The organism is Shewanella sp. 10N.286.52.C2 (genome assembly GCF_002874545.1).
Lineage (GTDB): Bacteria > Pseudomonadota > Gammaproteobacteria > Enterobacterales > Shewanellaceae > Shewanella.
Map to the genome: position 1 here is coordinate 1 of NZ_MCTV01000004.1, position 57,671 is coordinate 57,671.

At 40.8% G+C, this 57,671-nt stretch carries 53 protein-coding genes, 1 pseudogene and 1 riboswitch (1 of these 55 running past the window's edge); of the genes and pseudogenes, 31 read left to right on the top strand and 23 right to left on the bottom strand.

The features are described from left to right. Positions 1-163: 163 nt before the first annotated feature. From BCU94_RS02140 to BCU94_RS02175, 8 genes are all read left to right on the top strand, one after another. Entirely contained in the window at positions 164-682 is a 519-nt protein-coding gene (locus tag BCU94_RS02140; protein WP_102437122.1) for a GNAT family N-acetyltransferase, read from the top strand. A 120-nt stretch (positions 683-802) separates the two neighbouring features. Then, positions 803-1,831 carry a glycosaminoglycan attachment site gene (locus BCU94_RS02145; RefSeq protein WP_102437124.1) on the top strand — a complete coding sequence of 343 codons (1,029 nt, stop codon included), beginning with the start codon at positions 803-805 and terminating at the stop codon, positions 1,829-1,831. 80 nt (positions 1,832-1,911) lie between these two features. Then, positions 1,912-2,754: a hypothetical protein gene (locus BCU94_RS02150; protein ID WP_102437126.1), complete on the top strand. Its 843-nt coding sequence runs from the start codon at positions 1,912-1,914 to the stop codon at positions 2,752-2,754. Positions 2,755-2,838: 84 nt separating this feature from the next. Further along, on the top strand, positions 2,839-3,366 hold the full coding sequence (locus BCU94_RS02155; RefSeq protein ID WP_102437128.1) for a hypothetical protein: 528 nt from the start codon (positions 2,839-2,841) through the stop codon (positions 3,364-3,366). Between the two features lie 118 nt (positions 3,367-3,484). Then, positions 3,485-4,150 carry a hypothetical protein gene (locus tag BCU94_RS02160; protein ID WP_102437130.1) on the top strand — a complete coding sequence of 222 codons (666 nt, stop codon included), beginning with the start codon at positions 3,485-3,487 and terminating at the stop codon, positions 4,148-4,150. A gap of 107 nt (positions 4,151-4,257) precedes the next feature. Then, positions 4,258-4,731: a hypothetical protein gene (locus tag BCU94_RS02165; protein ID WP_102437132.1), complete on the top strand. Its 474-nt coding sequence runs from the start codon at positions 4,258-4,260 to the stop codon at positions 4,729-4,731. A 521-nt stretch (positions 4,732-5,252) separates the two neighbouring features. Continuing rightward, on the top strand, positions 5,253-5,459 hold the full coding sequence (locus BCU94_RS02170; RefSeq protein ID WP_102437136.1) for a carbon storage regulator: 207 nt from the start codon (positions 5,253-5,255) through the stop codon (positions 5,457-5,459). A 45-nt stretch (positions 5,460-5,504) separates the two neighbouring features. After that, the gene (locus BCU94_RS02175) at positions 5,505-5,903 is read left to right on the top strand and encodes a S24 family peptidase (protein ID WP_102437138.1); all 399 of its coding nucleotides are present in this window, start codon (positions 5,505-5,507) and stop codon (positions 5,901-5,903) included. A gap of 195 nt (positions 5,904-6,098) precedes the next feature. Here BCU94_RS02175 and BCU94_RS02180 read toward each other — a convergent pair whose 3' ends face one another. After that, positions 6,099-6,335 carry a helix-turn-helix transcriptional regulator gene (locus BCU94_RS02180; protein ID WP_102437140.1) on the bottom strand — a complete coding sequence of 79 codons (237 nt, stop codon included), beginning with the start codon at positions 6,333-6,335 and terminating at the stop codon, positions 6,099-6,101. 102 nt (positions 6,336-6,437) lie between these two features. On the opposite strand from BCU94_RS02180, the gene BCU94_RS02185 reads away from it, so the two are divergent. Both BCU94_RS02185 and BCU94_RS02190 read left to right on the top strand, forming a co-directional pair. Beyond that, positions 6,438-6,962 carry a hypothetical protein gene (locus BCU94_RS02185; RefSeq protein WP_102437142.1) on the top strand — a complete coding sequence of 175 codons (525 nt, stop codon included), beginning with the start codon at positions 6,438-6,440 and terminating at the stop codon, positions 6,960-6,962. After that, positions 6,959-8,392 carry a DEAD/DEAH box helicase family protein gene (locus BCU94_RS02190; protein WP_102437144.1) on the top strand — a complete coding sequence of 478 codons (1,434 nt, stop codon included), beginning with the start codon at positions 6,959-6,961 and terminating at the stop codon, positions 8,390-8,392. Before BCU94_RS02185 ends, BCU94_RS02190 begins: the two co-directional genes overlap by 4 nt. A 355-nt stretch (positions 8,393-8,747) precedes the next feature. Here BCU94_RS02190 and BCU94_RS02195 read toward each other — a convergent pair whose 3' ends face one another. Beyond that, complete coding sequence (locus BCU94_RS02195; RefSeq protein ID WP_102366903.1) at positions 8,748-9,305, bottom strand: carboxymuconolactone decarboxylase family protein; 558 nt, start codon at positions 9,303-9,305, stop codon at positions 8,748-8,750. An 18-nt stretch (positions 9,306-9,323) separates the two neighbouring features. Beyond that, on the bottom strand, positions 9,324-10,142 hold the full coding sequence (locus BCU94_RS02200) for a peroxiredoxin family protein (RefSeq protein ID WP_102319797.1): 819 nt from the start codon (positions 10,140-10,142) through the stop codon (positions 9,324-9,326). Positions 10,143-10,251: 109 nt separating this feature from the next. Here BCU94_RS02200 and BCU94_RS02205 point away from each other — a divergent pair, with 109 nt between their 5' ends. From BCU94_RS02205 to BCU94_RS02230, 6 genes are all read left to right on the top strand, one after another. Further along, entirely contained in the window at positions 10,252-10,845 is a 594-nt protein-coding gene (locus tag BCU94_RS02205; RefSeq protein ID WP_102366904.1) for a TetR/AcrR family transcriptional regulator, read from the top strand. Positions 10,846-11,010: 165 nt separating this feature from the next. Further along, on the top strand, positions 11,011-11,832 hold the full coding sequence (locus BCU94_RS02210) for an AraC family transcriptional regulator (RefSeq protein ID WP_198590846.1): 822 nt from the start codon (positions 11,011-11,013) through the stop codon (positions 11,830-11,832). 141 nt (positions 11,833-11,973) lie between these two features. Next, positions 11,974-12,774, top strand: coding sequence for an SDR family NAD(P)-dependent oxidoreductase (locus BCU94_RS02215; RefSeq protein ID WP_055024799.1), 801 nt, complete (start codon positions 11,974-11,976; stop codon positions 12,772-12,774). Between the two features lie 45 nt (positions 12,775-12,819). Further along, positions 12,820-13,131, top strand: a complete 312-nt coding sequence (locus BCU94_RS02220; RefSeq protein WP_055024798.1) for an EthD family reductase — start codon at positions 12,820-12,822, stop codon at positions 13,129-13,131. 120 nt (positions 13,132-13,251) lie between these two features. Then, positions 13,252-13,896 (top strand): DsbA family oxidoreductase, encoded by a 645-nt coding sequence (locus tag BCU94_RS02225; RefSeq protein WP_055024797.1) that lies wholly within the window; start codon positions 13,252-13,254, stop codon positions 13,894-13,896. A 65-nt stretch (positions 13,897-13,961) separates the two neighbouring features. Continuing rightward, on the top strand, positions 13,962-14,405 hold the full coding sequence (locus BCU94_RS02230) for a YiiD C-terminal domain-containing protein (protein WP_082419996.1): 444 nt from the start codon (positions 13,962-13,964) through the stop codon (positions 14,403-14,405). Positions 14,406-14,714: 309 nt separating this feature from the next. Here BCU94_RS02230 and BCU94_RS02235 read toward each other — a convergent pair whose 3' ends face one another. From BCU94_RS02235 to BCU94_RS02270, 8 genes and pseudogenes are all read right to left on the bottom strand, one after another. Then, positions 14,715-15,371: a recombinase family protein gene (locus BCU94_RS02235; protein WP_102437146.1), complete on the bottom strand. Its 657-nt coding sequence runs from the start codon at positions 15,369-15,371 to the stop codon at positions 14,715-14,717. A 39-nt stretch (positions 15,372-15,410) separates the two neighbouring features. Next, positions 15,411-15,875, bottom strand: coding sequence for a thioredoxin-dependent thiol peroxidase (bcp, locus tag BCU94_RS02240; RefSeq protein WP_102437148.1), 465 nt, complete (start codon positions 15,873-15,875; stop codon positions 15,411-15,413). Positions 15,876-16,021: 146 nt separating this feature from the next. Beyond that, positions 16,022-16,507, bottom strand: a complete 486-nt coding sequence (locus tag BCU94_RS02245; RefSeq protein ID WP_102437150.1) for a bacterioferritin comigratory protein — start codon at positions 16,505-16,507, stop codon at positions 16,022-16,024. Next, complete coding sequence (locus tag BCU94_RS02250) at positions 16,507-18,708, bottom strand: tyrosine-type recombinase/integrase (RefSeq protein ID WP_102437152.1); 2,202 nt, start codon at positions 18,706-18,708, stop codon at positions 16,507-16,509. Before BCU94_RS02250 ends, BCU94_RS02245 begins: the two co-directional genes overlap by 1 nt. Positions 18,709-18,721: 13 nt before the next feature. After that, a complete protein-coding gene (locus BCU94_RS02255) occupies positions 18,722-21,079 on the bottom strand; it encodes a hypothetical protein (RefSeq protein ID WP_102437154.1) in 2,358 nt (785 codons plus the stop codon). Between the two features lies 1 nt (position 21,080). After that, a complete protein-coding gene (locus BCU94_RS02260; protein ID WP_102437156.1) occupies positions 21,081-22,475 on the bottom strand; it encodes a site-specific integrase in 1,395 nt (464 codons plus the stop codon). 90 nt (positions 22,476-22,565) lie between these two features. Continuing rightward, a pseudogene (bcp, locus tag BCU94_RS02265) lies at positions 22,566-22,901 on the bottom strand (thioredoxin-dependent thiol peroxidase); the annotation flags it as partial. A gap of 21 nt (positions 22,902-22,922) precedes the next feature. Next, the gene (locus BCU94_RS02270; protein WP_102437160.1) at positions 22,923-23,450 is read right to left on the bottom strand and encodes an ACT domain-containing protein; all 528 of its coding nucleotides are present in this window, start codon (positions 23,448-23,450) and stop codon (positions 22,923-22,925) included. Between the two features lie 353 nt (positions 23,451-23,803). Between BCU94_RS02270 and dapA the strand changes: the two genes are divergently transcribed. The 5 genes from dapA to BCU94_RS02295 all read left to right on the top strand — a co-directional run bounded on the left by dapA (position 23,804) and on the right by BCU94_RS02295 (position 30,766). Next, positions 23,804-24,691: a 4-hydroxy-tetrahydrodipicolinate synthase gene (gene dapA / locus BCU94_RS02275; RefSeq protein ID WP_102475506.1), complete on the top strand. Its 888-nt coding sequence runs from the start codon at positions 23,804-23,806 to the stop codon at positions 24,689-24,691. Beyond that, on the top strand, positions 24,692-25,792 hold the full coding sequence (gene bamC, locus BCU94_RS02280) for an outer membrane protein assembly factor BamC (RefSeq protein WP_102437164.1): 1,101 nt from the start codon (positions 24,692-24,694) through the stop codon (positions 25,790-25,792). A 311-nt stretch (positions 25,793-26,103) separates the two neighbouring features. Next, the gene (locus BCU94_RS02285; protein ID WP_102475507.1) at positions 26,104-27,186 is read left to right on the top strand and encodes an efflux RND transporter periplasmic adaptor subunit; all 1,083 of its coding nucleotides are present in this window, start codon (positions 26,104-26,106) and stop codon (positions 27,184-27,186) included. Then, entirely contained in the window at positions 27,183-30,275 is a 3,093-nt protein-coding gene (locus BCU94_RS02290; protein WP_102475508.1) for an efflux RND transporter permease subunit, read from the top strand. The genes BCU94_RS02285 and BCU94_RS02290 overlap by 4 nt, the downstream gene beginning before the upstream one ends. 155 nt (positions 30,276-30,430) lie before the next feature. Further along, the gene (locus BCU94_RS02295) at positions 30,431-30,766 is read left to right on the top strand and encodes a Fis family transcriptional regulator (protein WP_102475509.1); all 336 of its coding nucleotides are present in this window, start codon (positions 30,431-30,433) and stop codon (positions 30,764-30,766) included. Positions 30,767-30,888: 122 nt separating this feature from the next. Here BCU94_RS02295 and fadE read toward each other — a convergent pair whose 3' ends face one another. Next, a complete protein-coding gene (gene fadE, locus BCU94_RS02300) occupies positions 30,889-33,336 on the bottom strand; it encodes an acyl-CoA dehydrogenase FadE (RefSeq protein WP_102437172.1) in 2,448 nt (815 codons plus the stop codon). A 240-nt stretch (positions 33,337-33,576) separates the two neighbouring features. Here fadE and BCU94_RS02305 point away from each other — a divergent pair, with 240 nt between their 5' ends. Beyond that, the gene (locus BCU94_RS02305; RefSeq protein ID WP_102437174.1) at positions 33,577-34,356 is read left to right on the top strand and encodes a class II glutamine amidotransferase; all 780 of its coding nucleotides are present in this window, start codon (positions 33,577-33,579) and stop codon (positions 34,354-34,356) included. On the opposite strand, the gene BCU94_RS02310 is transcribed toward BCU94_RS02305, so the two are convergent. The 3 genes from BCU94_RS02310 to BCU94_RS02320 form a co-directional block, all read right to left on the bottom strand. Next, positions 34,339-35,142: a DUF3108 domain-containing protein gene (locus tag BCU94_RS02310; RefSeq protein ID WP_241901099.1), complete on the bottom strand. Its 804-nt coding sequence runs from the start codon at positions 35,140-35,142 to the stop codon at positions 34,339-34,341. The genes BCU94_RS02305 and BCU94_RS02310 overlap by 18 nt on opposite strands. Positions 35,143-35,165: 23 nt before the next feature. Further along, on the bottom strand, positions 35,166-35,510 hold the full coding sequence (locus tag BCU94_RS02315; protein WP_102437176.1) for an MGMT family protein: 345 nt from the start codon (positions 35,508-35,510) through the stop codon (positions 35,166-35,168). A 202-nt stretch (positions 35,511-35,712) separates the two neighbouring features. After that, on the bottom strand, positions 35,713-36,393 hold the full coding sequence (locus BCU94_RS02320; protein ID WP_102475510.1) for a hemolysin III family protein: 681 nt from the start codon (positions 36,391-36,393) through the stop codon (positions 35,713-35,715). A gap of 260 nt (positions 36,394-36,653) precedes the next feature. Here BCU94_RS02320 and BCU94_RS02325 point away from each other — a divergent pair, with 260 nt between their 5' ends. From BCU94_RS02325 to BCU94_RS02360, 8 genes are all read left to right on the top strand, one after another. Then, on the top strand, positions 36,654-37,994 hold the full coding sequence (locus tag BCU94_RS02325; RefSeq protein WP_102475511.1) for a hypothetical protein: 1,341 nt from the start codon (positions 36,654-36,656) through the stop codon (positions 37,992-37,994). Between the two features lie 225 nt (positions 37,995-38,219). Further along, positions 38,220-38,319: riboswitch (TPP riboswitch) on the top strand. 255 nt (positions 38,320-38,574) lie between these two features. Continuing rightward, complete coding sequence (gene thiC, locus BCU94_RS02330; RefSeq protein ID WP_102475512.1) at positions 38,575-40,641, top strand: phosphomethylpyrimidine synthase ThiC; 2,067 nt, start codon at positions 38,575-38,577, stop codon at positions 40,639-40,641. A gap of 2 nt (positions 40,642-40,643) precedes the next feature. After that, positions 40,644-42,449, top strand: coding sequence for a thiamine phosphate synthase (gene thiE / locus BCU94_RS02335; RefSeq protein WP_102475513.1), 1,806 nt, complete (start codon positions 40,644-40,646; stop codon positions 42,447-42,449). Continuing rightward, complete coding sequence (locus BCU94_RS02340) at positions 42,446-43,279, top strand: HesA/MoeB/ThiF family protein (protein WP_102475514.1); 834 nt, start codon at positions 42,446-42,448, stop codon at positions 43,277-43,279. Before thiE ends, BCU94_RS02340 begins: the two co-directional genes overlap by 4 nt. A gap of 22 nt (positions 43,280-43,301) precedes the next feature. Beyond that, a complete protein-coding gene (thiS, locus tag BCU94_RS02345; RefSeq protein ID WP_102437188.1) occupies positions 43,302-43,505 on the top strand; it encodes a sulfur carrier protein ThiS in 204 nt (67 codons plus the stop codon). A gap of 2 nt (positions 43,506-43,507) precedes the next feature. Beyond that, a complete protein-coding gene (locus tag BCU94_RS02350; protein ID WP_102437190.1) occupies positions 43,508-44,272 on the top strand; it encodes a thiazole synthase in 765 nt (254 codons plus the stop codon). 95 nt (positions 44,273-44,367) lie between these two features. Continuing rightward, entirely contained in the window at positions 44,368-45,477 is a 1,110-nt protein-coding gene (gene thiH, locus BCU94_RS02355; protein WP_102475530.1) for a 2-iminoacetate synthase ThiH, read from the top strand. 81 nt (positions 45,478-45,558) lie between these two features. After that, complete coding sequence (locus BCU94_RS02360) at positions 45,559-45,822, top strand: chemotaxis protein (RefSeq protein ID WP_102437192.1); 264 nt, start codon at positions 45,559-45,561, stop codon at positions 45,820-45,822. Positions 45,823-45,891: 69 nt separating this feature from the next. Here BCU94_RS02360 and BCU94_RS02365 read toward each other — a convergent pair whose 3' ends face one another. From BCU94_RS02365 to cmoA, 8 genes are all read right to left on the bottom strand, one after another. Next, on the bottom strand, positions 45,892-46,794 hold the full coding sequence (locus BCU94_RS02365; protein WP_102437194.1) for a LysR family transcriptional regulator: 903 nt from the start codon (positions 46,792-46,794) through the stop codon (positions 45,892-45,894). Positions 46,795-46,880: 86 nt separating this feature from the next. After that, positions 46,881-48,026, bottom strand: coding sequence for a DUF3541 domain-containing protein (locus BCU94_RS02370; RefSeq protein WP_102437196.1), 1,146 nt, complete (start codon positions 48,024-48,026; stop codon positions 46,881-46,883). Further along, entirely contained in the window at positions 48,004-49,809 is a 1,806-nt protein-coding gene (locus BCU94_RS02375) for a hypothetical protein (RefSeq protein ID WP_102475515.1), read from the bottom strand. Before BCU94_RS02375 ends, BCU94_RS02370 begins: the two co-directional genes overlap by 23 nt. Next, positions 49,772-50,728 (bottom strand): alpha-L-glutamate ligase-like protein, encoded by a 957-nt coding sequence (locus BCU94_RS02380; RefSeq protein WP_076536381.1) that lies wholly within the window; start codon positions 50,726-50,728, stop codon positions 49,772-49,774. The genes BCU94_RS02375 and BCU94_RS02380 overlap by 38 nt, the downstream gene beginning before the upstream one ends. Continuing rightward, the gene (locus tag BCU94_RS02385; protein ID WP_102475516.1) at positions 50,728-52,233 is read right to left on the bottom strand and encodes an inactive transglutaminase family protein; all 1,506 of its coding nucleotides are present in this window, start codon (positions 52,231-52,233) and stop codon (positions 50,728-50,730) included. The genes BCU94_RS02380 and BCU94_RS02385 overlap by 1 nt, the downstream gene beginning before the upstream one ends. An 8-nt stretch (positions 52,234-52,241) precedes the next feature. Continuing rightward, positions 52,242-53,006, bottom strand: coding sequence for an ATP-dependent zinc protease (locus BCU94_RS02390; RefSeq protein WP_102437202.1), 765 nt, complete (start codon positions 53,004-53,006; stop codon positions 52,242-52,244). 29 nt (positions 53,007-53,035) lie between these two features. Beyond that, positions 53,036-54,028 (bottom strand): tRNA 5-methoxyuridine(34)/uridine 5-oxyacetic acid(34) synthase CmoB, encoded by a 993-nt coding sequence (gene cmoB / locus BCU94_RS02395; protein WP_102437204.1) that lies wholly within the window; start codon positions 54,026-54,028, stop codon positions 53,036-53,038. Then, entirely contained in the window at positions 54,025-54,756 is a 732-nt protein-coding gene (gene cmoA, locus BCU94_RS02400) for a carboxy-S-adenosyl-L-methionine synthase CmoA (protein WP_102437206.1), read from the bottom strand. The genes cmoB and cmoA overlap by 4 nt, the downstream gene beginning before the upstream one ends. 236 nt (positions 54,757-54,992) lie before the next feature. On the opposite strand from cmoA, the gene BCU94_RS02405 reads away from it, so the two are divergent. After that, positions 54,993-57,671 carry the 5' portion of a transporter substrate-binding domain-containing protein gene (locus tag BCU94_RS02405; RefSeq protein ID WP_102475517.1) on the top strand. 153 nt of this gene lie beyond the right edge of the window, so the window shows 2,679 of its 2,832 coding nt (coding positions 1-2,679); it begins with the start codon at positions 54,993-54,995; the stop codon falls past the right edge of the window.

The following is a 57,671-nucleotide window of genomic DNA, read 5'->3' on the forward strand; positions in this document are numbered from 1 at the left end:
TCACCTTAAGCATACCGCTGTTGCGGCTTGCTAGGGAGGGGGCTCAATGAGTATCAAGTCATTCCAAAGGACAAAAAACAGTTGGTTTTTGCTCCTGCGTCGCTTATTTTAACCAACTATTTTTTGCCTCTGAATGAGGCGTTAGGCAGCAAAGGAAAGCTAGGTGAGTAGTTTCAACATTAGAGCCTTAAATAAAGATGATTGGTCAACATACAGAGAGCTTCGTCTTCTTTCTCTTCAGGACTCTCCGAACTCTTTTGGTAGTAGTTATGAAAAAGAGTTTTCATTTTCACGTGAGGAATGGGTTTCTCGTCTTGACCTAGATAATATGGTTAAATTTGCTCTACCACTTGTTGCAGAGCTTAATGGGCTTGCAGTTGGTCTAGCTTGGGGATTACTTCATAATCCTCAAGATAAAACCGCTCATATTTATCAAATGTGGGTTTCTCCTAATGTTCGTGGTCAAGGTGTAGGTGGTTTATTGCTTAAAAACATCATAGCGTGGTCAAATGAACTTAATTTAGATTATGTTTCATTAGCGGTAACAACCATTAATAAAAATGCAGTAAAGTTATATGAAGCCTATGGCTTTGAGCCTTACGGTGCATTAGAAGCTCTTCGTGAAGGTTCAGCATTATCTGTTCAGCCCATGAAATTGAAACTGTGTGCAATAGCTGCCTAACAAGAAATTAAACAAGTACAAAAAACAGTTGGTTTTTGCTCCTTCGTCGCTTATTTTAACCAACTATTTTTTGCCTGTTAATTGGGCCGTTAAGCAGCGCATCAACATCGTGGGGTTATGATGGATTTATTTACACCTATAGCAGAGGATGAAAAGTTACATCCAATATTTAAAATGATGCTTCAGAAACAATACGGACCTGAACGAGAAGTTTTAAACTCATGGGCTAAAGGTTTTGAAGATAGAGATGGAAAGTTTGTGTATGAACTTCAGACTACTTTCGAATCGTCTATGTGGGAGTTATATCTTAATGCATTTTTAAATGAACTTGGCGCTAATACGGACTTTTCTCAGTATGCTCCAGATTTTGTAACTGAATTAGACAGGCCTATTGTACTAGAAGCAACAATTGCAGCACCACCCCAAGGCGGAGAAGCACCTGCAGGTCATTCTCAAAAATTTGCGCCAACGGATTTTGCTACTTTCAATCAACAATCAGCAATTCGAATATCTAATAGCCTTTCGTCCAAAATAAAAAAATATCGAACTAGTTACTCCAAACTAGAACATGTAAAAGATAAACCCTATGTTATTGGTTTGGCATCTTTTGATCGTCCTTATTCACACTATGCTGTAAATAGAGCAATTGTCGCAGTCTTATATGGACTATATGTTGATGAGGAAACAACGATTGCAACTGGTGCTAATGAATTAATTAAATATCCAGTTGATGCTGTGATAAAAAATGAAAATGCCACAATACCATTAGGTCTTTTCACCACGGATGAATTCAAAGATGTTAGCGCTGTAATTTATAGTTCTTTAGCTACTTGGGGTAAAATTCGTGCTTTGGCAGATAATCCAAGTGCTCAAACCGTCTATCATACTAGTCATTTACCTGTTGATGACAGTATCTTCCCAGAGATGCGTAATTCTATGAAAGCCGATTATGCAGAAGATATTGCAGATGGATTACATATCTTACACAACCCATTTGCAGAGCACCCTTTGGATGTAAGTACTTTCAATCATGAACGAGTAGCTCAATACTTTGTGGATCCTGAAACAGGAATGATGGATGTTATTGCACCGGACGATTTTCTTTTATTGAGACAATTAATGAGTGCAGTCGTACGTAGCGATGCTTAACAAGAGCAAGCAGACAGACAAATTATTCGCTTAGGCTCTTAATTTGCTGCTGTTGCAAGCGTTATGTTTAAAGGAGAGTTATGAGTTTACAGATGGATATCTCGTTTGCGTGCGAATGTGGTGAGCATGTAGAAGATATAGTCTATGTACAAGACCCTGACTTTTCCGCCGAAAAGAATAAGGATAGCCAAACCGACTCTTGGCAGGAGGTGCTTTGCCCTTCTTGCGATAAAGAATATACGGTTCAAGTTACTAACACTTTTTATAGTGCGATGGCATCAATTGATTATGGGCATGTGGATGTAAATTACGGGATGCCGTATTACCCAGAAGATGAAGCTGATGAGCTTTACTGGTATATCGATAGTAAAACTCATCTTGAAATTCTGCAAAACCATTTGAAGAGTGTCAGAACATTACTAGAAGTAGAAGTTCCTCCTGACACCCTGTTTAGCCTATGGGTCATGCTACATGGTCACGTTGTATCAGCAATTGAAGGTTATTTGGCAGGAACATTTATTCATAAAGTTACAAATTCTGAAGAGTTGATACGAAAACTCGTTGAAACAGACCCCGAATTCTCAAAACGGACATTTACTCTTAAAGAGATTTTTGAAAAGCAATCAAGTTTAAAGGTCACGGTGGCTACTTATCTCAAAGATCTAATATTTCATGATCTAAAGAAAGTAAAGCCTATGTTTAAGGATGTTCTTGGTCATGATTTTGGTGATATATCGTGGTTATTCAAAGATGTCATGAAGCGTCATGATTGTGTTCATCGAGCAGGATACAACAAGGACGGGGAAGCAATTGAGGTTTCAATAGAGTCCGTATTGGAACTCTTGGGAAAAGTTGAAGCTCTCGCTGCCTCTGTTGAGGCAACGGTAAGCAAGCTAGATGAACCAGATGACCTGCCATTTTAAACATAACAAACAGCTGCAGCGGAACAATTTCCGCTGCGCTCCAATTGCCCGCTGAGCTGGGCGTTAGATTACAAGGAGAGTGATATGACTGAACAGAGTCGGGTTAAAAAATATATAGATAATATTCTAATTGGCATAATTTCAGGTGTTTTGACAGGAGTTGCAGTTTTCTTTATAACAGATTTTTTTGCAGAAAAGCGAGGAATTGAGATTGGAATCGAAACCGCGAATAGGGTTTATGTAAAGAAAACGGAATCCGCACCGTCACTTTATACTGAACGATTAGGTGAAATGATATATAACGCAACCCCTGGGAAATCAGATGATTTGTTGGTGGATGCGAGAGCGATTGTGAGCACAAGGGACGATTATCGAGGTAGCTTAATCGCTATATCGAAGCTACTAAACTCTGAAATAGATAGATTAAAAGAAGAGATTGAAAAACAAGAGCAATCAATTAAAAGTGGTAATGCATATGATGGTGAGGAGATTAAACGCACTTTAGCTGTTCTCCAAAAAAAGTGGCCATCTAAAAAAGACCAAATAATTATTGAAATTAGAAAACTATTAACAGAATTAGGACTTGAACCGAAAGATCTAGTGGTAAAGTAACCTAGCAAGGCATTTTAACTGAACTAAAACAGGGGGTTACGTTCCGCTTCGCTTCACAGTATAACCCACAATTTTAGTCCGCTTAATGCGGCGTTATGTTGCAAAGGAGTCTCCAGCATTGGATGCTATATCAACTAAAAATTTAAACTCAATGCCAGAAGTGTTGGAGTTAAAAAAGCTACTCCAATCACTCGCAATGCTAGATGCAATTATGTCTCCTGAATGGGATGAACGTTTTTATTCCTTCAACTCAAATTGGGACGTTAATGAACAAATGGGTTCGATGAGAAATGGTTGTGGTGATGACTTCTCTGTACTTTTCAATCAAAATGGCTGCTTTGTTAAAGGTTTTGACCATGAATCAGCAATGTCATCTTGGAGTACTGATGGGCAAGTTCCATGGCCAGATTTATTAAAAGGATTACCTTCTGAATTCATCGCTGCTTCTAAAGAACCCGCTTTCTCTATGGATAATATTTCATTCTGTATTTGGAAACTTCACTCGGCAAACTTTTGGGGTAAAGGTGACTTTGAATTTGCAGATGACGAAGATCCTGATGGCTCAGAGTATCTTTTAGAAATCTTTGACTGTAACCCTGAAACATATAGGGTGTTTGCTCAAGAGTACTATGAAGTAGATCTGGATGTTGCAACTATTGCAAAGATTTATAACCATTTACCTTTAACCGATGAATTGGTTAAAGAAGTAAACTCTGAAGTATCATTAAAACAGCTAGAAAAGGACATTTCAGAAATTGGTTACCCTTGTGGCATTGCAACATAACAAGCTAATAAATAAGGACAAAAAACAGTTGGCTGTTTTCGTTCCTCAACATTTTAGCCAACAATTTTTGCCCATTATTAGGGCGTTATATTTTTTTGGAGAGTTCAATGTCCGATAAGTACACAATATCATTGCCTGTATTTGATACTTGTTTAAGTGCTTGTGGGTTACGTAAAGTAACTGATGCAAGTGAGATTTCGCAAAAGCAAGCTCTTGAACAGTTTGCAACTTATTTTAAAAAAGAGATGCACTACGATTATGTTCAATACGATGCTAATAACCACAGCAGTGATACGGTAGGCTTTTTATTTACTGAAAGCGCAATGGATATTTGCACAGAAGAGCACTCTGAAATGCCCACACGTTGTATTGGTGGAGCTGCATTTCAAAATGTAAGTGGTACATGGGTATTATGCTGGGTTTGGTTTCATCCATTTTTCAGAGGTAAAGGTTTATTATCACGCCAATGGAAACAGTTTTGCTCAGAGTTTGGAGAGTTTGCTGTTGATACGCCAGTATCGCCTTCTATGAAAGGCGTTTTGGGTAAACAGTCAACTACGCATAAACAAGTAAAAATATAGCAAGGCCGTTAAACAAAGGACACTGTAGTGGCCAATTGAAATTGGCCACAGGTTTAGAGCTTATCCATACTTTGGGTAATCTGAAATGCCATGATTACCCAAAGTCCTAACACGAAAATGTCCAGAAACATGTCAGAGGTCTAAATTATTTATGTCCATAAATGGGCTAGGGGCGTAACATATTTATACCTCACAAATCAATTTAGCACTTAAAAAGTAAGTAGGCCTAATAAAGCTTTGGCTTTAGAAACGTTAATGTGAAAGGGCCTCGTTCAACTTAGAAGTTATGCCTGTCTTATCTTTTTTGAAACAAAACGCATATCGTTTGGGCAGAAATTCAGAGATTGAATAGTAATTAATAACAGAACTTCATGGATGTAGGATTCAATATTTGTATTTTTACTATCACTTTGACCCATTAAACATCCTTATTATTTATAGCGTTAGGCTTTATCTATTCTATTCGCAATTCATAAAAATGGTCTACACTTTATCGACATATTAAAAACAAGGAATGTTTTATGTTGTATTTAACCCGCCTGAAAGATGAATCAGTTGTGCTCTCTGGGGTGCATGATGCCCATGGCAATCTATTAGATGATATTGAAATCGTGATATTGCCTAATGATAAAGTGGGCATTAGTGCTGATAAAAAAATTACCATTCTGCGAAAAGAGCTAGTGCAGCGATACTTCCAAGATGGAACTCAGAAAGTCTTGCAAAAATAATAGAATTAACTACCATAACTGTATATAAGTACAGTGGTGTTGGTTATGAAGATTATTCCTATATACGCAAGTGCTGGTATTACAGGCTTTGAAAGCCCGGCCGCAGAATATAAGCAATCACCCTTATGCCTTGATGATTTACTAATAGAGCACCCAAGCGCTACGTTTATAGGTCAAGCTAAGGGCGACTCGATGCATGGAGTCGGCATCTTTGATGGCGATATTCTTGTGGTTGATAGGCAGTTAACCGTTAAAAATAACGATGTGATCGTCGGGTGTTATAACGGTGAATTTGTTTGCAAAATTATTGATACTCATAATCAACTGCTGCTGTCAGCTAATACTGATTATGATCCTGCCCTAATAACGAGCAGTGAAATGTTTACGCTAGAAGGGGTGGTATCACGTTCAATAAGATGCCACCGACCCGCTAAGCTCCTATAAAATCCTTGTCGTGTAACTGTAGTGGTTTAGCAAAACTTGATATGCCTGTACTGCCTGTACTGCCTGTACTGCCTGTACTGCCTGTTGCTACGCGCTCTTTACGCGTGTGGGTTTCTTTTGCGTAGGCCACAATTGACAAGAGGTCGTATACGTCGCGGTTAAAGAATCACGAATGTGATACTAGAATGTTTTAGACTAATCTAAATTAATTTTATACTTTATTCTTGGCGGCATGATCTCTTCAAATTCGCAATTTAACGCATTAGCCAATTTGTACAAGGTTTCTAATTTTATATTAACTAAGCCTCGCTCCATCTTGCCGTAATTGCCTCTTTCAATACCTACAAAGGCGGCAAAACCTTCTTGAGAATAACCTGCGTCTTTGCGCTTTAGGCGCAACATATCACCAAACTGTTTAACTAAATCACTCACCCTAGTTTTCCCTTAGGTAAAATGATTAGATTTTCATGTTGAGCGCTAAAGCACCACGCCCTATAATACCCATTATTATATTTAATTGAATCAGGATTTACTTTGAAACTGGACCCTATTGTTGCTCAAATTATTCTGGTGAAAAACTTTGACAACTTCACCACCAATGATGTCCGTTCAGCCTATTTCGCATTGAAAGGAGATATCTCTTTAGACCCTTCGATTGTTCGAAGAAAAATATATGCCGAACTTTTAAAGCTGGTGAAAAAAGGCTGGCTTAAAAAAATAATACCGAAACAAAAAGGGTTAACTCGTTTTAAAAAGACAGTTGGTTTTGACGTTGAAGCAATAGCCTTAAAAGTTAAGTCTGAATCAATAAAATCACTTAAGAAGCCTGATGGTAAGCAAGAGCAATTACTTAGCAAGTTGAATCACTATAAAGCTGAATTGTTATTGAATTTAGGAGAGTCAGAAGCATACAAGGAGCTTTATTCAGAATGCCCTGAATTAGTTGATGAAATACAACCGCAATACAACATAGCCAGAGACAATAACACTAAAATCCTAGGGAAAATTAGAGCCATTGAAGGCCTACTTAAGCAATTAAAACCATTAGAGAAAATATGAAATTAAGACAATGGCAAATGAGTTGTATCAATAAAGCATTAAAGCAATACTTGAATGGCAACTGCCACTTTTTAGCCCTAGCAACACCTGGCGCAGGTAAAACCTTGATGGCATCTGAATTAGCCGACCAATTATTGAAAAACGACCTGATTGATTTAGTCATTTGTTTTTCACCTTCCTCCATCGTATCTCAAGACTTCAGTCAAAGTTTACAATTGAGAATTAATGAACGATTTGATGGTTTGTTGGGTGCTAAAGGGCAATCTATGACATACCAAAACTTACAGCATCTCGATGCAAAATTTTGGGCGCTATTTTCTCGATATCGAGTATTTGCAATCTTTGATGAGATCCACCACTGCGCAGGATCAAATATTGAGAATGCAAATGCATGGGGAGAACAAATAATATTAAACATCAAAGGTAGAGCTAAATACACACTAGCACTAACAGGAACCCCTTGGCGCTCAGACGCTGCTCCTATCGTTCTTTCTAACTATATACACCCAAGCTATAAAATTTCATGTGACTACGTTTATGGGCTTGCTGAGGCTATTCAGGATGGTGTTTGCCGAATTCCGCAGATAATAGCTGTGGATAATAATAACATTTCAGTTATTGATGACGATGAAACTAAAACCTTTACGAGCTTTAAGTCTTTACTGTCTGAGTCAATCATTTCGTATCAGGAAGTTATTGAAAACGAAAAGGTCATTAAGTACATCGTATCTTCAGCACAAAAAAAACTAACATCAATAAGAGCGAAAAACTCCGATGCAGCAGGATTAATCGTCGCTTCATCCATTGAGCATGCAAAACAGATTTCAAGATTAATGAAAGGCTATTTTAACATAGATGCCGTTGTTGTTACGTACAAAGAAAATGATCCTAGTAATATTATTCAACAATTTAGACATGCAAAAACTAAATGGATTATTTCGGTAGGCATGATTAGTGAAGGAACTAATATCCCTCGATTACAGGTTTGCTGCCACCTAACAAATATCAAAACAGAAATGCATTATAGACAAATTTTAGGTCGAATACTTAGAATGACAAGTTCCCCGAATCAAGAGGCTATTATGTATATGCCTGCTGAACCAAAGCTGTTGGAATATGCTTATAGAGTTAAGCAAGATGTACCTATTGAAGCTGATGTCGTTCAGTTTGAAAAGATGAAAGATTGTGATGAAAAAGATGCTAATAATGAAGCTTCTTCAGAGGTAACATTTGCTAAGGAAAGCAAGGCTAGCCCTTCATTAGAACTCAAATTCTGTGAGAATGATAAATTCATTGATCATTCAACCTTTAACGGAAAGAGTGAAACCGTTGAAGAACATTTTTTAACAAGCTCGTATGACAAAACCGTTAATATTTTAGGGCGATTTCGGCAAGAAGCTATAGCTTTGGGGCTAAGTGAATTGCGGTGATTATACGGACGGTCTAGAAACTTAAGAATCGGATTGTAGTGGCTTAGTGAATTTGGCCACTAACATTTAGTTGAACACACTCTTGATATAGAAAAATTATTTGTAAGTTTTTAGTATTACTTACATTCCTAACATTGGAAATGTCCAGAAGTGGGTTAGGGGCTTAACGCGTTTATGCCCCATAACAAGCTAGAGCAGGAATGAGGCTATATTAAAGGTTCGTAATTTGACTTACTTTTCTTTATGCCTAGAGTTCTGACTATGTGGCCAAATTTACTAATCCACAACACATATACTTATGAAAATACACGGCCATTAAAAGAGAGTATCAGTAGATACTCTCTTCAGATTGATCTTACCTCTCTGAAGGGTGAGTCCAGTCAAAAGCCTTTAATGGGCCATCAACTGGTGTATGAGATAATGCATTGGTGAAATTTGAAATAAGTTTGCAAGCTAGGCCTGTCAACACTTCAAGCGCATGCCGCTCTGTGTATCCTACCGTTAGAAAGTTCTGCAACTTTTCATCACCTATATGACCACGATTATCTAGTAGCTCTTTAGTAAAGACATGCAACGCTTGTAGTTTGACATCAGGTAACTCATTTCCTTCCCGTAGTGCTTCAATAATGCTTTCTGGCATATTAGCTGATTTCATGATCCACGTATGACCAGGAACGCAATAGTGACAGTTGTTTTCAAAGTTTGATGTCATCAGAACCACTTGAGCTTCGAGTGGACTGAATAGTGTACTTTGCGTGAATAACTCATAAGTCTTCAAATAAGCTTGATAAGTTGCAGGAGCATCTGCTAGCACTTTATGTAAATTTGGAATTAAACCAAGTGATTTTTTAGATTGCTCCATCATTTGCTTTGATGCTTCTGGTGCTGTTTCAATATTGTGGTAGTTAAACATAATAATTCTCTCGGTTTATTATTTATTAATGGTGAAAACGTTGCGTAAGGCTTGAGTTAATCGTTCTTCGCTTGCTCTTAGTCGATAGTCTTCAGATTGATCTATCCATTGGATGACACCATGTTCATCAATTAAGATCGATGTTGGGATAGACATTGATTTGTATTCAAATGAAGTAGGAAATGGCAGCCCTAATACTGTTTTTGTTTTAGACGAGTCAGCCCCTAAAGCCTTGTGGTGTTCAACGCCGTATTGTTTAACTACTTTGAGTTCTGGGTCTGACAAAAGAAGAAGATCTAAACTATCTCGTTCGATGTGCATTTTTGCTTGTTCTGCCGTATCTCCCGACAACGCAACGACCTTAACTCCATATCGATCCAGAGTCGGTTTCATATCGTTAAACATTTTTAATTCAGCACTACAGTATGGACACCAAGCACCTCGGTAAAACTTAAGTAGAACACGTTGATTTTTTAGGTCATCAGTCGAATAAATCTCGTTGTCATATGTGGTTGATTCGAATTGTGGGAACTTATCTCCAATTGCAACCTCAATATCACCTAGAGGAGTATCTTTTTGACTGAATACCCAAATGAATTTACCACCAAGAAATATGGAAAAGCTGGACATTAAGACAACGAAAACAAAGCTCCAATGCATATTTATAATCCCACTGATAATTGCACCTAGCCCCAAAAGGACACCTGCGGCAAGTGCTAGCATAAGGATGATAGGATTTTTGGGCGGCTTGTTCTTTTTTACTTTTAGAAAGTAATGCAAACTTCCAATCACCGTTGTGGAAAATCCAAGTAGTGATAGTGCTATAGCTGAATACATCGTTTGTTCCTCATTGTTTTGCTTAATTGTACTAGTTAGTACATTTGCAATTAATGTACTAACTAGTACAATAGGTGTCAATAAGAATTTTATGTAGTTGTATAGATAAATGGCAAAGAAAAGACAGTTTGACGAGATAGAAGTGCTTGGAGTTATGGCCAAATATTTTTGGCAGCATGGTTATGCGTCGACTAAGGTGGATCAATTATCGACCGTTACAGGATTAACGAAAACCAGTATTTACAACGCGTTTGGCAACAAAGAAACCGTGTTTAAATGTATAGTAGATTTCTATGTTGAGCATCACATGTCTGTGGTACTCAAGAAACTCGACTCAAATAAATCAATATCAGAGAATCTTCAATATTTATTTGATAGTGAGTTCTTAAATCCAGAGAATGATCTACTCACTTACGGCTGCTTAATTACAAACAGTATTGTTGAATTAAAATCAAACGAACCAGCCCTCTATGAGTATGTTATTAAGAAGTTTGAACAAGGTCGTATTGCAACACTGGCATTTTTTACTCAATATGAGAAAACAGAACGACTTATTGATGGTATAGATGCAGAGCATTTGACCGACTATTTCCTTACGTTTCGTCAAGGACTAAAAGTTCAATCAAGAGGGCAAAGACCACATGAATCTCTCGCTCGATCTATACATGCATTCATGCTTGTATTGAGTACATTTGAAAAATAGATTATGCGTAGACTATTCTCGAGCTTTAGCTTTGTTGTCGAGTTTTAGATGTCTAATGATTATGAGTGCAGCACCGTAGCAACACGATTCTAGTTGAGCCAATTAGTTAATCGAGCAGGTAGACTGCTTTATCCTTATCGCAATACTATTGAATGGTGCCTTTAAATGAAAACAATAAAATATAATGGACGTATTGTTTTTCAAAAACAAGATATACCCAGTTTCAAACGTATGCCGCGCGTATTTGTAGACAGTGAAGCGTGTTTTGCGTTTGTCACAAATGGCGATTTTAACGTCAGGGAACAGACAGAATCTGCTTCATTGAACAAAAACTGCGGAATACTGGCAAAATGCACCAACTACTTTTATGAAAACACTAGCTATCATAATGATGAAGGTGCAGGTGAAGCGATTGGTATCCTTCTCTATCCTGAAATATTTCAGTCACTGTTTAACTTTGATATTAGCCAGTCAAAAAACAGGGTCGATTATAATATTTTGCAGGTTGAAGTGGACAAATTGCTAGAGCACTATCGTGATAGCATCAGTATATTGCTGGATTCTCCAGAGTTGGCGGATGATTTGCTTATCGAGAGCAAACTACGTGAATTTGTCATTCTTATGGCGAAAAGAACCAGCGCACCTTCTGAACTCGATTTTCTTGCTTCTATGTTTAAACCTAACTTTGCCAAATTTGAAGATATTATCCAAAGTAATCTGTATGCGGATCTGAGTGTGGATGAGTTGGCAGCATTGTGTCATATGAGTGTTTCTACTTTTAAACGTAAGTTTAAAGAGGTGTATTCAGAACCCCCAATAAAATACATTACCAAATTAAAAATCAACAAAGCTAAAGTGTTACTGAAAGATAATAGCTTACGTATCTCCGACATCGTTTTTGAAACAGGTTTCGAGTCGATTTCCACGTTTAACCGTGCCTTTAAAGGACAAACAGGTCTATCCCCTTCTCAATTTCGTTTAACCTGACACCAACGCATTTTAACCTTTCCATTCAGGTTGGCTCGTTTGAACTAATGTGAGCAATTTTTGAACTTTTATGGAGAGCCCTGTACCTCCAAATTCCATATAGTTACCCCATCAACTAAACACAGAGAAAGGTAACGAATTATGGGTATCAGCTTTAAAGAAAAATATGGTGATTGGGCACTTATCACAGGGGCAACATCAGGCATTGGCGCAGAAATGGCAAGCCAGATTGCGGCAAAAGGATTGAACGTTGTTTTGGTCGCTCGTCGAGAAAAAGAGCTTGAAGAGCAAGCTACGTTGCTTACGGAACGCTACGGAATTAAAGCAATGACAGTTTCTGCTGACTTAAGTACGTCAGAAGGCGTCGAAAAAGTTAAGCAAATTGACAAAAGTATTGGGCTACTTGTACTAGCCGCTGGTATTGAAGTTAATGGTTCGTTTGCTAAATCATCTCTAGAGCAAGAGTTGAAGATGATACAGCTTAACGTTACCTCTGTATTGCAACTGACTCACCACTTTACACCAGCGATGATCGAAAGAAAAAGAGGCGGTATTTTAATGGTATCAAGTCTTTCTGGTCATATGGTTTCCCCATATTTTTCAAATTATGCAGGTACCAAAGCCTATGTTCTTCAGCTAGGTGCATCTCTTCATGGCGAACTTAAACCCAAAGGTATTGATGTAACGGTTCTTTCTCCTGGGTTAACAACTACACCGATGACTGCTGATAATGGTGTTGACTGGTCAAAACTACCTATGGTTGCAAAAGATCCTGCGGAAGTAGCAGAAATAGCTATCAATGGTTTGGGTAGAAAAGCAGTTGTGGTTCCAGGTAAACGTAATCGAATGACCGCTATTCTTTCTGGGATCATCTCCCACCAAAAGCAGGCAATAATGGGTGAATCAATGATTGGAAAAGCAATGCCCAAGAACAAAATGTAACCCCCAACAGTTTAAAACTTTAGTGAAAGAAAAAGGGAAAAAGCAATGATTAAAGTATACGTAATATACCCAAATAACGATGATGTGATTTTTGATTTTGATTACTACTGCAACAAACATGTTCCTATGATAGGAGAGCTTCTGGGAGACGCACTAAAAGGGGCGACAGTAGATGCAGGGCTAACAAGTGTTGTTCCTGGTGAAGCAGCGGCATATGTGGCGATTAGTACAATTTCATTTGAATCTATAGAGTCATTTCAAACGGCATTTGGCCCAAATGCAGAGAAGATAAAAGCTGATGTACCGAACTTCACTAATACCGTTCCAACAATTCAGCTTTGTGAGCAAAAAATATAGAACCGCAACTCTCTACGGTGAAAATGAGCAGGATACCGAATAATAAACAATTTGGATTCAGCTTAGTGTTATTTAATGAAATAAAATTGAAGCTAAACGCTTGATAAAAAAGAGTTAAATATGAATAAGAAAATCAAATTGGATATAGTGTCAGATGTGATTTGTCCTTGGTGTATTATCGGTTATAAGCGTTTAAATACCGCGATAAAAGAGCTTGGGATAGAAGATCGCATTGAGATTGAGTGGCAACCTTTTCAGTTAAATCCAGATATGCCGCTTGAAGGTGAAGACCTACGTGCCCACCTTAAAAGGAAGTACGGTACTACATTAGAAGATAGCATTCGTTTCAGAAAAGAGATGACAGAGCTTGGAGAAGACGTTGGGTTTAAATTCGACTACTTTGACGGGCTAAAAGCTGTAAATACCCTTGATGCTCATATTCTTCTGGAGCATGCAAAAAGTGTAGGCAAGCAAACCGAGCTTAAAAACCGGTTATTTGCTTCGTTTTATAGCGAGCAAAAAGATATATCCAGCAAGAGTACCCTCGAGCAAGAGTTGCAAAGTCTTGGTATTAATGTTGACGAAGCAATGCAATGCCTAGATGACGATAATATGCGAAGTCATGTCCAGTCGCTGGAACAGAAATGGAAACAAGCGGGTATATCAGGTGTTCCAACAGTTGTATTCAATCGCGAGAGCGCTATTTCTGGAGCCCAATCAGTGGATACGTATAAGCAAGTATTAACTGAATTAGCTAAAATGTAATTCCTGCATCCCTCTAAAACGGACTTTTGCAATATTTTGGCGGTCTAAAAAAGGCAACGGTCTATATGAAACATAGAGAGCTTGAAGTCTACCTTCATCATCATATACCAGTATCAAAGTCTCTCGGTATCGGTGTGAATACTTGTAGCAGCAAAAATATCGAGATTACTGCACCATTGAGAATGAATACAAACCACATGAATACGGTGTTTGGCGGCAGCTTGTCTGTTGTTGGTATTTTGGCAGGTTGGTCTTTAGTTTATGCCCAGCTGGAGGGTAAAAAACATCAAATTGTTATTCAAAAAAATAGCATTCGATACTTGAAACCCGCCAGCAAAGATGTAACAGCAGTATGTAAATATGACAACCTTACGGCGTGGTCTCGGTTTCATCGTGCGTTTCAACGCAAGGGAAAAGGTCGTGTTCAAATAGCCTGCAATCTATTTTGTGCGGATGAGTTGGTTGCTACTTTTGAGGGAGTATACGTCGTTTTTAATAAAGAGTTATAAGGTCAAAATGCAATGAAGGCTACAAAGTACTTGAATAAATTGAGCTTAGACATGGTTGACTTGGTTTGTTATCAAAAAGAAGTATAAGATAAAAAACTTAGCACAAGGTAAAGCTTCGTGATCTTGCCCTGTACTCTTCGGCTACCGTTCACCGCTCGTTTTGTAGATAAAGAGGGTGAAACTAATTATAGATCTTTGATAATTTCGGATACTTTTTCTAATCAATATTAGTCGACGTAGACAGAGTACTCTAAATGATTTCTGTCCAAAAACGAGTTAGTGATTAGCGGGGCTTGAAGTTAGTTAGCTTTATGTTTGGAACATATCGGTCTGGAATTCAGCCTTCTTATTATGAAGTCCACGGTCTTCTAACCAAGAATAAAATCTACTTCTAGTAATCGAAACACCGCGTTCGTTTAGTTTTCTTAGGATTTCAGCTTTGGAGGCCTTGGTGTCGAGGAGGTTCAATATAAACGCCGTATGCTCATCAAGCCTGGACTTAACCTTCTGTCCCTTCTGACGACCAGATGATAGCCCTTTGGCCTTTCGTTTAGCGTGACCTGCTTTGGCTCGTTCAGATCGTTTCTGAGCCTCTACAGCGCTGGCAAAAGACTGCCCAATAACTGTAAAAATGATTTCAGCATTATCAACGTTCTCAGAGTTAATTATGATGTCGTTGTATGCTAAATGCAGCTCACCGTATGAGGCTATCTGGCCGATAGCGCCGACCAACTCCATAACCTTGTGGCGACCCAGCCGAGTGATATCCGATACAATGATGCTTTGTTGAGAGGTAATGAGGGAAGATAACTTCCGCTCACTAAGTTCAGTCTTGGTGGCAGACACATGTTCTTCTATCCAATCCGATATTTGTATGCCACGTTTAGCGGCATACGCCTTGATAGCTTCTCTTTGTGATTCGCCATCGGCTCTTTGTGGATCTGATATTCGAATGTAGCCAATCATGCCTGCCCCCAAGTTGAAGAGTTAATTGCTCATGGACGGTTATTTGCTGTTTAGGTAGTTCAATACAACTTCATGGTGGTCTTTGGTTTTGAACTTGTTAAACACATGCTCAAGGTTACCAAACTCATCAATCAGAAAGCTTGTTCTTACAACGCCCATGTTTTCACGGCCCATGAACTTTTTGAGTTGCCAGACACCGTACTTCTCACACACTTCGTGCTCTTCATCGGCTAGCAGAGTGAAGTTCAGCTCTTGCTTGTTGATAAAGTTCGTCAGTTTTTTCGGGGTGTCGGGGCTTAGACCTAACACAACAACGTTGTGAGCATCTAACTCAGCTTTAGTGTCACGCAACCCTTGAGCCTGAACTGTGCAGCCTGGTGTTGAAGCTCGTGGGTAGAAGTAGAGCAGGACCTTCTTTCCTTGAAGCTCAGATAGCTTCACTGGGTTATTGTCTTGGTCATTTAAAGTAAAATCTGGTGCTGTTTGTCCGGCTTCGATTGCCATTGGTTTTGTCCTTACTTTCTCAATTAATGGTATGTGGCGTAGCTTTGTTCGCTATGTCCTATTTAGTGCATTTATATTACGTTAGAGTATACATTTTTAACGTTAATTCAGTGTCCTGTCTAGTGATTACACTAAACAGGATACTTTTATCTAAAATCGCCTTTGATAAGGTTGTCTGGCCTTGCTTTGATGACCTTATCCATTGCCTTCTCTCGCTCACTTTCATGCAACATCTCCATGAGTTCCTTAACCATTTTTATGTGGCTTGCTGCTTGTTTGGCTAGTGCTTGTTCATGGCTTCTAGCGATGTCGAGGTACTCCTTTTTTTTCTTATTAGCTTGAGTCTTGTCGAGCTTTAGCTGTTTCACTTCCGCCTGTAAAACATCAATAGGTGACTGGCTTGAATCATCTTGTGCTACACGAAATTCCAGTGACTTATTCTCCACCATATCCTTAACATCTTTGTGCCTGCGCAATGCCCCAACAGAAAGTCCAGCTTCTTTCTCGACGGTACTATTGTTGATTTTTAGCTTACCTTCTCGGGCTTTCTTCTTTAGCTCTCGGTTTTCAGGCTTACCCTCTAACAGTCGCTCTAGGGCATTTATGAGCTTATTCTTGGTTGTTTGTGTCATTACGCAGTCACTCCGCAGGGTATCAGCATGTCTTGAACTTCTTGTGGTATTACAACGGGTTCATAGCTGATATCTAAGTCTTTCATAATGCGTTCAGCCGCCGTGATTTTGACATACACTTCTGACGCTGTTTGAGGCGTTAATTCATCATGCTCAATGTCCCATAGCATATGAATTTCGGCTTCCTTGCGCTTAGCTTCGGCAAACACGGCATCGACAATATAGTCGTTCTTACAGTCTACACATTCTAATAGGTTGACTTGTGTACGTAGGCTACAACCTGTTGAAGTGCAGTAAACGCCAGGGGCGACAGCGTGGATGTGGCGCTTTTGATCTCGGATTTGATTTTTCCAATAGTTGAGCGAGAGCATGTCGTTATCGACCTTATCTTTAAAAAGGTTACGCTCAGCCTTGATAATGTTTTTGGCAAACTCTTTGCCCTTGCCGCCAGCGACACGCTCTTTGTTTGCTAGCTTCTTGTAGATGTTGAGGTACACCTGCGCTTTTTGATCAATCCTTTCTTCATCAATGGCGTGAGCCAAGCTTTGTTTTTGCTTTCTGATTTTTTGGAACTTACTGGCATTCTTAGCGTAATGGCGTGTCATCGCCATCGATACATGGCTGAACTGCTGCTTGAGTTGGGGGAACGCACAAAGCTCGAAGCCGATAAGATAGTAGGCAAACGAGCGACGCAGCTGATGTCCTGAGAAGTTATAGTCATCCCCCACATTAAACGAAAGGTTAGGGTCGGAAATCTTCAAATCGATGACATCGTCATTGGTTAGCGCTAGCTTCTTTCCTAGTGCGCCTTCAAACCACTTCTTTGTATGTCTAGTAAGGTTATCTTTGTTGGTAGCACCGCAGCCCTCTTTTGTCTTGTGGAAAAATGCTTGGCTATCGGGGTGACGCTGTCTAAGTGGCGAATGAAGCGCTTGCAGGATCTCGTAAGCCTTTTTGCCGACCTCTGTGGTGACAAACTCATCCTGCTTTGACTGAGAGCCTTTGGCGGTTTTTGAGAGGTCTGCATGAATAACGTAAATGGTTTGCCCTGATATGGTTTCTGTTGTGCACCCATTTGCGGTATGTAGGTGAAAGGTTTCATCAGCGCGCATACCTGTGCGGGACATTAATGCCCAGAGGCAGCCACCATTGAGTTGTTTAAATAATGATTGCGCCTCTCTAAGTCCGGTTATCTTCCTGTTGCCAATCGTCAATGTTCGCTCAGGGTGGAATTTGTCGACGTATTCATAATGGAGTGCAGGCTTGTGTTTGTTGAGTAGTTCAAGGGTTGATTCTTGTGTTGGGTTATTGAGCGCGAGAAAAGCCGATTGAAAGGCTATATTCTTTTCCTTAGAACCTTTATTTGCTGAAGAAAAATACCACCGAAGCCCGTCATTTTTTAACTGTGCCTCATCGCTAACAAGGTATTTAGCATACCCTTGGTAGGTTTTGTCATTGTAGTCAGCTATGTAATTAGATAGTTTGCTCAGCTCGTCACGAATGGGGTATAGCTCGTTCACTAATGCTTCTGATTGTTGAAGTCCCAAATAGTACAGCCGCTGCGGGATAACCGTGTACTGCACTGGCTCGTTAATGGTTAAACCAAAATCCGAGGCAGATAACGCTTTGGTCAGGTTAACCTTGAACGGTAGTCGTGTTGCCTCTATGAACAGTTTCTTGAGTGCTACATAAGTATGTTCTCGTTCGAAGTCCAAAACGGTAACATCACCTAATACCCAAGCCTCTAACAGCTCAAAACTTAATAACTCAAAGCTATTGTGGCCTTTATTCAGTAGGGCGGTGGCGACTTTCTTTAACCCAGTGATAGTTTGCGCAATGCTCATAAATGAATAATCTTTGGGCGAGAGCCACATCATACTCAATGCCAGTGCCTTCAATTGGTTTGTTAGGTTACGTTCCATCACCTTTCCGTTTAGAAAGAAATCTAGAGTATCCTTTTTGGTGGCATAAGGCTCAAAGAACGATTGGAGTTGACGCCAAGCATTGTTATCTCCAATTTTACCCAGTGACTCACCTGTGACGCTAAAACCAATATCTAGCGCTTCAAAATCATCCCACTCGCCCGATTTAATGGCAGGTTCTAACACATCCTTCAAGTAATTTGTGTAGCTTCCAACGTGATTTTGTGCGCTTAACAGGGCATCTTGTTGGCCAATGTTGTACTTAGGTAACTTTATCATGATTGGCTCCCAATTAACGGTGTAGGGCTAAAATGGCGTGATCCATAGATACCCGAGGGTGACGCCCGTTTTGGTTAAATAATACCATTGCACCGTCGTACACATCCTTGCTGGCACCATCGAGAGTAACCTCAAAAGCGGCGATTCTTTCATGGACTTCCTCTTGCGCGTTAGGGTATAGGTTTACTGCCTCCTTCAGCACATCAATAAAAGAGATAAGTTTATAGATGGATTGAGTCTCATCAACGGCTTTGGCTGATTGGCATTTATGGCACATGTCGTATTCAGCACAAGATAGTTGTAGCTTCATGGCGTTATTGGTTTCACGCTGGGTGTTTTTTCCACCTGCAATGTTTTGTTGCCCATTGCAATGAATGCCATTGGGGTTGGTTTTTGCCCTTTCTTCCTCTTGCTTCTTTTTCCATTCATCATGCGTCAGCATTGAGATGCCAAGTTTGGCTGCCACTATCTCTTTTGCTTGCTCTAAACCCGTGTCTTCATCCAATAGCTCTATCACTTGTAGAGCCTGTGAGACGATGACTCTGTTGAGCCTTGGGTCACCATTTGCATAGTGCTTATCAATGGTTTGAAGAAGGTTTTGCAGGAGGCTTTGAACGCCGCCAGCGCCACTCACTGAGTACGCTTGGTTACTGGTCATTTCTCGCCAGCGGCTTGATTGAAGCGATATGAAGTATTCGTTGGTTTCAATTGACCATGTTGTCATTAGATTAGCGCTGATAAGGCTTATTCCGTCCCAGTCTTTAGGGGCTTCCTTCTGATGACCTCGTTTGAGCAGCAACCGCTCAGCTCTTTTAGATTGTTGCTTATCGGCTAACTCTGTGGCGAATTGTTCAATATCTTCGATTAACGCCTTGTCAGCAGCAGGAACAGAGAAGTGGTGGCTCTCGCCATTGCGGTATTTGAACGACACACTGATATTCCCCTCAGCGTCTTTATCCGAATAAGTCAGCGGCAGTAAGATGCCCTTCAGGGGTAAGTCTGTGTAACACGATAAAATGCAGTAGGCGCTATTTGTTGCGCCCTGAACGGATTTTGTTTTTGAGCACGGGCGAGTGACTTTGCTTACGACAGTTCGGCCAAGTGTATTCGTCTGTTTTTTTAACTCGATAATATGCTGGTTTCGATAGCTGTAAAACAGTTCCTTAAACCATGGCAGGCAAGATGCACGAGTGGGTGAGAGTACGTTTAACTCTACCATCAGGTGCTTATTTATTTCCATCAAATTGAACGTGCTACTTTTCTCCCCTTGGTTATTCAGCGTAAACAGTAACTCTGAGCCTTTTTCGCCACCGCCGTAGAGTGCTGAAAGCGTTTCAAGGGTTTTAATAAACTTAACTCCATCGCGTTTATCAACATCGAAGCTTTGGTTGCTAAGAACAGCGTCTACCTCTTTATTTGCGCGTGCCTTAAAGCTCGATACCTTAACCACTTGTAAGCTTTTATCCCGCTCATCAGTATGAATCGTGATTGGATGAGCGATGCTTTGTACGTCGCCATCGTTTAATGAGGTAAAAAAGCACATTAAGTGATAAGCCGCCCCCATCGCCATGTTAAACGCAGCGGCAGATTTTACGGATGTGCCCGTTTTACTCTTCCCATGGGTTTGGGCTTTGAGAGACGTTTTAATTGAAATGATTTCTTGGTGGCCACCTAAGTCAATAACGACTGGCAGCTCGATAGGCAGGACAAGGTTTTGTTTTTTTGCCGCAATGAGCTGTGGGGCTAGGATGAAAAATAACTCACTAATCCGAGCAACAAGCACCTCTTCTTCAGCGTCAGAGTAACCCTTATATGGTGTCTGTTCGCCACTAAACCCTCTGTGATGGGTTGCCCATGTGTCAGCGGGTAATCCACACCATGAAAGGGCGGTGCGAAGTGCTGACGTTTTATTAGAGGCTGTACTTTCTTGGATACCCAGTTCATCACCGTGGCTCATCTCCCATAGCCTTTTGGATGGGCGGTACATTTTCATCCGGTGCCGCAGTTCGCCATCATTCCCGGCATATTTTAAATAGCCAGCTTCAGAAAAGGGGTCAACGTTTACAGCGTCACTAAAGACAATGAAGGCTCTTAATGCATCGTATAAGGACGAGACGGTTGCTGCCGACCTGCCATAATCAACATACTGGTTGGTTTTTTTACAAAAGCTCCTTAAAAAAGGGATACGGCTGTTGATTTTGACATTATTACTGTCTGCGCCAAGGTGTAACAGGAGTGATATATCAAACTCGGTTGCCTTCCTGCTGTTGCTGTTCTTGTAGGGGATGCTGAGGTGCAACGGAACCACATTCTTATTGTTTCTGACGTGGTTAACCGTTTTTGAGTTCTTCGCGAGTGGACTTTTTGCCATGCTAGCACCCCTTGTTAATCTTGTTGTTTTTGCTCTTTGCAACCCGTAACTGCTCATTAAACTTATTCATGAACTTAATGTACTTTTCCGTCGTTGCGGTGCTTTCATGTCCCATTAGCGAGGCTAACTCGTCCATTAGGTACTCATAAGCAACCTGCCGCTCCCTAGATTCCCGCCAAAGCCAATGCGTGGCATAAGTTGAGCGAAGATCATGGATTCGATAGTACCAAGTAGGTTCTATTGCCCGGATGCACTGTCGCAGCTCGCTAAAATGCGCCTCTAGAGTGTTTAGTGTGTAAGGCCGCCCTTTATTGGAAAGAAAAAGGTACTCAGTGGTATCCAGTTCTTTTTTGGAATTAATCAGATCCTTTCGGCGAGTTAGGTTCTTTTGTCGCTGACTACATTCCTTGAATTGCTCTAATTCCTCATGCAGTGCGATAGGGATTTCAATCGTTCGTGGCTTACTGCCCTTGGTATGTGTAATGCTCAATGGCACGACATCTAATGCACTAAAATCTTTATTCCCAATATCGCGAGCAGGGAAATGGGTCGCTTCATCAATCCTAAGTCCTGCCTCTTCACATAGTCTCAGTATCAGGGAAGCAGCTTTTGGCAATGTATGAATGTGTTGAGAGAACCGTTCTTTATGCTCGGGAGTCATAGGCTTCAATTTTTGATGAGCAGGCGTTTTATCGATTTTTGGGAACATCTTCATGATGTTTGAAATCTCATAGCCCCGCTTTGCGCCAGACTTAGTATGGGCAAGCATATCATGCTGGTTGATGCCCCCTACGTTAACCTCAACCTCGGTGTAGTGTGTCAGGACATGCTCATCATTATTTTTGAGGTAACCGTGTCTCTGCATCCACTTATAAAACCCAATAACAGCACCCATATAGCTTCTTGCTGAGTTAAGCGAGTACGCTTCATCACCAGTTGCCTCATTCCTAGAGCGACAGTTAGCTAAAAGATGCTCTGCAAATTGCCAAGGTGCGCCTTCTTCTTCATGTTTAGTCAGTGTTTTATAAGTTAGGTACTGAGGTGGTATCACATCCCCTTCATCATCTTGAGGGTGGTGGGTAGACTCTAAATATCGAGTAAAGGCCAATAAGCCTTTGGCCATTGATTTGGTGTCTTGAATTTTTCCTTCACCGCTGAGTTTTGAGACAAGATAAAGAGATTGTGGATAAACAACACGCCCATCTGGTGCAACGATAATATCGGTCTTCTTTATGCGAGACTGTAATTTGGATGGGGAAAGGTAGGGTGAGTGTGTCACTTCTCCAGAGTCAGTATCGATGACCTGTGAGATTCTCAGTTTAGCTAATGTATCTACCTCTATGGAGAGCAATCGGTAGTCTTCATAAACATCATTTTCGTCATGCTTTTCTATCACAAAACAACCCTCAATATGTTACCCACATATCAAAGGTAGATTGTCATAAAAAATTGTCAAGGGTTTTTGTCATAAAAAATTTCTAGGGGTGAATTGCTTCTCGCCCCACACGCCAAAGGCATCAGCAACGGCATGATCTTCATCACTGAGTAAGGCAAAGTTTAACTCTTGCTTGTCATTGAACTTAAGCAGTTTAGCAACTGGGTCAGGGCTTAAACCCAATACTGTGACATTATGATTTGCTAACTGGTCTTTGCTATCACGCAAGCCTTGAGCTTGCACTGTGCAACCAGGTGTTGATGCTTTAGGGTAAAAATAAACTAACACAGGGCCGGTTTTTAAAGCTTCAGTGAGAGAGACTGATTGGTCAAATTGATTTTGTAGGGTAAATTGTGGTGCTAAATCACCAAGGGTTAAGGTATTCATTTTATGTCCTTATTTTATATTCTATTTGTCACTGTTTTGCATATGATTGATAGAGCACTCAAGTGATAGTTCTTTTGCCAGTTCATGGATACTTTTTTCAAGCTTTATAAGATCAATTTTTTCCGGCACATTGATAGTAAATAAAATATGCTGCGTTAAATTATCGTCGTCAGCGTGAGAGCGCACCGCAGCAAGATCAAGGGAACGATCCGCTAAGAATTCGGTTATTCGCTTCATGGTGCCACGTTGATCTTGACCGTTAACATTGACCTCGATACGCGACACGTAATTTTGTGGTGTATGCTTGGAAGTACGTTTCATTACCATGAGTAATTCAAGCTGTACACTTAAGCTGGGTAACTGGGTTTCTATCTTTGTTATTGCTGCCCAAGAGCCTGAAATCATCATAATTAAGGTAAATTCATTACCAAAAAGTGCCATACGGCTATCGACGATGTCACAGTCACATTCACTTGCTAAACGGGCTAGACGACTTACTAAACCAGGGCGATCAGCACCCATAGCAGTAACGACCAGATAGTTGGTCATGGATTTTCCTCACTTTTTCGATATCATGGAGCGTAAACTAGCGAGCTAACGCAAAGTTTTTTTGCGGGCACTAATGCTACCATAACTAATGTAAAACCACATAAGTATGTCACTATGAAAGTTAATTCATATTAAAAATTTACTTCTTGGCATAACAACTTAGGTGTAAGATTGATTTCAATGAAATAAAGTACCTAACGTCATGATATAAAAAATATGCTTAGCCATTAAACAATCATCTGACGATGTAAATTTGTGCTTTAGTAAAAATGCATTTGAGAGCCCCCGTTAATGCTTGTCATTAGTTGTAGGCATCAGTAACATAGCGAATCCTGAAACCTTGGGGAATTTAGATGATAAACGGAAGCATCGTTGCCTTAATCACTCCTATGAATAGTGATGGCACAGTAGATTATAAAAGTCTTGAAAGACTGGTAGAGTTTCATATAGAGCAGGGGACTGATGCGATCGTTGCAGTCGGTACAACAGGTGAGTCTGCTACTTTACCCATTAAAGAACATGCACAAGTTGTGTCGCAAACTGTTAAATTTGCCGCAGGTCGTATACCCGTCATTGGTGGTAATGGCGCTAACGCCACTGCCGAAGCGATAGAACTTACCCAATCAATGGCTGATTCTGGCATTGTTGCCATGCTTGGGGTCACGCCTTATTACAATAAGCCTTCACCTAAGGGCTTAATTGCACATTATAAAGCTGTTGCAGCAAGTACTGATATCCCTCAAATTCTTTATAACGTCCCTGGACGTACTTCAGTGGATATGTTGCCTGAAACCGTGGCTGAATTAGTAGCGGTGGAAAATATTATCGGTGTTAAAGAAGCCACTGGCGATTTAACCCGTGTTGCTCGATTACGCGAGCTTTGCGGTCAGGATTTCAAACTTTATAGCGGCGATGATGCCACTGCGAGAGACTTTTTATTACTTGGCGGTGATGGTGTTATTTCGGTTGCTAATAATATTGTTCCAAAAGCATTTAAACAACTGTGTGATGCAGCATTAGCAGGTGACCATGCTTTATCCGAAAAACTAAACCTACCACTGAAAGGTTTATATGAGCATTTATTCTGCGAAGCTAACCCAATCCCTGTTAAATGGGCTGCGCATCAAATAGGTTTAATTAGCCAAGGACATATTCGTTTACCTTTAACTGAACTTTCTGAGCAGTTTCATGGTCAGTTGTTAGAAGCGATGAAACAAGCCCAGATAGAGGTAACACAATAAATGTTGAAGCAAGTCACTCCAATTTTACTTATAGCAGCAGTTTCTGCTTGTAGTTCACCGACAGATCGTCGCGTTGCCAATGGCAATGATGAATATGTTAACGCCAAAGAAGTCCCACTATTAGTTATTCCAGAAGGCTTGACTGAGCCAACTTATGGCCGTGAATACGACATTCCTAAAGTGGGTAACAAAGTTGATAAAGACTTAGTTGGAAAACGTCTGGATATTCGTCCTCCTTTACTGGTCTTGCCTATGTCTGAAGGTACGCGTATTGAAGAAGGCAGTGACAATATTAAAATTATTGTCGAATCAATTACGACCACAAAAGATCTAAAACAAGAAGTTTTTGATAATTTACATGGTTTCTTAGCAAAACATGAAGTACCTATCGAAAACGAAAATTATGACGAAGGTTTTATCGAAACAGGTTGGATAGACACGCAAGACGTCATAGAAACAAGCTGGTTCGGTGAAGACAAAGTGTATTTACTGCGTCAACGTTACCGTTATGAGGTCGATGTGAGTCCTCATGGTCGCTCAGGCAGCATGGGTATTGATCTGATTGAGCATGAAGAAAGCTACAATGGTGATGATCAGCAAGTGCTATTAACGGCAGAAGATAAACGCCGTTACACCGTTGATATGCTCAATAACACTATTGCTTACATCAGCTTAAAACGTGACAAGCAAATTAAAGCTGACCGTATTCAACAAAGTAAAGGTATTAACGTTGATCTAGTGGCTGAAACAGAAACCACTGGCGCTTATTACATTTCAGAAGTTGATTTCAATAAAACCTGGGATCGATTACGTATTGTATTGCCTGAGCTAGGTTTCGATATTGTTGATATGAACAGCGCCAAAGGTTTGTATTATATTGTCTTGGAAGAAACTGGCGGGTTCTGGAGTTCATTATGGGGCGAAGATAAGTTATCACTTGAAAAAGGTAACTATCGAATTGAGCTTGTTGAAACTGATGATAAAGATCAAACTGAAATCTTTATTAAAGATGCCGCAGGTGAGCCATTAGAAAATGAAACGATTACTGAAATCTATCGCGTAGTCAGCGAAGCAATGAAAGAAGATCGTAAAGTACGATAATGCGTTAAATTAACATTACCTAATTGTTCGTATTTTAGGCTATCAAAAAAAGAGACAGTATTTACTGTCTCTTTTTTTATGCTTTAAAAACAGTAAAAATAGTCATTTAACCTTCTATATCGATTGTTTACCAATTAAAAAGCTAAGATTGATCTTAGTTAACCCCGATCCCGTATATTCCGCAAATGTTTCCTATGTGTGTTAATTGTAAGAAAAGGTAAAACACCTTGATACCAGTATGATGCTGAGTACACTAGCGGTTGGCTAAATCCCATAACATATCGTTTTTGAGTTTGATGAATGGAATCCCGATGAAAAAAATAATAATTCTCCTCGTTGCGTTACTGATAGGCTGGTTTACATACCAATCTATGAAGCCTACTGAAGAGGCCAAGGTGCGTGCTAAACCTATCCCAAACGTTGTTGTTGCTAAAGTGGCGATGTTGCCAGTAAGAGATGAGGTTGAGGCAATAGGAACCAACAAAGCGTTTGAGTCTATTACTATTACACCAAAAATCACTGAGAAAATCGCAGACATTAAATTTAACGATGGAGATGTGGTTAAAAAAGGCGATTTGCTGGTTCAATTACGTAACCGCGAGCAGCTAGCCAAAGTTAAAGCCGCTGAGTTTAAAGTCAGCGATAATTTACGTGAACTCGACAGAATTCGTAGTTTGGTTACCAGTAAAACGGTAGCAGAACTTGAGCGAGATAGATTACAAACCTTAATCGATACGACCCGCGCTGAGCTTGAGCAAGCTAAAGCTGCTTTGGGTGATCGCGCCATTCATGCACCATTTAGTGGTCGCTTGGGACTAAAGCTTGTCAGTGTCGGCAGTTTAGTGTCACCAGGTACCCAAATATCGACCTTAGATGATGTCAGTAAAATTAAACTTGATTTCTCAGTGCCAGAGCGTTTTATCCAACAACTCAAATTAGGTAAAACCGTTGAAGCGAAAGCGATTGCTTATCCAGATCGTATATTTAAAGGTGTGGTAACATCTATTGATACAAGGGTAAACCCAACAACACGTGCTGTGGTAGTTCGCGCTATTATTGCCAATGACGATGCAGCGTTATTACCCGGCATGTTGATGAAAGTTAAACTGATTAAACAAAATCGTGAAACCTTATTATTACCAGAGTCTGCCATCATTCCTATTCAATCAAAACACTATGTATACACAGTTAACGAAGAGAATATTGTCGAGCGAAAAGAAGTCACAATAGGCATTCGTAATCGAGGTTGGGTTGAAATTCTTGATGGTGTCGGAATTGGTCAATCGGTCATTATCCGCGGGTTATTAAAAGTAAGACCGGGAGATGAAGTCACCACTCAGGCTGCAGAAGCGTTTAACTTTGCCAATGTCGCTGATGTGGAGAATGCGGCATGATCCTCACTGACATTTCCGTAAAGAGGCCGGTATTTGCTTCTGTTATTAGTATTTTAATTATTATTCTTGGCATGGTGTCATTTGATAAGTTGCCTCTTAGAGAATACCCCAACATTGATCCACCGGTAGTATCGATTGATACCAATTATCGCGGCGCGAGTGCTTCAGTGGTTGAAAGTCGCATTACCCAATTAATTGAAGACAGAATTAGCGGCGTTGAAGGGATCAAACAAATTACCTCAAGTAGCCGTGATGGACGCTCTTCTATTACCTTAGAGTTTAATATCAACCGTGATATTGAAGCGGCGACCAATGATGTTCGAGATAGAATTTCAGGGTTACTGGATAACTTACCAGAAGAGGCAGACCCACCAGAAGTAGAAAAGTCCAATGGTGGTGATGAAGTGATCATGTGGCTTAACTTAGTGTCTGATCAAATGGACACATTACAGCTAACAGACTATGCCCGACGCTATTTGGTCGATCGATTTTCAGTTGTCGACGGTGTTGCCAACATCCGTTTAGGTGGCGGTAAAGTTTATGCCATGCGAGTGTGGATAGACAGACAAGCTTTAGCAGCGCGTAAACTGACCGTAGCGGATGTGGAATCTGCGCTGCGCTCAGAAAACGTTGAGCTTCCGGCGGGTTCTATTGAGTCAAAAGAGCGCCATTTTACTGTCAGGGTTGATAGAAGCTTTAGAACCGCTGAAGACTTTGCCAGCCTTGTTATTACCCAAGGTGATGATGGCTATTTAGTGAAGCTTGGTGATGTGGCTAAAGTGCAAATTGGCTCAGAAGAAGAGCGGATAATGTTCCGCGGTAATACTGAATCAATGATTGGCTTAGGGGTATCTAAACAATCAACCTCAAACACCTTAGAAGTCGCCCGTGCTGCCAATGCGTTAGTCGATGTTATTAATCCGACATTACCAGCAGGAATGGAGATTAAGCGCTCATACGACAGCTCAGTATTCATTGAAGCGTCAATTAAAGAGGTGTACCAAACCTTATTTATCGCGATGCTATTAGTGATAGTGGTGATTTATCTGTTCCTAGGCAGTGTGCGCGCGATGTTAATTCCAGCGTTGACTGTTCCAGTGTCGTTAATGGGGACTTTTATTGTTTTATATTCATTAGGTTATACCATTAACTTACTGACTTTGCTGGCGATGATCCTTGCCATTGGTATGGTGGTTGATGATGCCATTGTGATGTTAGAAAATATTCATCGCCGTATTGAGCAAGGTGACTCACCGCTTAAAGCGGCCTATTTAGGTGGCCGTGAAGTTGCTTTTGCGGTAGTTGCGACAACATTGGTATTAATTGCCGTGTTTATGCCGATCACGTTTTTAGAAGGTGATTTAGGTAAGCTGTTTAAAGAGTTTGCAGTTACCATGAGCGCCGCAGTGATTTTCTCAAGCTTAGTCGCATTAACCCTAAGCCCAATGATGTGCTCTAAGTTGCTTAAACCCGCCGGTGAAAGCACTTGGTTAGTACGTAAAGTCGATGACGTGATGGATAAGTTATCTGCTATTTATCAATCGCATTTGGTGAGTGCGATTAAAAAGCCCTATCTTATCGGCGTAATTGTCGTGGTGGCTTTTGCGTTAAGTGGCTACTTGCTTAAACAAGTACCTCAGGAATTTGCCCCTCGCGAAGATAGAGGCTCAATGTTTTTGGTGGTTAATGGCCCTGAAGGAGCAAGCTTTGAGTACATTGAAAAGTACATGGATGAAATTGAAGGCCGTTTAATGCCATTAGTTGAATCGGGTGATGTGAAACGCTTATTGATCCGCGCTCCTCGTGGTTTTGGTCGCTCAGCAAACTTTTCAAACGGCATGGCGATTATCGTTTTAGAAGATTGGGCCGAGCGACGTCCTGCCAGTGAAATTATTACTGATATTCGCGCTCGAATTTCGGACTTAGCAGGGGTCAGGGCATTTCCCATTATGCGTCAAGCCTTTGGCCGTGGTGTCGGTAAGCCTGTGCAGTTTGTATTAGGTGGTCCAAGTTATGAAGAGTTAGCTTTATGGCGAGACATCATCATGGAAAAAGCTAAAGAAAATCCGATGTTAACCGGGCTTGATCATGATTATAAAGAAACCAAACCTCAACTTAGAGTGTCAATTGATAAAGACAGGGCTGCTGATTTAGGGGTGTCAATATCACATGTGGGCAGAACCTTAGAATCGATGCTGGGCTCACGTTTAGTGACGACCTTCATGCGAGAAGGGGAAGAATATGATGTGATCATTGAAGGTAATCGTGAAAATCAAAATACTGCTACGGATTTAGAAAATATCTACGTGAGATCTGATCGAACCGGCGAGTTAGTGCCACTATCGAATATTGTCACTGTAGAAGAGTATGCTGATGCCAGCTCTTTAAATCGCTATAACCGCATGCGGGCGATCACTATCGAAGCAAACTTGGCTGATGACTATAGTCTAGGTGAAGCGTTAGATTATCTTAATGATTTATCCTATACCTATTTGCCTGCTGAAGCGGTGATTAGTTATAAAGGGCAATCGCTGGATTATCAAAGTTCAGGCAACTCCATGTACTTTGTGTTTATCCTAGCGTTAGGTATTGTGTTCTTAGTATTGGCGGCGCAATTTGAAAGTTATGTGCATCCTATGGTGATTATGCTTACAGTACCTCTGGCTACGCTAGGCGCATTAATTGGCCTATGGTTTACCGGACAAAGTATCAATATTTACAGTCAAATTGGTATTATTATGCTGGTGGGGCTAGCGGCTAAAAATGGTATTTTGATTGTTGAATTTGCCAACCAATTGCGTGACAAAGGCATTGAGTTTGAACAAGCAGTCATTCAAGCCTCATCCCAACGTTTAAGACCGATCCTCATGACCGGTATTACCACTGCAGCTGGTGCTATTCCATTGGTGCTATCAAGTGGTGCGGGCTCTGAAACACGTTTTGTGATTGGCGTGGTAGTGTTATCAGGTATTTTGTTAGCAACCTTCTTCACCTTGTTAGTGATCCCGGTGGCTTACAGTATCTTTGCCCGAAACAGTAGCTCGCCTGAAGCGATTGCCAAGCAACTAGAACAAGAGTTAACGACTTAGTGACAATCTGCTTAAGTGAATTAGCTGTTATAAACGCTATGTTGACTTAAGCACTTCAAAAAGCCAGTTGTGAATAGTCACAACTGGCTTTTTTATGTCTGTATAGTGACAACTCAGTGACAACCCTATAATTCACAGCTAATCGAAGGTTAACGATGAAAAAATCCGACAAGAAACGTGATAACCAAATTCGTCAGCAGTTAACACTGGTGTGTGATTTATTAATGTCAGAGTGTGAGGGCTTTCTATGGCTCACGCATTCGGTAAACTACACCGCTTTTCCTAAATCGTTAAAAGTGATTTGTGTATTTAGTAATGAGGCGCAAATAACCAAGGTCAAATTAGCCAAGCAAGATGCGTTTATTGTGCAGATGATAAGCCATTATTTACAGGCTGTTTCTGTGGAGATAACTGCTGGGCAGATTGTATTAGACAGTGAAGCGGCATGTGATAGTCAACATGAGGGTAATTGGGCAAAGCGTTTAACTTAAGTCATTATTATTTTTGCTTAACACTAGGGTAATTAGCGCAGCTTAACTTTGGTTTACAGCAAATAAAAAAGGGAAAGCAATGCTTTCCCTTTTGGTATTTTTAGTTAGCTTTAAAAAGTGAGTTAAGCCGCTTTAACTTGCTTGGCTTCACTAACAACCTTTGCTTCAAGCTCTTCAGGGTCAAAGTCATCAACATTGATTGACTTCATACGACCAATTTCAGCTCTTTCAAGTAAGGCCACTTCAGTATCACTTAACACACCTAAGGCTTTACCTTGTGCAGCGACTTTATCTAACCACATAAATGGTAGGCGTTTACCGGCAGCTTTACAGACTTTGTCGTATAAAGGCTCTGAAGCTAAAATATCTAATAAAGTTTGCTCTTGAATACCTACCGCATTGTGCTCTGAAGCTGTCCAGAATTGGCCTTGGCCTAAACGGTCACGACTGGCACATGGCGTTTGCATAATTTTAGACACTTTATGGTCTAATACATCGCTAGGACGTTTTAGTGGGCGACCAAATGGGAAGATAACAGCGCGAAGTGCAATGCCAAGACCCATAGGGAAGTTATCCAGTAAGTCATCTAAAGATGTTTGTAGTTTATGTAGTGAATCTTCTACAGCCCATTGAACTAACGGTAAATCTTCAGTTAAACGACCATCATCTTCATAACGCTTAAGCGTTGCAGACGCTAAATATAGCTGACTTAATAAATCACCTAAGCGTGCTGAAATACGTTCTTTACGCTTAAGGTTACCGCCAAGTGTTGCCATCGCTAAATCCGAAAGCAGGGCTAAGTTAGCACTGAAACGATTCATCTGCTGATAATAACGTTTCGTTTTATCATTATAAGGTGATTTGGTGAAGCGGCTAGAAGTAACGCCCATCCAGAAACTTCTTACAAAATTAGACATCGCAAAGCCAATATGACCGAAGATGGCAGCATCGAAGTTACTTAAGCCTTGACCCGATGTGGTATCAAAAGCAGATTCCATTTCAGCTAATACATATGGATGACAGCGAATAGCGCCTTGTCCATAAATAATCATAGAACGGGTTAAAATGTTGGCACCTTCAACGGTAATTGCAATCGGCGCTGCTTGATAACCACGACCCAAATAGTTATTTGGACCTAGACATACACCTTTACCGCCGTGAATATCCATGGCGTCGATAACACACTTTTGCATTCTATCGGTTAAATGGAATTTAACGATGGCAGAGATAACTGATGGCTTTTCACCTAGACCAATCCCCACAGTAGTTAATGAACTTACAGCATCCATCAAGTAAGCATTACCGCCAATACGTGCCATTGGCTCTTCAATACCTTCTAATTTACCGATAGGTAGTTTGAACTGACGACGAATTCGAGCGTAAGCACCTGTAGCTAATGCAGCTGTTTTAACGCCACCAGCAGAGTTTGACGGCAGGGTAATACCACGGCCTACAGAGAGACATTCAACTAGCATGCGCCAGCCTTGACCGGCCATTTCAGGGCCACCAATGATAAAGCTCAGTGGCACGAATACTTCGTTGCCACGAGTTGGACCATTTTGGAACATACAGTTCAATGGGAAGTGACGACGACCGGTTTCAACCCCTTGAATATCAGTAGGGATAAGGGCACAAGTAATACCTAAATCTTCGGTATCACCTAATAAGCTGTCAGGGTCGCGTAATTTAAATGCCAAACCTAATACTGTCGCCACTGGTGCTAAGGTAATGTAGCGTTTGTTCCATGTTAGTTTCATACCTAACACTTCTTCGCCTTCCCATTCACCTTTACAGACGATACCAAAATCAGGGATCGCGCCAGCATCACTACCAGCTTCTGGGCTAGTAAGTGCAAAACAAGGCACTTCAAGACCTTTAGCTAAACGCGGTAAATAATGATCTTGTTGTTCAGTCGTACCATAGTGTTGCAGTAACTCACCAGGGCCTAGAGAGTTTGGTACCCCAACCGTTGATGCAAGTTCACTACTCACGCCAGCTAATTTTTGCAATACACGTGACTGAGCATAAGCTGAGTATTCAAGACCACCGTATTTCTTTTTGATGATCATGGCGAAGAAGCCTTCGTCTTTTAAGTATTGCCAAACTTCTTGTGGAAGGTCAGCTAGCTCATGTGAAACCTGATGTTGGTTAACCATTTTACACACAGTTTCAACTGGGCCATCTAAAAACGCTTGCTCTTCAGCAGTTAAACGCGCTTTAGGGTAGTTATGTAATTTATTCCAGTTAGGGTTACCAGCGAATAAGTCAGCTTCCCACCAGGTTGTACCTGCTTCAATGGCTTCTTTTTCAGTGGTAGACATTTCAGGCATGATGCCTTGATATACTTTAAGCAGTGGACGTGAGATGAAATTCTGACGAAATGATTTAACATTTAAAGGTAATGCTAAAACTATATAGACAACCCAAGCTAGACTGCCAACAATATCTAATACACTACCAATTAACATTACAACTGCTGCTGCAATTGTTGCTGTTAATAACGACACCCGCAAGTAAGTTGCTGCGCCGAGTACCGCGATCATGGCGATGATCCAAATAAGTGTCTCCACTGTCTTTCTCCTTAAAAGTGTTTAATATTTAAACACCTACAAATTAATGATCCTATTCACAGAACTGACCGTGGTCTGACCTGTATCACATAAAATTAAACCTAACTGGCGCTGATTACAAGTTATTTCAAACAATTGTTTAAAATATTTTGTTTAATAAAAATGCCAATTTTTTTCTGCACTAGGTACAATATAAATTACGTAATATTTTGAGTTAATTATATTTTTAAGGCGTGTTTCATGTGTGAGTTACTAGCGATGAGCGCTAATGTCCCAACGGATATTGTATTTAGTTTCACAGGCTTAGCTGAAAGAGGTGGTGTTACTGGGCCACATGTTGATGGTTGGGGGATCACTTTTTATGAAGGCAAGGGCAGCCGCACCTTTAAAGATGCTCGTCCTAGCAGTGAATCCCATGTCGCTCAGCTCATTAAATCTTATCCAATCAAAAGTGAGATTGTCGTCAGTCATATTCGTCAAGCAAACCGTGGCTGTGTTGCGCTGGAAAATACCCATCCTTTCACCCGCGAGTTATGGGGCCGATATTGGACTTATGCCCATAATGGACAGTTATCAGACTACCAAAATAAGTTTCAAGTAAATCATTTTCAGCCTGTTGGGGACACCGACAGTGAGCTGGCATTTTGCTGGATTATGGAACAGGTGTTAGGTGAGTTTGGTCATACGCCACCCGATGACATGAAACAGGTGTTTGAATTTGTAGCAACGCTGGCTGATGACATTCGAGCTTTAGGTGTTTTTAATATGATCCTAAGTGATGGTGTCGATTTAATGAGTTATTGCACTAATAATTTGTGCTTCATTACCCGCCGTGCGCCTTTTGGCAAAGCCAAATTAATCGATACTGATGTGGTTATTGATTTTAATAAAGAAACGACACCCAATGATGTCGTTACAGTGATTGCTACTCGTCCGCTGACAAAAAACGAACAGTGGCATATTTTACAGCCTGGCGAATGGAAGTTATTTAGGCAAGGCGAATTACTGATTAACAGTTAATCCAGCGTTTGCTTTAGTAACAGCTGTATCGGATTCTATTGCTTGCTGAATTTGATAATTATCTAACTGAATATCAAGCTGCTTACTACCTTTAGAAAAATGACTTAAACGCACGGGTAAGTAGTTTAATTCTGGCGCCATCCAAAAAAAGGTTTGGCGCTTTTTACTTTTTCGTACCACTTCTATTTTTACGGTTTGATAAGTGCCACTGTCTAATATCACTTGTTCTTTGCCGACAATTTTAAATTCATAATCATCAAACTCTTTTTCTTTGACCATTTTGTATTTAAGCAATTCGGGTTGGCGGTACATATCCATTCTAAATATTAATTGAGATACCAAGGGATCGTAGATATCCTCGGCAAAGGGTAATTTCTCTCTTTCGTCTTTATATATGGTGTGGATAACGCCTTGTCCAGCAGCAAAGGCGGTTTGCTCTGTGTAGTCAGATCCGGTGCCGCTACGTTTACTCATATAGCGGATGGGCTTAACCTTGCCATCTTCGAGTTTGAACTCACTATTAAGGTTACGCACATCCGATAGCATTAATAAGCTGATATCGCTATCAAAGCGATAGTTATAGTAGCCATTATCACTTTCAGGCAACTGGTAGCGAGCTTTACCGAGTTCGATACTGCCATAGAACACCCGATATTCAGCAGAGTGAGGGGTTAATGCTTTGAGGTACTCGAGGTTTTCCTTGTCATCAGAAGCGACAGCATTAGGGGCCTGAGACAATGTAATGACAATAATATTGGCTAATAAAGCGGTGAATTTTCTAATCAAAGTAATACCTACCCATGCAATATTTAAAAAGGTAACGACATGACAAGGGTTGCAATGTCAGGGCGCCATTCATATTTTGACAATGAAACCTTGCCTTGGTTCACTTCTACTCCATCTGATCTTAGTCGCTGTTGCTGATTTTGGAAATGAATAGAATTGACTTTAAAAGAAATTTTTCCTTGGCTGTTAATCACTCTATACCAAGGTAAGTTTAGGTTATCGGGGGCGTCTTTGAGTGCTTTAGACACATACCTGGCTCTACCTGGTAGCCCAGCTAAGTCAGCCACTTTACCATAAGCTAAAACATGACCTGTGGGGATCATATTTACAATAAACCAAATTCTTTGCTTTGGGCTAAGGTTTTCCATTGATGGCTTTTGATCAGGTATGGGATGATAATTTATTGTAACCCGCTTTGGTGTTGCGAGTTAAGTAGACAATAGTAAGTATTCAATAGCCAGCTTATGAGTGTTGGTTATCGCTCATGGTTGATGAGCGATACTTTTTGAGTGAGTTTATAACAGTGAGACGAAATACTGACAGGGTTAATACTGTGGATATAAAGCAGGTTTATATGACTGTTAAATAAATACACAAGAAATGAGACAAGGCGCCTGCAAGTACAAATAAATGCCAAATAGCATGATTATAAGGAATACGCTTATTGACATAAAAAATAACCCCGATGCTATAAAAAGCCCCACCTGCAAGTAATAGGTTAAAGCCTAAATCTGACATGCCTTTGATTAAATCTCCCATGATGGTGACACAAAGCCAGCCCATAACAAGATACAAAATAACACTTAGCCCTTTGAAGCGGCCAATAAATAAGGTTTTAAAAATAATACCGCCTAAGGCTAATAACCATATTGCAGTTAGTATTAGCGTAGCACTATCATTTTGAAGGCTAATTGACATTAAAGGTGTGTATGTACCAGCAATAAGCAAATAGATTGCACAGTGATCAGCCATTTTAAAGCGTTTACGCCATAAGGGGCTTTTACTGGAATGGTATAAGGTTGAGGCCAGAAAAAGCATAATAATACTTAATCCATACACAGTGATCCCGATAGTGTCAGCGATATTAAGTTGGCCATTCGCTTTTATTAGCATTGCAATTAGCGCGGCGATACCCGCAAGTACCCCTATACCATGGGTGATACTGTTAGCTAATTCCTCAATCACACCATAGTCTGACTTTGATGTAGGTGTTGGTGCTAATGTTTGATTAGCATCTAACTCAAGTGACATAGTTGCATACAACCTTGTTAAGCAATTTACATTGAGTCTACCAGCAATATTCATAATAGGCCATGACTTTAGCGTACACGTGTAAGCTTAAGTTTGACGCTATGATAACTGTCTGATTTTGTGGGGAGTCGTGTGTCATCGACATAAATTAAATGAACTTAATGGCTTTTTTATCATCTAGTTTATGGTCAGCTTGTGGTTGAAGTCTGATCTAGCACGATTTATATCCAGTGATTCAAAAGCGACAGGAGGCGCGAGTAATGAACCAAGGTGGTGATAAACATTTAACACAAGGATTGGCAGAAAACACTAATTTTGAACCGGGTGCTAGTGGAAATTCGACAGGCTTAAATGGCACACAAGTTTCACATGGACAGCTTTACATAAATGCAAGCCGCCAAGAATCTGCGGTTGAAGTGATAGATTTCTGTGATCATGTTGTGATGTTACAAACGGTGAATGCAACTAGCACTGAAGTAACTAGCACTGAAATAATGAGCACTGATGTAATTAAAGCCCAAACATTACCGCTGATCTGTGGGCTGATCGACAATCAAAATAATCAAGGTCGCTTTTTAAAACAAAATTCTGATAACGAGTTTAAAAAGATACTGACATCACCATCGAGCATTATTGTTGCAGGGCTACATGTTGTGCTGGTGTTTATGCTATTTTCCTTAGCTGATAACACCATTAGCCATTTTGTCGAGATCAGCCGTGAACAAGCCGTTAAAGCTGCGACATCTGAAAGTAACAACCAAGAAATAAAAGCCTACTTTTTAACGGCTGAGCAAATTACCCAGCTAGCTAAGACCCTGCCAAGTGAACAAGCCTTGATTGAAGAGGTCGTCAGTGAAGTCATTACCAATGAAGAAATAATCGATCAAACTATATCGAACAAACAAAGTACTAATAAGGTTGTCGATACAAGCTCAATAGCGCCTGCAGTTGCAACTAGCCCAAAAGATACTGTCAATCAAAAGGCAATTTCCCCAAAGCCTATTGACCAAAAAGCTGTTAACCAAAAGCCCATTGACTACAAGCCCATAATTGAAAAATTGCCAATAGCAGAAGCAGTGCAAGCCGAAACGCACCAGTTCGATTGGTCTTCAGTTGATAGCATGTATCTGCAGCAGCAAAAAGATAGCAGTAACGAACATCTATTTAAGCCACAATTGTTTAATGAAACCATCTCAGAGGCCAATACCATAACAAGCGACAATTTATCGGCCATCAATCAAGCTAGCCATTCCTTTATAAATAAACTCAATCAACAACAAGTTAATCAGCAAATAAGTCAGCAAGCCCATTTAGCGACTTCTGTTAGTGGTGCCAGCACCAGTGAGTTAACCCCTGAAATGGATGATATAGAGTTAATAGTAATAGAAGATAAGCGCCAACCAACTACCCTCAATCATCGTTTAGATCCAAATAGAATTGTTAAGATTGGTGAAACTTGCCATCGATTGGTGGCATTACCAACCCAAATTAACCCTTATGCCGAAGGCTTAGATTTAGGACACCCATGTGAAGGAGGCAAAACAAAAAAAGCACTAGATAACGCCATTCAACAACGCTTATCGAAACTTAAATTACCTTGAACTGTTCAGACTTTCACAAAAGATTTATTTCAACAACATCAAAAATGAATAATATTTATCAAATTTATTTATCAAATTATTTCTGTATTAATTGGGTCTTAATCGCTTGGTTGTAAATTAAATTCATATATAACAGTATTTTAATTAGTGAAATAATTTAACTCATATTCCGATTCGAAAATTGTCATAGACTTGTATTTTATTAAATAAGCTGACTATACTGCAGCCATCTTGTCGGAGTGCCTTTATGGCTGAGACCGTTTATTCGGGATCCGTTGAACCTGATCAGGCTAGAACCTGCGAAGGAAACAAGCAGTTAATTTGCTTATTTTTACCCTACAGTCAGCAGCAATTTTATAGTGAATGGCTGCGTGGCTAGATCATAAATATTAGTGCAAAATAAAAGATAGAATTAATTAAAGCAGAGTTATTGCTGAAGTTAATTTAACCCGCCATTTGCCGATATTTAAGGTCCAAAGTTAAGGTGTAAATTCAAGTCAATTACAGAGTTAATGTTAACTCGCTCGTCATCAACAATTCTCCAGGCAAGCAACTCTATTTTTTTATTTTGAGGTTGCTTATGTCAAATCGTCGTGAAACCCGCGCTCAAGCGCAAAATTTTATTGAAACCCTAAAACCTTTACAGCACCCAAATTCTGAAAAGATCTATCTGAGCGGATCCCGCCCCGATCTGTTAGTGGGCATGCGTCAAATTCATCAAAGCGATACTATCCTTGGCGGTAGTGAAGATGCGCCCGTGACTGAAGCCAACCCAGCCATTAAAGTTTATGATTGCGCCGGTGCCTATTCAGATCCTGATGCTGAAATTAATGTCCGTTTAGGCTTAAACAAGTTTCGCCAAGCTTGGATTGAAGAGCGCGAAGATACAGAGCAACTTGATGGAGTTAGCTCTGACTTTACCCAACAGCGTTTGGTTGACGACGGTTTAGATCATTTGCGTTTTGAAGCCCTTGTTCGCCCTAAAAAAGCCAAGTCAGGCCGCCGCGTTACTCAAATGCATTACGCTCGTAAAGGCATTATCACACCTGAGATGGAATATATTGCCATTCGCGAGAATATGGCTAGAGAGCAAGTCACTGATGAGATTTTGACTCAAAAAGCCCCCGGTGAAGCTTTTGGCGCTCACATTGGCCAGCCTATTACCGCTGAATTTGTCCGTGATGAAGTTGCCCGCGGCCGCGCCATTATCCCGTTAAACATTAATCATCCAGAAGCTGAGCCAATGATCATTGGGCGTAACTTTTTAGTCAAAGTTAATGCCAATATTGGTAATTCTGCTGTGACGTCTTCAATTGAAGAAGAAGTTGAAAAGCTGGTCTGGTCAACGAGGTGGGGCGCTGACACTGTAATGGATTTGTCTACGGGGCGCTATATCCATGAAACCCGTGAATGGGTCATTCGAAACTCTCCTGTCCCCATTGGTACAGTGCCCATCTATCAAGCGTTAGAAAAAGTAAATGGTGTCGCTGAAGACCTAAATTGGGACATTTTCAAAGATACCTTGATTGAACAGGCAGAGCAGGGCGTCGATTACTTTACCATCCATGCTGGGGTACTGCTGCGTTATGTACCAATGACGGCAAAACGTCTTACTGGCATCGTTTCTCGTGGTGGTTCCATCATGGCAAAGTGGTGTTTAAGTCACCATAAAGAAAGTTTTTTGTATGAGCACTTTAGAGAGATTTGCGAAATCTGCGCTGCCTACGATGTGTCATTGTCATTAGGCGATGGTATGCGGCCGGGCAGTATTGCCGATGCCAATGATGAAGCGCAATTTGCTGAATTAGAAACCTTAGGCGAGCTGGTTAACATTGCTTGGGAAAATGATGTGCAAACCATCATTGAAGGCCCAGGCCATGTACCGATGCAGCTCATTAAAGTGAATATGGAAAAGCAGCTTGCCCATTGTGATGAAGCGCCTTTTTACACACTCGGCCCACAAACCACCGATATTGCGCCAGGTTATGATCACTTCACCTCAGGGATAGGGGCGGCAATGATGGCTTGGTATGGCGTGGCCATGCTGTGCTATGTCACTCCTAAAGAGCATTTAGGTTTACCGAATAAAGAAGACGTTAAACAAGGACTTATCGCTTATAAAATTGCAGCTCATGCTGCCGATGTGGCTAAAGGTCACCCTGGTGCGCAAATTCGTGATAATGCCTTATCAAAAGCAAGGTTCGAATTTCGCTGGGAAGATCAATATAACTTAGGCTTAGACCCAGATACCGCTCGTGCTTATCACGATGAATCGCTCCCCCAAGAGTCTGCCAAAGTTGCGCATTTTTGTTCTATGTGTGGGCCAAAGTTTTGCTCAATGAAAATCACTCAAGAAGTGCGTGAATACGCTGCAAAGCAAGCGCGTGATCAGTTACAAAAGGTGAACGTGCTTGACGCTAGCGAATTTAAACACCTGCAGGCACACTCTAATCACAATGTTAATTCCGTAGACGCAAGTGCAGATATAAGCGTTAGTAGCGGTGTAGATATTCAATCAGCCATGGCACAAAAGTCAGCTGAATTTAAAGCCACAGGCTATGCAATTTATCATCCGTTACCTTCTAAGCCAGACACAGCAACAAGCGCAGATTTAGCTGTTAAGACCACTGCTGAATTAGAGGCTTAACCATGAATGTTTCACAACCACATAGCTTAGAAACCATGTCGCCCATCGTCTGGACTATTGCCGGTTCAGATAGTGGTGGCGGCGCCGGCATACAGGCAGATTTAGCAACTATAAATGACTTACAGTGTTTTGGCTGCAGCACAATTACCACTGTTACTGCGCAAAATTCGGTGGCTGTAACACTAGTCGAGGCTGTGTCAGAATCCATCTTATTGGCTCAGCTAAATACACTTGCTAGCGATTTAGCGCCAGCAGCTATAAAAATTGGCTTAATTGCCAAACAACAACAATTGGTACTCATTGCTCATTGGTTAAAGGCATTTAAAAGTCAGAGTTTAGCTAACGAGCTGATCCCGATTATTTTAGATCCTGTCATGGTTGCCAGTAGTGGTGATAGCTTAAATGAGCGCGCAAAAAAGCCGTTAGATTTTAGCCCTTTTAAAGGCCTAATTAGCTTAATTACCCCTAATGTTAGGGAGTTACACACGCTGACTGATACTAACAGCGTGGCATTTGAACCTCAGTGCACAATTAAAAGCCAAAGCCTAGACTCAAGTGATGGTTTTTATAGTGCGGCAGCGCAACTGGTTAAACAGCTTCATTGTCATGTGCTCGCCAAAGGCGGTGATGCAGTATGGCAACAAACCAAAGCCAATGATTTGTTCATTTGCCGTAAAGTTCACGGCGTGAGTGACGCCCATCAATATCAAGCTTATTGGCTTAATAGCGAGCGAGTTAATACAAGTAATAACCATGGCACAGGTTGCACCTTATCCACTGCGATAGCATGCTTTTTAGCCCATAACTATGTACTTCATGATGCCGTTGTGATGGCAAAAGCATATGTACTCAAGGGATTAGTGTGCAGTGAATCATTTGGTAAAGGCGCAGGGCCAGTGGCAAAAACCGCTTGGCCTGATGAAATACAATACTACCCTGAAATTACTGCCGTAAGTGGCGCTGAAATTAACAATTTAGGCAAAACACAGCAAGAATTAGCTGCTGGTGGAAAGTTTAGCAATGGATTAATAAATACAGCTCAGGGCTACCTAGATTGCCGCTTTCCTGCGCTGCATAAGGGCATTGGTGTTTATCCGGTTGTGGATGACGTGACTATGCTGCAAAGTGTGTTAGAAGCCAATTGCACCACAGTGCAGCTGCGAATTAAAGCTAATGCTGTCAATGAGGTCTCTAATGATGCTCAGCAAACCAAACTAGTACAAGATATTAGCCGCGCAATAGCTCTGGGTAAGCAATATAACGCCCAAGTGTTTATTAACGATCATTGGCAACTGGCAATACAGCTTGGTGCATTCGGGGTTCATTTAGGTCAAGAAGACCTTGAGTTAGCTGACTTAAATGAAATTTCAGCGGCAGGGCTAGCCCTTGGGTTATCTAGCCACAGCGTATTTGAAATTCTATTAGCTCAGCAATTAAATCCATCCTATATCGCCTTAGGGCATATTTTCCCAACGACCACTAAGGTGATGCCGTCAAAGCCTCAAGGCTTAGCAAAATTAGCACGCTACAGTGCATTACTTAATAACGTATGCCCAACCGTGGCCATCGGTGGTATTGATGCAAGTGTTATAACGGATATCAAAGCCACTGGGGTTGATAGTGTTGCCGTGGTAAGAGCCATTACTGAAGCAGAAAACCCTGCCAAGGCTTATTCATTGTTAGAGCAGCAATGGCATCTAGCGGCTGCACAACAACCTCAGCAACAACCTCAGCAACAGCCAAGGCAATCACATGTAAAATCCCACAAGCCATCAGTGAAACTACAGCAGTGTGAGCCAGTGTCATGACGATTACACAACAGCGTCAAGCTAATAAGAGTGGGCTCACTTCCAAGCAGTTTATCAAGTATGCCAGTCATATTTTACTGACTGATATGGGTGAGCTTGGTCAGCTTAAATTACTTAATAGCCGGCTACTGATCATCGGAATCGGTGGTTTAGGTCACAGTGTTGCCCAGCAATTGGCCGCCGCGGGAGTTGGAGAACTGATATTGATGGATCATGACAAGGTAGAGCTTTCAAATCTGTCGCGGCAATTACTTTTTGACGAACAAGATATTGGTTTAAGTAAAGCGCTGCTTGCCAAAGATAAGTTAGCAGCAGCCTATGAAGACGTAAATATCATGGCAATTGAGCAGGCCTTTGGCGCTGATACAGATGGTGCAAAATTAGTTGAATCTGTCGATCTGGTGTTTGATTGCACTGACAACTTTACTAGCCGCTTAATGATTAATGAAGTTTGTGTTCGTCACGCTACAGGGCTAATTAGCGCAGCGATTTCCGCTAATGATGGGCAATTATTTTGCAGCTCAACTGACTATCCGCAAAGGGGCTGTTATCAATGCCTGTACCCACAAGATACTCATGTTTCACAAACATGTGTATCAATGGGGGTTAACACTGCTGCTGTTCAAACGGTTGCATCAATGCAAAGTTTATTGGGGCTAAATTGGTTAACAGCCGATGACTTAGGCAAAGGCCAGCTAGCGGGTAAGTTACATGTGTTTAATGCTAAAAGCTTGCAATGGCAGATTATACAAATGAATCAAGACCCTAAATGTAGTTGTTGTAGCGCAGCTATTACAGCGTCAACAAATGACGTCAACTCATGCAGATAACTTTACCGCAAAAGGATTAAACATGATTGAAATTGAATTTAATGGCCAACCAGAGCAGTTGCAACAAGCGCCAAGCTTATTAGCGCTAATAGAGTCTAAACAACTTAATCCCAAAGCACTGGCATTAGTGCTCAATCAACAAGTTGTACCAAGAAGTCGCTGGCAGGCCATTCAATGCCAGCCTAATGATAAAGTAGACGTCTTTTCAGCTGTAGCAGGGGGGTGATTATGTTAACCATAGCCGGACATCAATTTGAGTCTCGTTTATTTACAGGTACAGGAAAGTTTAGCGATGCTAACACTATGCTAGCTGCCATTGAAGCCTCTAACTCACAATTAGTGACCCTCGCAATGAAGCGTATTGATCATAGTAAAGACTATGATGACTTGTTGACGCCATTACAGCAAATGGGAGTTAAGTTATTACCCAATACTGCAGGGGCAAGAACCGCTAAAGAAGCTATTTTTGCAGCAGAACTTGCCAGTGAAATGCTTGGCACAAAGTGGATCAAACTTGAAATCCATCCAGATCCGAAATACTTGATGCCAGATGCTATTGAAACCCTTAAAGCTGCCGAAGTCTTGTGTAAAAAAGGCTTTATTGTGTTGCCTTATGTTCATGCAGATCCTGTGCTGTGTTACCGGCTAGAGGAAGTGGGCTGCGCCGCTGTGATGCCGTTAGGCAGTCCTATCGGCAGTAATCAAGGTTTAGCCACTGAGCCTTTTTTAGAGATGATCATTGAGCAAGCTAATGTGCCGGTGGTTGTTGATGCTGGGATTGGCGCACCTTCGCAAGCTAGCCGAGCAATGGAGCTGGGCGCAGATGCCGTGCTAGTCAATACTGCGATTGCCAGTAGTCAATCTCCCATAGTGATGGCGCGGTGTTTTGATTTTGCGGTTAGAACCGGTCGTGATGCCTATACCGCCGGACTTGGCAGTGTTACCAAACAGGCAGAACATACTAGCCCGCTGACGCAATTTTTACATCTGTAAGCCAGATTATTCCCTTACAGGTGAATGATTTGGTTTGAGTAATTTAACTTTGAATGCGGTTGGTTCAACAAATTAAGTTAATAGAGTGGCGCACCATGAGTTTTGTCGAGCAATTTAAACAGCTAGATTTAATCGATTTATCAATGCGGATTAATAGCAGCACTGAAGCTGATGTGCAACAAGCATTACAGCGCCCCCAAGGTCATATTGACAGTTTAATCGCGCTTTTATCGCCTGCAGCATTACCTTTTTTAGAAACGATGGCGCAGCGGGCATATCAGATAACCCGGCAACGCTTTGGGGCTAATATTGGTTTATACCTGCCATTGTATTTATCTAACTTGTGCGCAAATGAGTGTGACTATTGCGGTTTTTCTATGAGTAATAAACTCAAACGAAAAACCTTAACAGAGACCGAATTATTAGCTGAAATTCAAATCATTAAACAGCGAGGTTTTGATTCAATATTACTGGTTTCTGGAGAACATGAAACCAAAGTAGGCATTGAATACTTTAAAACCATCTTGCCACTGGTAAAACAGCATTTCAGTTATGTAGCAATCGAAGTACAGCCTTTGGCGCAAGATGAATACGCCCAGCTGGTGGGGTTAGGGCTCGATGCTGTGATGGTATATCAAGAAACTTATCATCGCCAAACCTATGCCAAGCATCATACCAGAGGTAAAAAACAAGACTTTACTTATCGGCTCACTACACCAGAAAGGGTCGCGGCGGCTGGGGTTGATAAAGTGGGATTAGGGGTATTGCTCGGATTAGACAGTTGGCGCGTAGATGCGTTATTAATGGGCTATCATTTGGCCTATTTAGAAAAACATCACTGGCGCAGTCGTTACAGTATTTCTTTACCGAGATTAAGACCGTGTACCGGTGGAATTAGTCCTAAAGTCGAATTAACTGATGTGGGCTTAGTGCAATTGATCTGTGCGTTTCGATTGTTTAACCCCCAGCTTGAAATTAGTTTATCTACCAGAGAAACCCAGCAGTTACGTAACAACTTATTGCCTTTAGGGGTGACTCATATCAGCGCTGGCAGCTCTACCCAACCTGGTGGTTATCAAAATCCCAACACCCAGTTGGATCAATTTGAAATCTCAGATGAGCGCAGCGCGGTGCAAATGGTGCAGCAAATACAAAAGTCAGGGCTTAACCCAGTATGGAAAGATTGGGAGACAAACTGGTATTAGTTTTTAAATTGGTATGCATTTTATCAAGACTATTCAATGTGATATAACTTGCTATTAGGTTGTTTCAAAAGGAGTTGTATCATGGAAATAGCATCAAGTTTTACCCTCGGTGTTCAAGGACTGCAACAGGCGCACAATGATTTAGCGCAGGCGACCACGGCGGTAGCCATCCCAGAAACGCTAAGTTCTGCCTCAGTACTAATAACTGCAGATAGCGTCACGCTTAGCTCGCAAACAGCGGCCCTGATTGATGCTCAGCAAGCTATTTCTCACGCCGAGGTTGCAGTAGATGTGATAAATGTCTGGTCTGAAAACATTGGCACCATAATCGATGTCTCAGTGTAGAACTCAATGTAACTTGAGCTGGCATTAATGACTTTGAGTATCATTAAAGCTAAATAAATCAGATATCTATCAAGGCTTGTTTTGGTCAATATCGTGCTGTAATAAAATTAAAGATTCTAACAATTTACTGGCAGGCCCCTGATTATCTCGGTTAGGGATAACCAAAGTTAATGCAATTTTACGACTTTTACTGCCTTTAAGAATAAGCCTAGCGAGCTTACCTTGGCGAATATCATCCTCGACCAAATAAGCGGGCGCCCAACAAAAGCCAATGCCACTTTGTAACACGTTTTTTGCTTCGTGAAAGTTTGATACTGTCCAGCGCTGCTCTGACTTTAACCAACCAGTATCTACTGATTTTTCAGTTGCAGTGTCTTTAATGACCACTTGTAAGTGCTGCGCCAGCTCTGTTTCATCGGCAACAATACCGCACTGGGTTAATGGATGAGTCGGACTGCATACAAGGTATAAGTCTGACTCACACAGGAACTCGGCAATATGGCCTTTTGCAGGAATACCGCAAATAGCGATATCGGCGATGTTATTGTCAATTAATTCTTGTGTGCCTGTGATCACCGAGTCAATGACAGTCACTCGGGTCCCACGGCTATCGGGCCAAAAGGCTTTTAAGGCGTCCACAAGAAATTGCATTGGATAGATGATTTCGCGGGCAATGGTCAAGTTGGGCTCCCAGCCTTGTCCTAAATTGCTCGCAAGTTGCTCAAGTTCATCAACGGTTTGGGTTAAGTGACGTGAGCGCCTGAGTAGTACTTCACCTTGCTGCGTTAGGTAAGCTTTGCGTCCCTTTACTTCAAGTAATTGAATCCCAAGTTGGTTTTGTAGTTTAGCCACAGCGTGATTGAGCGAAGATTGGCTTTTATTCAGCTTTTCTGCTGCTTGGGCGTAACCACCAAAGTCCACTACAGATTGAATAATTCGCCATTGCTCAAGTGTGGATTTTGCTCTATTCATACAAAACTCATTAGTTTACAGGTCAATATTAAAAAGAGCGTATCACACAGTGATACGCTCTTGAAGGCAATCGAGAACGCGCTTAATTACTTAGCGCTAGGTTTCTCTTTTGTATTGCTGTTAGTTTTAGTGAGATCTTTAGGCGTCACTTGCACCGGCAAATACTTCTTCGTCGCTTTTATTTCAGCAAGGTAAGGGCCTTTATGCAGCTTCTCTGGCCAATCAAGAAGCATCATCGCCAATACATTGCGGTGTTCGCCTGACACCATATTGGGATTACCACGAGGTGACGGGATCAGTTGATACTCAGGGATAAATGACGCCGCAATATGGTTTTGAGTCTTTTTAACCACAGGATGGTTTGGCTGACCCGCTAATAAAAAGCTAATGCCGACTTCTGAAATAATGTCATCGGTTGCATCAGTTAAGATCCGATCAATGTTGTTATTAAAGTAATCTAAAATCCATTGATAATCTTTGGCGTTAACTTGCTCTTGATAATAACCACTAGAGGCAAAAATAAAGTGTGTCATACCATATAGCTTGTTTCGGTACTGCTTTTTATCAAGATTGTTGTCTTTATCGTCAGGATAAGTCTCGATGAACGCTTGTTTATATACCTCGACATAATCCCCCACATTTAGCTGTTTAGCCCAGTAAACATAATTCACTAACTGCGCGGCCCATGATGTGATCATTTTAGGATCAGTCAAAGCTGGGGTTAAATCATAGGCTTTTAAGCCTTTAATCATTTGCTCATGACATGGCCCCATGAAACCCAGTTCATCGGTGCGACTGGCATAGCGCAATAAAATATCGCTATAGAAAATAAACTCTGGAAACGGCTTAAGGGCTTTTTTACGCGCTTTAGCACGAGGACCTTTACCTAACACGCTAATAGCTTGTTCGGCTTCATCTTCAATAAAATTAGGTTTATCCATATTACAGGCAAAGTAGTTTTGTCTTTCTGTAATGGTGATCAAATCAATTAAAGCGGCATTAGCGTACTTTTCATCACCAGTCATGCGATACATACGTAAACCATAATGCCCTTGAATTCGAGGTGGCAAGGAATACATATTTTGTTCAAGGTTAAGCTGAATTGCGCTTCGAACTTGCTGGTGAGTTAATTGATGGTTATCTCTGGTTTCAGCAAAGCTGCTGGCACAAGTAAGTAGCAACGAAAAGCTGATTAAACTGGTTAAGGATTTAAATTTTCGAATTGCCAACATTAAAGGCTCTCCTGATGATTGATGATGGATCAGTCGGTGGATTAAGTATAATGCTCATTTGTTGGATTAGGGATAAATTATCTTCATTAACTACCAAAATATCAAAAACTTGGCGATTTGTTATTGAAGCGTTAGTGTCTGTATTAATCAAATTAACTAAATTTTGTTGCCAAAGTGGGTGATAGTAATCGAGCCCTTCATTAGCTATGCCGTTAAAGCTATAGGCCATATTTTTTGCATCCGGCCATTGTTGATTAAAACTCGCCTGAAAAGCCTGATTGATGGCGCTATTTAGTTGTTGATTATTTATATCATCCCCTTGCTGCTCAGAGTTTAAATAATACCAAGCGACTTTGCTGCGAAATACCCTAAGTTGCTGTCGATAAGACTCAGCAAATTGCTCTCTCGCTGAAGGGGTTAAATAGGCTAATTGGTGTTGTAGATGACTGCTTAACCAATAATAACCTAATAAATAATTATCTGTTGATACTCCAAGCTTATTTACCAAATAGAATTGGCTGCCTCGAGTCATAGCAGTAATGGCCTCGCTGAGGCTTTTCACCAGTTGCATTGCTTGGCGCCGATTAGATAAATATTTTGGAAAAACCACGCTCGCTTGGGCAAATTGCTGACCGATCACCGGATACCTAATGATATTCGCCATCGAATGCTTACTTGTATGGATATAGAGTTCACCAACTAAACGCTGCTGATGCCACAAGCGATAAGTTGTAATTGGTTCTGATGGTTCATTGACCGTTGCAGTGCCATTGCCAGTACTCGCGGTGGTATTGGTTTCATTAGTGGACGACATATCAGCTTGCACTTGGAGGGGAATCGCTTCGAATTCAAGCCCCAGAGGCGTTAATACATCGACAACTTGCTGAAATAAATCACTACTGTTTTTGGGGCCAAGATAAGGGGTATTTTTTATCTGACTAAGGGTTTTACCGATATTCCAAGGCGCTGTATTAATATTATTGGTTTGGCTTTCTAAGAAGGATAATAACAGCTGATTTGTTAATAACGGCTTTGTTGATAATGATTGGGTTGCCTGTAATGGCGCGCTTTGGGCTTCAGCTGAAGCAATGCTGGGCTCAGGCGCTGAAACTTGCTGCTTAATGGTTTTAATTGTCGCTAATAACTGCTGATTTTTACTTTTTGCCCGTGCTTGATAGGCCTGCCAAGTGGTTTTTCGGCATTGCTCATCTGGTTGTAAAAGTAAGTATTTGGCTAAACTGATCTCAAAAGCAGAGTTTGTATCATCGCGGTTGGTATCTAACTGGCATTGTGCGTTATTAAATACCAATTTCAAATTACTATTACTAAGGTTTCGTCTTATCGTTGCCTGTGCATTGTGTAACTGTGATTTGGTATCGATATCAAGTTGGGCTAGTGTAATCGCGTTAATTTTATTGGCTAATAAAGAGTAGGGCATGTGGCTATCTTCAAGCTCAGCGATAAAACTGGATAATTGAGGCGCTGTTAACAATGCTGATAATTCATCAGCTAAATGTAATTGGCACATTAATAGCCCTTCACGCTGGTTATGAGTGGCTAAGTGGCGGTAGTAATTTAAACGGTCGTTAAAATTGTTAAAGCCTAAGGTTAATTGCTCAAACTGTAATGTTTGGTAAGGGGTTGTTTGCTTTAAATCTAGGGATGCTAAAGACGGTTTGTATTGCAAACATTGTTGCACAAACAGCTGAAGAGGATTGGCAACTGCTTGCGCAGTTGCCAATAAACTAAAAGTTAGGATTACTACAGAAATGCTTTTTGGCATAAGCCACACGTTCTTCCACTGAAACGGCAGGGCCTTTGATAGACTCAACATGTTGCAAGCGTTGTAAAATCCCTCTACCGTTTGCGGTTTGAATTGCAAGTCCTGGTCGAGCATTTAGCTCCAGTAGTAATGGACCTCGCTGCTTATCCAAAACCATATCGGTTCCTAAATAACCCAGTTCACACATTTCATAGGCACTGGATGCGGTATGAAGCAGGGTGTCCCAGTTTGGGACTTGAATTTGTGACAATTCAAATTGAGTATCAGGATGCTTTAAAACAGGTTCATCAAATTGAACAGCAAACAAACTTTTGCCTGTAGCAATATCTAAACCGACACCGACAGCGCCTTGGTGCAAATTAGCTTTGCCATCAGAAGCAGCTGTTGAGCAGCGTAGCATGCCCATTACTGGATAGCCTTTAAACACGATTAAGCGGATATCAGGCACGCCTTCGTAACTAAAACCATCAAAAACCGGATCGAACTCAATCAAGCCTTCAACAATGGCGACATCAGGGGTGCCGCCTAAAGAAAACAACCCACTTAAGATGTTGGAGACATGGCGATAAACTTCAGTCGGCGTCACTTCATCGCCATTAGGTTTATAATAGCGACCGCCTTCCACTTTAGTGATCACCAAAATCCCTTTACCGCCAGAACCTTTTGCTGGCTTTATCACAAAGCCAGTACGGTCGATGACCATTTGCGGAATATCATTGATTTTGTGCTGCTCTTCAACAACACCAATCAAGTCAGGTACGGCAATACCATTGGCTAAAGCTAATTGCTTGGTAATCAGCTTGTCATCCACGCGTTTGTAATATTTACGAGGATTATATTTTCCAATGTAATCGATATTACGCTTATTCATATTTAATACGCCTTTGCGGCGCAGCTCCCAAGGCCAGGCAAAGTTCATTACTGATCTCCAGCCAAAGGTTTAAAGCGTTTAAGCTCTGTGAGACGGTAGCCAGTGTATTGGCCCATCACTAACACCATTGCTAAAATCACTAAGTGAATACCTAAGAAGTTAAATACCCAATATTGGATCCAACTGTTACTCATAGCAAGGTAGGCTAAGGTGGCGACAAACAAGCTACCACCGCCGGCCATCACTACCGCTTTAGGGCCTTCTTCTTCCCATAAAATTGACATACGTTCAATGGTCCATGCCAAAATGATCATCGGGAAGAAGGTAATGGTTAAGCCTTCACTTAATCCCACTTTATAGGAAATAAGCGTAAACAAGCCAATAATAAATATCACTACAATAATGACCGCGGATATTCGGGATATGAGCAATAAGTTAAGTTGCGATAAATAGGAGCGGATCATCAAACCAAAGGCGACAATTAACAAGAAGCCAATTAAGCCGGTCAATAATGTGGTTTGAATAAAGGCTAATGCAATCAGTACCGGCATAAAGGTACCTGATGTCTTGATACCGATAATCACTCTTAAGAACACCACCACAAGCACGCCAATTGGGATCAATAAAATCCCTTTGAAGGTACTTTGTTCTTCTAGTGGTAATTGGTACAAAGAAAAATCCAGTGCATCTGAGTTTTTCATCATATCGATAGAGGTTGCCAGTGCTGAGCGTGTTTCTTGCAACATTGAAAAGTTAACTTGCGAGTTACTGCCACCAACAACATCTAACACCGATTGGTTATTGTGTTGCCATAAAACCAAGTTATCAGGACGGCCTTGTCTGTTGCCTTCAACATCAAATAAAACCCATTCACCATTATGATAAACCTGCACATAAGGATTGAGTTGCTGACGACGACGTTGGTCTTCTAGCATTAGACCACTCACTTGTTTTGCAGGAACGCCTTTAGAGTGCAGCATTTGCAAAAACAACTGGGTACGAGTGTTAACTGATAATAACAGTGCTAAATTCTGCGATTGATTAGTGTCGTTAATCACTGACATTAACTGCTGTGCGTAAGAAAGGTTATTAGCACTGCGCTGCCATACATCGTTCATGATTTGGTCAGCGGCGCCTTTTTCAGTGACTTGCCATAAAAAGGGTTCTGGTGTTTCAGGTACTTCATCTTGGGTGACGTCAAGTTGACCTGTCGGTACCAGTGTTACACGGTAATATAAGGATTGACGTCCAGAGGATTCACGAATTGACCAAACTGCTCTTCTGTCAGCCCCTTCTGAGATATTTAGACCATATCCCGGTGAGGTAGCATTTTCTGAAAGCACATCAAATGCAGGATCTTGTGGCAAAGAGAGTGATACTTCGGTTGGGTTATTATTACCATTAAACATCACTTTTGCTTCCACTGACCAGCTTTGAACCTGCTGACCAGGAAGGAAAGGGACGTTGTGTTCAACGCTGCGATAAATACTGGCTGCAGTACCGAATATAAATAATAACGCGACGAAGATAAAAAACGGTTTACGTGAATGCATTAGAAGTCCTATTTAACTTTTGTCGTTATTTGTTTGTCTTTTTTTCCATGAATATAGCTCTGGCCGACATCGACTACAGCAATATCTTTCATAAATTTACGACCAAGTAGTAAGGGATAATCTAAATGGCTACGATCGGTTAAGTTTAAGTCAGTTTCAGCGGCGTATTTACCAATTTGCAGGTGGGCATGAATAACGGGGCGGCGATCATCAGGTTGTTCTGCATCTTGTTTAATGCGCACAAAACGTTCAACTTTATGTTCAAAAGTATCCCCAGGTTGATCCTCTCCATTGATCATTACATCGAAGCGAACCCATTGAACGCCATTACGTTCAAATAACACAATATTGCGGGCATCTAATGATGACGATTCAGCGCCAGTATCAATACGCGTTGCAAAAGCGGCTTTTAATTCGTCAATAAAAACACTTTCTACTTCACCCAGAACAAACTTATCGGTTATTGCTGACTCAGGACACTGAGGTGGTTCATTTAATTGCGCTAATGCAACGGCATCAGCATCCATTTTTTCAGATTGTTTGGTAAGAGTATCGGTGATTTGTAACCTTAATTGTTGTACTTCTTCGTTTAAGGCAACAATTTCAGGTGTGGCGCTAATACATTGGCTATTAATCGCTTCAATAATAGCGGCCTGAGAACTGGCTAAATTTGAAGTAAACTCTTCACTACCAACCGGAGTTACTTTTTCTGTTGAAGCACAGCCGGTGATTAACGCGGCTGTACAAGATAAAATAAATACCTGCTTTAACATGATAATTCCTGTTATTTTAATAATCTAGGTTAAATTAAGTCGTGATTAGGTTGGTTCTTTATTGCAATAATCGTTGCACGTTTGGGTGCAGGGTAACCTTCTACCGTTAAACTAACATCATTTGGATCAAGATAATCCACTAACGACTCGTTTTTCATCCATTTAGTTGAGCGCTGTTCTGCCATAGAGGTGACATCAACATCGACACAACGGATATCGGTAAAATCGCATTTTTTAAGCCATAACATTAACGCATCAACGGAGGGTAAAAACCATACGTTGTTCATTTTGCCGTATCTGTCTTCTGGCACTAAAACCGCATTTTCATCACCATCGATAACTAAAGTTTCTAATACCAATTCGCCGCCCATACGCAGTTGATCACGTAACTGCATTAGATGGTCGATAGGTGAGCGGCGGTGATATAACACTCCCATAGAAAACACTGTATCAAACGCATCAAGTGCTGGCAGTTCTTCAATTCCTAATGGCAATAAATGAACAGGATGCTGATTACCCGCTAAACGCTTAACGGCTTCAAATTGGCATAAAAATAACGGCGAAGGGTCAATACCCACGACACGTTTTGCGCCAGCCCCTAGCATGCGCCACATGTGGTAGCCGCTACCACAACCTACATCTAGCACGGTGCGATTCTCTAACGGTGAAATATGTGGTTTTACTCGATCCCATTTCCAGTCACTGCGCCATTCGGTATCGATATCAATACCATGAATATTAAAAGGACCTTTACGCCAAGGTTGAAACAAGCCTAAAAGGTTTTCAAGTTTTTCAGTTTGACCTGCAGTTAATTGGCTGCCATCGCCAATTTTGACACCATTGAATAAATCGATGCTTGTTGGAGTAGGGTAATTAAGTTTGTTAAGGACTTTTTCCCATTTAGGTAAATTGCCGTGTTTATGTTCACGTTGCCACTTTCCTAAAATAGCCGGTAATTCTTCCAACCAGTGTTGTAACGATGAGTCGGCAATTTGTTGATAAAAAGAGCTGAAACTAATCACTTGATAGCCACCATAGATGCGAAATTAAAACATTGGAACCATACAGTTGAATGACTAAAGCCATTATCAGTAAAGCGTTGTTGGTGGATTGTTAAACTGTCTGGGCGCATCACATTTTCAAGTGCGCTGCGTTTTTGGCTGATTTCTAACTCACTGTAGCCATTAGCACGTTTAAAATCGAGGTGTTGTTCATACAGCAATGATTGAATCACATCATCTTCAAAGCAGAGCTTTTCTGAGATCACTAAAATGCCGCCAGGCAATAAGCCTTGAAATATTTTTTTGATCAGGCTATCTCTATCTTGCACCGGTAAAAACTGTAAGGTGAAATTTAACACCACCATCGATGCATTGGTGATTTCTACATCTCTAATGTCACCACAAATTAACTCAACCTCAGTATCACTGACATAAGCCGCGAGATTTTCCTGACATCGAGAAACCATAGACTCGCTATTATCTACTGCGATGATACGGCATTGGCGTTGTTCAATTTGACGACGAATACTTAAGGTAGCAGAGCCTAAGGAGCTGCCTAAATCATAAATATTAGAATTTGGCGTTACATACCTATCAGCAAAATCACCTATCGTATTAATGATTTGTGCATAACCAGGTACAGAACGTCTGATCATATCGTTGAACACACCAGCGACGCGATTATCAAATTGAAAATCTGATATTTTGTCAGTTGCTGTGGCGTAAATTGTGTCTTGTTGAGAGTTCATCTGCAGTAACTTAGGAGTATTATATTGTCATTCTAGCTAATCCTAACAAATAGCAGCAAGTATCCCATTGGAATTTTTGTAAATTATTTTGTTTATTGGCTATTTTCTCGGTAAATTATTCATCTTGTTAGACAATTAGTCGATATAAAACGGTATGATGTACAGTAATTAAAAATAACCAACAAACACATAACCTTTTTCTTCAGAGAAAATACATCTTGCACAAGGGATAGCGCTTGAAGTTCACTCAATTTATATTTGTCATCATAGTCAGTTTAGTGCTCACCACTGCTACTTGGGCTAATACCTCCTCAGATGAGATACTAGTAAGCTCACTACCGAAAACAATATCTATTTCAATGAGTGAAGACGCTTACCCTTATCAATTTGTTGATCAAAATGGTAACCCTTCGGGTTTGATGGTCGATTTATGGCACGAATGGTCAGTTAAGAGTGGCATTAAAGTGATTTTTAAGCCCATGCCATGGAAGGAGTCACTCTCTGCTGTTGAAGAAGGTAAGGTCGATGCCCATATAGGAATGGTAGTAAACGCGAAAAGAAAGACAAAATTTGCTTATGCCAATCAAATAACAACATTAAATAATTACGTTTACCTTCATAATGATATCGCCACTAAGAAAAGCATCACAGATTTAAAACCTTTTAAAATAGGGGTTATCGAAGGCACATCTCATCTCGATGATTTATTAGCCATTGAACCTAGTCTCACATTTAAAACCTTCAAAACTAAACGTGAACTCGTGGACGCGGTAATTGATGGCGAGCTATATGCTTTTGCTGCTATTCAAGGTTATTATCAAGGGATTCCGGTTAATTTTGATTTGGCCAATAACTATCAAACTTCCGCTAGGATCTCAGTTAATACAGTTAATTTAGCGCCAGCGGTTGCCAAACGGCACAGTCATTGGGTTGCTGAAATTAACCAAGGTTTTGCGCAAATATCAGCGAAGGTGGTTGATGATATTGAGAAACGCTGGTTTGGCCTGAGACGTGAATCAGGCGGCTTAATGATCGCTATGCAAGTTGAAATTGAGCCGTTTGTTGATATAAACCCTGATGGTCAACCCCATGGTTTATTTGTCGATATTTGGCAGTTATGGTCTGAAAAAACGGGTATTAGTATCAACTTTATACCTAGCGATATGAACGGTAGTATTAATTTCGTTAAAAAAGGTTTAGCCGATGTACATATTGGCTATCCTGAAAGTGACAGCATAAATACTGGCTTGCATCGAGCTAATCATTTATACACTGTAAAAAGTCGTTTTTTTAGTTACCAAAAAGAATTAACCAATATTAGTCAAGTTGATGGTAAACGCATTGGTATTTTTGCCACATCTCCTTATATTGTTGAACTGAGAACATTATTGCCTAATGCGCAGCTGCGGTATTACGATTCTATGGCTCAAATGGTCAAAGCGAGCCAAGACGGCGATATTGTCGGCTTTGTTGCATCGAGTGCGACTACGTCACATTACTTACTTAATAATAAAAAATGGGCAGATTTCAATCAGCTCACTTCAACTGAATTTAGCACCCAGATTTATAACCTCACCAATGTTGAAAACACAGAGCTTGCTGAGCGTATCACCAATGGTTTCAAGCTGATTAGTTTGCATGAACTAAATAAAATAGAGCGTAAATGGCTGGTTAATAATGACGACCGCACTTTTATTAGCCGTGATAAGCAAATATTTTTAAGTCATAACGAGCAAAAATATTTGGACTCCTTAGGTGCATTAAAATTGGGCTATTTAGACGACTGGGCACCAATGGAATATCAAAATGAACAGGGTGAGTTTTCTGGCGTTAACAGCGACGTCACTGACATTATCTCTAATCAATTAGGAATCGATATTATTCCAGTTGCTTATCAAGATTGGGATAGCCTTAACAATGATATTAAATCAGGAACCATACACATGGTCGCTAGTATGGCCAAGAGTAAATTGCAGCAGCCTACGCTCGAATTTACCGATGGTTACTGGCCATCTCCTTGGGCCATTGCCACCTCACTCACTGAGCAACCACTATTTAATTTAAGTCAATACACAAGTAAACGGATTGCTGTGGTCAAAGGGTACAGCATCAATAATCAATTAAGGCAACAATTTCCAGGCTTAAAGATCATGCCTGTGGCAGATGTCAAAAGTGGTTTAAAAGCCGTATCTACAGGTCAAGCTGATTTATTTATTGAGCAAGTGGTTACCTTGGCTTATGCACTTAATGAAGGTGGTTTCCCTGATTTAAAAATAGCACTGGTAGCGGATTTAGCAGAGCAAAAAAGTCATATTGGCGTCTATTCAGAACTTAAAAAGCTCATCCCACTAATTAATCGTGCCTTAGAAACTATTGATGAAACAAAGCAGCAGCAAATGTATCAGCAATGGGTGGCCATTGACTTAAGTAGCGAAGCGGATAAATATCAACATTGGTTTAAGATGCTGTTGATAGGGTTAGTTATTGTTAGCGCTATTACATTGTTGGTTATTTGGGGTAACAGGCGGCTGAAGGCAGAAGTGGAGCTTCGTAAACAAGCACAATTAGAAAGTAAATTTGCAGCTGAGCATGATCCTGTGACTCATTTACCTAATCGGTGTTTACTTGATGATAGATTAGCTTGCGCCGTCACCGCTCATCTAAGAGAACAACATAAATTTGCCATTTTATTTATTGATATCGATAAGTTTAAAGCAGTTAATGACACCTATGGCCATCATGTTGGTGATCAAGCATTAGTTGCTATAGCAAATAGCTTGAAAAAAGCGGTTAGAAAATCAGATACAGTTTCTCGATTTGGTGGTGATGAATTTGTCATACTACTGAATAATATCGATAACGCAGAAAGTGCAATTAAGGTGGCTGAAACCATTACAGCTAACCTAACAGAGCCT

Bases quoted from the DNA above. Each gene is read 5' to 3' on its own strand.
- BCU94_RS02145 (WP_102437124.1), top strand. From the start codon at position 803: ATGGATTTATTTACACCTATAGCAGAGGATGAAAAGTTACATCCAATA.
- BCU94_RS02150 (WP_102437126.1), top strand. From the start codon at position 1,912: ATGAGTTTACAGATGGATATCTCGTTTGCGTGCGAATGTGGTGAGCAT.
- BCU94_RS02155 (WP_102437128.1), top strand. From the start codon at position 2,839: ATGACTGAACAGAGTCGGGTTAAAAAATATATAGATAATATTCTAATT.
- BCU94_RS02165 (WP_102437132.1), top strand. From the start codon at position 4,258: ATGTCCGATAAGTACACAATATCATTGCCTGTATTTGATACTTGTTTA.
- BCU94_RS02170 (WP_102437136.1), top strand. From the start codon at position 5,253: ATGTTGTATTTAACCCGCCTGAAAGATGAATCAGTTGTGCTCTCTGGG.
- BCU94_RS02175 (WP_102437138.1), top strand. From the start codon at position 5,505: ATGAAGATTATTCCTATATACGCAAGTGCTGGTATTACAGGCTTTGAA.
- BCU94_RS02190 (WP_102437144.1), top strand. From the start codon at position 6,959: ATGAAATTAAGACAATGGCAAATGAGTTGTATCAATAAAGCATTAAAG.
- BCU94_RS02195 (WP_102366903.1), bottom strand. From the start codon at position 9,305: ATGTTTAACTACCACAATATTGAAACAGCACCAGAAGCATCAAAGCAA.
- BCU94_RS02200 (WP_102319797.1), bottom strand. From the start codon at position 10,142: ATGTATTCAGCTATAGCACTATCACTACTTGGATTTTCCACAACGGTG.
- BCU94_RS02205 (WP_102366904.1), top strand. From the start codon at position 10,252: ATGGCAAAGAAAAGACAGTTTGACGAGATAGAAGTGCTTGGAGTTATG.
- BCU94_RS02210 (WP_198590846.1), top strand. From the start codon at position 11,011: ATGAAAACAATAAAATATAATGGACGTATTGTTTTTCAAAAACAAGAT.
- BCU94_RS02215 (WP_055024799.1), top strand. From the start codon at position 11,974: ATGGGTATCAGCTTTAAAGAAAAATATGGTGATTGGGCACTTATCACA.
- BCU94_RS02220 (WP_055024798.1), top strand. From the start codon at position 12,820: ATGATTAAAGTATACGTAATATACCCAAATAACGATGATGTGATTTTT.
- BCU94_RS02225 (WP_055024797.1), top strand. From the start codon at position 13,252: ATGAATAAGAAAATCAAATTGGATATAGTGTCAGATGTGATTTGTCCT.
- BCU94_RS02230 (WP_082419996.1), top strand. From the start codon at position 13,962: ATGAAACATAGAGAGCTTGAAGTCTACCTTCATCATCATATACCAGTA.
- BCU94_RS02235 (WP_102437146.1), bottom strand. From the start codon at position 15,371: ATGATTGGCTACATTCGAATATCAGATCCACAAAGAGCCGATGGCGAA.
- bcp (WP_102437148.1), bottom strand. From the start codon at position 15,875: ATGGCAATCGAAGCCGGACAAACAGCACCAGATTTTACTTTAAATGAC.
- BCU94_RS02245 (WP_102437150.1), bottom strand. From the start codon at position 16,507: ATGACACAAACAACCAAGAATAAGCTCATAAATGCCCTAGAGCGACTG.
- BCU94_RS02250 (WP_102437152.1), bottom strand. From the start codon at position 18,708: ATGATAAAGTTACCTAAGTACAACATTGGCCAACAAGATGCCCTGTTA.
- BCU94_RS02255 (WP_102437154.1), bottom strand. From the start codon at position 21,079: ATGGCAAAAAGTCCACTCGCGAAGAACTCAAAAACGGTTAACCACGTC.
- BCU94_RS02270 (WP_102437160.1), bottom strand. From the start codon at position 23,450: ATGACCAACTATCTGGTCGTTACTGCTATGGGTGCTGATCGCCCTGGT.
- dapA (WP_102475506.1), top strand. From the start codon at position 23,804: ATGATAAACGGAAGCATCGTTGCCTTAATCACTCCTATGAATAGTGAT.
- bamC (WP_102437164.1), top strand. From the start codon at position 24,692: ATGTTGAAGCAAGTCACTCCAATTTTACTTATAGCAGCAGTTTCTGCT.
- BCU94_RS02285 (WP_102475507.1), top strand. From the start codon at position 26,104: ATGAAAAAAATAATAATTCTCCTCGTTGCGTTACTGATAGGCTGGTTT.
- BCU94_RS02290 (WP_102475508.1), top strand. From the start codon at position 27,183: ATGATCCTCACTGACATTTCCGTAAAGAGGCCGGTATTTGCTTCTGTT.
- BCU94_RS02295 (WP_102475509.1), top strand. From the start codon at position 30,431: ATGAAAAAATCCGACAAGAAACGTGATAACCAAATTCGTCAGCAGTTA.
- BCU94_RS02305 (WP_102437174.1), top strand. From the start codon at position 33,577: ATGTGTGAGTTACTAGCGATGAGCGCTAATGTCCCAACGGATATTGTA.
- BCU94_RS02315 (WP_102437176.1), bottom strand. From the start codon at position 35,510: ATGGAAAACCTTAGCCCAAAGCAAAGAATTTGGTTTATTGTAAATATG.
- BCU94_RS02320 (WP_102475510.1), bottom strand. From the start codon at position 36,393: ATGTCACTTGAGTTAGATGCTAATCAAACATTAGCACCAACACCTACA.
- BCU94_RS02325 (WP_102475511.1), top strand. From the start codon at position 36,654: ATGAACCAAGGTGGTGATAAACATTTAACACAAGGATTGGCAGAAAAC.
- thiC (WP_102475512.1), top strand. From the start codon at position 38,575: ATGTCAAATCGTCGTGAAACCCGCGCTCAAGCGCAAAATTTTATTGAA.
- thiE (WP_102475513.1), top strand. From the start codon at position 40,644: ATGAATGTTTCACAACCACATAGCTTAGAAACCATGTCGCCCATCGTC.
- BCU94_RS02340 (WP_102475514.1), top strand. From the start codon at position 42,446: ATGACGATTACACAACAGCGTCAAGCTAATAAGAGTGGGCTCACTTCC.
- thiS (WP_102437188.1), top strand. From the start codon at position 43,302: ATGATTGAAATTGAATTTAATGGCCAACCAGAGCAGTTGCAACAAGCG.
- BCU94_RS02350 (WP_102437190.1), top strand. From the start codon at position 43,508: ATGTTAACCATAGCCGGACATCAATTTGAGTCTCGTTTATTTACAGGT.
- thiH (WP_102475530.1), top strand. From the start codon at position 44,368: ATGAGTTTTGTCGAGCAATTTAAACAGCTAGATTTAATCGATTTATCA.
- BCU94_RS02360 (WP_102437192.1), top strand. From the start codon at position 45,559: ATGGAAATAGCATCAAGTTTTACCCTCGGTGTTCAAGGACTGCAACAG.
- BCU94_RS02365 (WP_102437194.1), bottom strand. From the start codon at position 46,794: ATGAATAGAGCAAAATCCACACTTGAGCAATGGCGAATTATTCAATCT.
- BCU94_RS02370 (WP_102437196.1), bottom strand. From the start codon at position 48,026: ATGTTGGCAATTCGAAAATTTAAATCCTTAACCAGTTTAATCAGCTTT.
- BCU94_RS02375 (WP_102475515.1), bottom strand. From the start codon at position 49,809: ATGCCAAAAAGCATTTCTGTAGTAATCCTAACTTTTAGTTTATTGGCA.
- BCU94_RS02380 (WP_076536381.1), bottom strand. From the start codon at position 50,728: ATGAACTTTGCCTGGCCTTGGGAGCTGCGCCGCAAAGGCGTATTAAAT.
- BCU94_RS02385 (WP_102475516.1), bottom strand. From the start codon at position 52,233: ATGCATTCACGTAAACCGTTTTTTATCTTCGTCGCGTTATTATTTATA.
- BCU94_RS02390 (WP_102437202.1), bottom strand. From the start codon at position 53,006: ATGTTAAAGCAGGTATTTATTTTATCTTGTACAGCCGCGTTAATCACC.
- cmoA (WP_102437206.1), bottom strand. From the start codon at position 54,756: ATGAACTCTCAACAAGACACAATTTACGCCACAGCAACTGACAAAATA.